Genomic DNA, 55230 nt, shown 5'->3' on the forward strand with positions numbered 1-55230 from the left:
TACCGGGTGCCCCCGCCAGGCCCAAACCGCCACCACCCCAACCACGCCGCGGCGGTCCGCCGTGACCAACTCTTGTCCCAACCGGTACCGCACGGACATCTCCGCGGGTGGGCCGCCGCCGTAACGTTGATTCACTGGAAAAACCGGATGGAATCGCGGTGGAGCATGCCAAGAGAAGCAGCACCCAGGGGGCAGCGGAGTGCACGGGTAGCGGTGGCTGCCGCCCTGGCGCTTCCCCTGTGGCTCACCGCATGCAACGGCCTCCCGGCCTCACCGCAGGGCGGTACCGCGGCGAGCCCGGCCGCGGCTCCGGGCGCCGCCGTGCCGGCCCCGCAGCCGCAAGCGTCCCCGCCGGCCGGAACGGCCGCCATCACCTCCGGCGCCAGCACTCCATCAGGTGGGACGTCCCCGCAGCAGCCGTCCGGGGCCCGGCCGGAAGGCGTTGCTGCGCCGGCGCCGGCGGTGACGGGCCGGCCCGGTTCCGCCGCCACGGCCAGCGGGGTGCCGGAGCCGGGCACAACACCCTCAGCTGAACCGCCACCCTCCGCGGAGCCCTCCCCCGCAGCCGCCCCGGAAAGGATGCCCGCAGCCCAGGGGACCGTCACTGCCTACTTCGTCCTGCTGGACGACGGCGGCAATAACGGAGTGCGGTTCGGCTGCAATGACAGCCTGGTTGGCGTGGACCAGGCACGGCCGGCGGGCAAGGATCCGTTGCCGGCCGCCATGAATGCCCTTTTGGCTGCAGGCAGTGGCGCCAGCCTCCCGGCATCGGATGTCCCGTCCGGGCGCGAAATCTACAACGCGCTGGCGGGATCGCGGCTCAAGTTCCTGTCCGGCAGCTTCGACGGCACCGCCGTGACCGTCTACCTTTCAGGGGCACTGAGCCTGGGCGGCGTGTGCGACATTCCGAGGCTGGAAGCCCAACTCACCCAGACAGCGCTGGCCGCCGTAGGTGCCGTCAGGGCGCAGGTCTACCTCAACGGGCGGCCCCTGGCGGAGGTGCTGCGGCTGGAAGGTACACCGGGCCAGTAATTTCGGGAACAACAAGTGTTGCTTTTCAGGCAACACTCAGCTGTATCCTGAGCGTGTGAGCCACGAGACACTCGACGCCGCAGCCGCGTCCCTTCCAGCCGAAGCCATTGACGCCATCGAGCGGGCGGCCACCTCGGCGCACCGCCATGAGGAACTGTTCTCCGAGCGTGCCGCGAACATCAGGCAGTCGGCCGTGCGTGACGTCTTCGACATCTCGTTGCGCCCCGGACTGGTGTCCCTGGCCGGCGGAAGTCCCTACCTGCAGTCGCTCCCCCTTGACCGCCTGGCGGAAACAGCGGCCCGGATCATCGCCGAGGAGGGGCTCACCGCTCTGCAGTACGGCGCTGGCCAGGGAACGGAAGAGCTCCGCACGCAGATCTGCGAGGTCATGGCGGCCGAAGGAATCGTGGATGCCATGCCGCAGAACGTGGTGATCACGGCCGGCTCCCAGTCAGCCCAGGACGTCGCCACCAAACTGTTCTGCAACCCCGGGGACGTCGTCCTGGTGGAGGACCCCACCTACGTCGGCGCCCTGAACACCTTCGAGGCGTACCAGGTGCAGGTGGAAACCGTGGCCATGGACCAGTCCGGCTTGGTCCCCGAGCTCCTCGAGGCGCGGATCGCCGCCCTCCAGTTAGCCGGAAAGAGCATCAAGTTCCTCTACACCATCCCCAGCTTCAACAACCCCTCGGGCATAACCCTTGCCGCCGAACGGCGCCAGGAAATAGTGGATATATGCCGCAATGCGAATATTCTGATCATTGAGGACAACCCGTACGGCCTGCTGCGGTTCGACGGCGAACCGCTGGCCCCGCTGCGCGCCGCCAACCCGGACGACGTCATCTACATGGGCTCTTTCTCGAAAATCTTCGCGCCCGGCCTGCGGATCGGCTGGGCACTGGTGCCGGAGCACCTGCAGCGGCGGTATTACCTTGCGGCGGAGGCCGTCACCCTCTGCCCGCCGGCCCTGAACCAGATGCTCGTCTCGGCTTACCTGCGTGACTACGACTGGAAGGGCCAGATCGCCACCTACCGCGGCCTGTACGCCGAACGCTGCCGGGCCATGCTGGCGGCGCTGTCCAAGTACATGCCGGAGGGTGCCTCCTGGACCAGCCCGGACGGTGGCTTCTTCGTCTGGGTGACGCTCCCCGAGGGCGTGGACACCTACCCCCTCCTGCACAAGGCGATCGACGCCGGAGTGGTCTTCATTCCGGGAGCCGCCTTCACGCCGTCGGACGAGCCGTCCAACAAACTGCGCCTCGCATTCAGCGCCGTCCCGCCGGATGCCATCCGGGAAGGGGTGCGCCGCCTGGCGCCGGTACTGCAGGAAGCGCTGGCCGCGCGGTAGCGTTGGCCTCATTAGTGCCGTCAGGAACCAAGCAAAGGAGCATTTCATGAGCGGAACCATCGTTGTAGGCGTCGACGGGAGCGGTACAGCCAAGAAGGCCGCAGAGTCGGCCCGGGACCTGGCAGCAGCGCTGGGCGCCACGCTCCACGTTGTCTCGGCCTTTGACAGCGACCGCACGGAAGTCTTCGGCAGTGGCAGTGACCAGTGGATCGTCTCCGACGCGGACGGGGCCGAGCACGTGGCCCGGACGGTGGCCGAGTCCCTGGGCGGGCAGATCAAGGTGACCTACTCGGCGGCGCGCGGCCGTCCGGCGGACGCCCTGATCAAGGAAGCCCTCCGCATGGACGCAAAGATCATCGTGGTGGGAAACCGGCGCATGCAGGGCATCGGCCGGGTGCTGGGCAGCGTGGCCAACAGCGTGGCACACAACGCCCCGTGCGACGTGTACATCGCGAACACGTACGACGCCGACTAGGAGTTACGCCCGACACTCCCCGTGGTGGCGCACATCGCTGCGGGGGGTGGGCGTTCTCACGCCCAAAAAACCCATTCAGCTACGGGCGAAACGATAAAATTGAGGGAGCCCCCAACGGTGCGGACGACAACAACCCACCACTAGAGGGGACCCCTTGATCACTCTTCAGCGCCGCCAGCTCGTAGGCCACGACATCCTCCTGGCCCGCCACGGAAACCACATCTGCTCCATGCGCGTGGACCGCGGCAACGGCACGGTGGTTGCGCTGCTGGATGACGGCACCACCGACTCCGCGCCGAACATGATCGCCCCGGACCTCAACCTCCCCCGCACCGTCCGCAGCGTCCTGCGCGAGGACTGGAAGCTGCTCTCCATCATGACCGGTGCCGCAACGGCCTGGGCCGCACTCATGGTGGGCGCCGCCGTCGTCATCGCCTCCTCCATGGGCGACTCTGCCGCCGTGGACATGATGTACGCCTACCCGGCCTACTAGCAGTTCCGGCCGCACAAGCCGCCTACGGCACCAGCCAGAGCCTCAGCAGCCACCAGATCCCGGCCATCACCACACCGCCGAAGAGCGAGCCTGCCACCACCTGCGCCAGCGTGTGGGCGCGCAGGACCACCCGAGACCAGCCGACCGCCGGGATGAGCAGCAGCAACGGTGTCCACGCGGCGCCGAGCATCAGGACCGCAACAACGGCCGAACAGGAGATGGCGGCGGCGTGCCCGCTCATCTTCCAGAATGGGCTGACGGCTGCCAGCACCACCACTCCCCCCACCACGGCCAGCACCATGGCGATGACGCTGGCCGGCGCACCTGCTGCCGTCAGGACCAGCAGCCCCGCAAGGATGGACGCCAGGGCCATGAGCAGCACGGGAAGGCGCTGCCGGCGGTCGCTGACGTGGTGGTCCGTGACCTTTCCCAGCCGGACAAGGACCAGCAGCAGGAGCAGCGGCAGCACGCAGACAAACAGGGCAGCCAGCGCCCCGTAGGCCATGGTGGCGGGAAAACCGTCCTGGACCAGCGGGCTGATCAGCAGCTGGACGGTGACCACCACCGGCGGCTGGAACGCCTCGGTCAGCCACCGGGCGGTTTTATTCTTCACCCGGATGGCGCGGCCGGACGCCGCCACGCCAGTCCCTGCCCCCGCCTCAGTCAAGGAGCAGCGCGGGTTCTTCCAGGATGGCCGCGACGTCGGCCATGAACCGGGCGGACAGGTCGCCGTCCACCACGCGGTGGTCGAAGGAGCCACCCAGGGTGGTGATCCAGCGCGGAATGACCTCCCCGTCCAGGACCCACGGCTTCTGCTTGATGGTGCCGAAGGCGACGATGGCCACCTCGCCCGGGTTGATGATGGGCGTGCCGGTATCGATGCCCAGGGCACCGATGTTGGTGATGGTCAGCGTGCCGCCCTGCATCTCCGCCGGCTGGGTCTTTCCCGCACGCGCCGTGGTGGCCAGGTTGTTCAGGGCCAGCGCCAGCTCCTTCAGGGACAGGTCCTGCGCATCCTTGATGTTGGGCACCATCAGGCCGCGGGGCGTTGCCGCGGCGATACCCAGGTTCATGAAGTGCTTGACCTGGATCTCGGCAGCCCCGCTGCCGTCACCGCTCTCCACCCACGACGCATTGACGCTGGGATTCCGGGCGGCAGCCCAGATGACGGCCTTGGCCAGGATAAGGAGCGGCGAGACCTTGATGCCCTCAAAGTCCCGTGAAGCCTTGAGCCGTTTAACGAATTCCATGGTCCGGCTGGCGTCCACATCCACGAAGATGCTGACGTGCGGGGCGGCGAAGGCCGATTCCACCATGGCCTTCGCGGTCGCCTTCCGCACGCCCTTGACCGGGATAGTCTCGATCCGCTGGTCCTGCGGCTTTCCGGCTTTGCCCCAGAAGCCGTCCGCCTTGTCCAGTTCGGCGTCGCGCTGCGCCTGGTAGCTGACCAGGTCCTCGCGGGTCACCTCGCCGCGGGAGCCGGTGGCCACGACGTCGGCCAGGTCGATCCCGAGGTCCCGGGCGATCTTGCGGACGGGTGGTTTGGCGAGGACGCGGTTGACCAGCCCGGTGATGGTGCCACCCAGCGTGGGACGGGTGTCCACGACGGCGGCCTGGCCGCCCTGCGTTGCGGCGGCTGCCGGGCGCCCGGTGACCTCTGCCGGGGTATGCGGCTGGACCGGCTCCACTTCGGGAGCGTTGACCGTCACCGCGTCGGCGGGCTTGGCCGCCGCAGCGGTACGGGTGACGCGGGGGCGCCGTTTGACGGCGTCCGCCTTTGGTCCCGAGCCCACCAGCGGACCACCCGCCGGGGCACTGCCCTGCGCGCCGGCGTCGTTCGCGCCGTTGTCCTGGGCATCATCAGGAAGCTTGCCGTACATCGGCTGCGCAGGCGCATCGGCCTGCGCCGGTGCTTCAGGCGCCCGGACGTCAGCAGGCGTGGGATCGCCCGCGACGTCGTCGCTGACGCTGATGATGGCCGTCCCGACGTCGATGGTCACCCCCTCCGGCACGAGGAGTTCGGTGACGGTCCCGGCGAACGGGGACGGAAGTTCGACGATCGACTTTGCGGTTTCGATCTCGCACAGGACGTCGTTGATGGCGACGGCATCGCCCGGCTTGACCTTCCAGGAAACGACTTCCGCTTCCGTGAGGCCTTCGCCGACGTCCGGCAGGTTGAATTTATTCAGCGTCATGGTGTCCTCAGTAGGAGAGGGCGCGGTCCAGCGCCTCCAGGATGCGGTCGATGTCCGGAAGATAGTCTTCCTCCACCTTGGCAACGGGGTAGGGCATGTGGAAGCCGCCCACCCGGATGACGGGGGCTTCAAGGGAATGGAAGGCACGCTCGCTGATGCGTGCAGCGATTTCGCCGCCGATGCCGCCGAAAGTGGGGGCCTCGTGGGCCACGATCAGCCGGCCGGTCTTTTCCACGGATGCGGTGACGGTGTCGAAGTCCAGCGGCGAAATGGAACGGAGGTCGATGACTTCCACGCTGTGGCCGTCTTCCCGGGCGGCGTTGGCGGCCGCTAGGGCCACGGGAACCAGGGGACCGTAGGCCACGATGGTGGCGTCGGTGCCCTCGCGCAGGATGTGGGCCTTGAAGGGGTCGCCTGAGGGGCCGGGAGCTGCGGTGTCCACTTCGCCCTTGAGCCAGTACCGGCGCTTGGGTTCGAAGATGATCACCGGGTCCTGGCACTGCACGGCCTGCTGGACCATCCAGAAGGCGTCGTGCGGGTTGGACGGGGTGATGATGCGCAGCCCGGCGGTGTGGGCAAACAGGGCCTCCGGTGATTCGGAGTGGTGTTCCACCGAGCCGATGCCGCCGCCGTAAGGAATGCGGATGACCACCGGAACGGTGAGGTTGCCGTGGCTGCGGGCGTGCATCTTGGCCAGCTGGGTGGTGATCTGGTTGAAGCCGGGGAACACGAAACCGTCGAACTGGATTTCGCAGACCGGGCTGTACCCTCGCAGCGCCAACCCGATGGCGGTGCCGATGATGCCGGACTCGGCCAGCGGGGTGTCCACCACGCGGTCGGGGCCGAATTCGCTGATGAGCCCGTCGGTGACCCGGTAGACGCCGCCCAGGGGGCCGATGTCCTCGCCCATCAGCAGCGATTTGGGGTTGGCTGCCAGCGTGGCGCGAAGGCCTTCGTTGATGGCCTTGGCGATGGTCATGGTGGTCATCAGTGGCCTGCCTTTGCTGCTGCGCCGTGCTGGGCGGACGGTTCGTCTCCGCCGGCGAATCCTGCGCTGTATTCCTCGAACCAGGCCAGTTCCTCAGCCACCAGGGGGTGCGCCTCAGCGTAGACGTTGGCGAATGCGGCCCGGATGTCCGGGTCCTCGAGGTCGTGGGCGGTGCGGCGCACGTACGCGGCGAGCTCGTCGCCGTCGGCCTTGACCTGGGCAAAGTAGGCGTCGTCGGCCAGGCCTGCGGCGCGGAGGTACTTCTCCAGGCGCACCAGCGGGTCCTTGGCGCGCCAGGCGTCCTCCTCCTCGGATCCGCGGTACTTGGTGGGATCGTCAGCGGTGGTGTGGGCACCCACCCGGTAGGTGAACGCTTCAATGAGGACCGGGCCCTTGCCCTGGCGGGCATGCTCCAGCGCCCATTCGGTGACGGCGTGCACGGCGATGACATCGTTGCCGTCCACCCGGATGCCGGGGAAGCCGTAGCCCTTCGCGCGGTTGGACAGCGGTACCCGGGTCTGCACGTTGGTGGGGACCGAGATGGCCCAGTGGTTGTTCTGGCAGAAGAACACCACGGGGGCGTTGTACGAGGAGGCGAACACCATGGACTCGTGGACGTCGCCTTCGGAGCTGGCTCCGTCACCGAAGTAGGCGATGACGGCAGCGTCCGGTTCGTTTCCGGCCCTGCCCGCGGCGGCTGCGAGTTTCTGGTCACGCTGGATGCCCATGGCATAGCCGACGGCGTGCAGCGTCTGCGCGGCCAGGACCAGCGTGTAGAGGTGGAAGTTCGTGTCCTTGGGGTTCCAGCCGCCGTTGGACACGCCGCGGAACTGGCGGAGCAGTTCGGCGAGGTCCACGTCGCGGGTCAGCGCCACGCCGTGCTCACGGTAGGTGGGGAAGATGTAGTCCTGCGGCTGGCTGGCCCGGCCCGAACCGATCTGGGCAGCCTCCTGGCCCGTCAGCGGAACCCAGAGCGCAAGCTGGCCCTGGCGCTGCAGGGCTGTTGCCTCAACGTCGAAACGCCGGATCCTGGCCATATCCGCGTACAGTCCACGCAGGTCTTCGGGGGTGAGTTTGTCCGCGTAGCTGCTGTACACGGGGTCGGCGCCGAGTTTTCCGTCGGGGCCCAGCAACTGGACCATCTCTGCCGGGGGTTGGCCCATGACGGCTTCCGCGTCAGCTTCCCGCTGGTCGTCGACCGCTGTTCCGTCGAACTCGGTGGAAGGCAGATGTGTGCCCATACCGTCTCCTTGCTTCCCGCATGCGGATGCAATGCAATGTCGCTGGGATATATGCCTCACAAGGAATACATTCCCGAAGCGGCATATACAATGGCTTACTGATCCTAACTTTATCTTTAGTAGGTTGGCGCAGGCCTACTTGTTAAGTGCTAGGAACCCCGGGGCACCTTTGTATAGTTCGCACACAGCTCCAGGAACCGGGTGTTGGCTTCCTGCTCGCCGATACTGACGCGGACGCCCTCCCCGGGGAATGCCCGGACCGACAACGCCCTGGCCCCCGCTTCCTGCGCAAAGTCAGCGCTGTCATCACCCAGGTCCAGCCACACGAAATTGCCTTGCGCGTCGGGGACAGCCCAGCCGAGGTCCCGGAGTCCGTTCAGTACGCGGACCCGCTCATCCACCAGGCTTTGTACCCTTTCTACAACCTGGTCGAAATTCTGCAGTGAAACAATCGCGGCTGATTCGGCTATTTGCGACACGGCAAAGGGGGTGGCAGCCACCCTGAGGTGCTGCGTCAGTTCGGGGTTGGCAATGCTGTAACCCACCCGGAGGCCTGCCAGCCCGTGGGCCTTGGAGAAGGTCCGCAGCACCACCACGTTGGGATATTTGCGGTAGAGGGCAATGCCGTCCACGGCGTCGGGGTCCCGGACGAACTCCTGGTAGGCCTCGTCAATGACCACCACCACGTTGGCCGGCACCGTCCGGATGAAGGCCTCGGTTTCGGCGGTGGTCAAGGCGGGCCCGGTGGGGTTGTTGGGAGTGCACAGGAGGATCACTTTGGTCCGCGCGGTGACCGCCGCCGCCATGGCGTCGAGGTCGTGCCGCCCGTCGGCGGTGACCGGGACGCGAACGCTTTCGGCTCCGGCGAGGCCCACGCTGATGGGGTATGCCTCGAAGGAACGCCAGGCGTAAATGACCTCGTCGGCCTTGCCGTCGTCGTTTTGGCCGGCAAAGGCAGCCAGGATCTGGTTAAGGGCACCCAGGCTGCCGGCCCCCGTGACGATGTCCTCTGCGGGAACCTGCAGGAATTCCGCGAGCGCCGCCCGGAGCCTGCTGCTGAGCGGGTCCGGGTAACGGTTGAAATCTGTTTGCCGTGCGATGGCGTCCAGGACGGCCGGCAGGGGCGGCAGTGGATTCTCATTCGAGGACAGTTTGTAACTTGCCAGTCCGTCGACGGCGGCGGGCGGCTTTCCGGCGGCGTAACGGGGCAACCGGCCCACCACCGGGCGCGGAGCGACGCCGCCTGCCAGGGTTTCAGAGGAGGTCATGAAAACTAGCCTACTGCTGCGGGTATTTGCGGGTTCAGGGCTGGAACCCGGGGCACCGGCCGGGCCACGGAACCCGCGGGACCCGGTCCGGCACCCTCCACCGCGGCTTACGCCGGCTGGCCCACGTTCAGCGCGGCACTGTCTGCCTTGCTTCCAGCCAGCTGCGGTGCCCAGGCATCTGCCCCCTGCAGGTACGCTCCGGCAGTGAACTCCTCCGCCCGGCGGGGATCCAGCTGCGGCCGGTCCGCGGTGATCCTCGATCCGGGGCCGTTGTTGTTGAACTCGCGGAAGCGGGCCTCCCGCCAGGAAAAGCCGCTCATGTCAGCCCAGGGCGTGCCGGAGATGTGCGCTCCCAGCCACGAGTCGCGGACCAGCACCTGGGCGATGGCCTCCGGATCTCCGCCGGGATGCCACGGCCGGCCCAGATGGACCGATCCGGAGGCTGCATCTGAGACAAACCGGCACTGAGTGAACAGGTATCCGTGCTTGATTCCGATATTGACGCTGCCGGCGGAGACGTAACCGTTGTTGGTGCCGGACCCGCGGTCCAGGGAACGGATCCGGCAGCCGGTGAACACGGCAGTTCCCCGGCCGAAGATGAAGTCCACGTCGCCTTCAACGTAGGAGTCCGTGAAGTAGGAGCGCGCCTGCACGCCCCGGACGGGGGAATCAACCAGCAGCGTGTCCTGGTTGCCCAGGCAACGGACATTGCGGAGCACAGCCCGGTCCCCGGCCAGGAACAGTGCCACGGCCTGCCGGTTCTTCATGTCGGGGTTGGCGGCTTCGTCGAAGTCGTTGCTGAACGTGAGGTTCTCGGCCTTGAAGTCCGGGCCGTCGATCCGCACGCTGGCGCTTCCGCCGGTTCCATAGGGCCCCGTGCCGTCGGGTTTCGGGGTGCCTGACGCGTTGTTGTAGACCAGCACCACGTCCTCCGGCGCCTGCCCGCGGCCGACGAATGAGACCCTCGGTTTGTTGGCCGGTACCCGGATCAGCTCACGGTAAGTACCGGGGTCAAGGCGGATCTCGGTGCGGCGCGTGCTGTTCACCGGCACGGCATCGACGGCGGCCTGCACCGTCCCGAAGGCGTGCCCCCTCCCGACGTTGAGGACCAGCGGCTTGTCCACCGGGCGTTCGCTGGGCCAGTAGATGGCTGAGAGCGGATCCAGTGGGGCTTCCAGATTCTGGAACCAACCAGGCGGCACAATCCGTTGTCCCGCAAGTCCTGATGCCACCAGCTGGGCGACAGCCAGGGCTCCCGCAGCCTGGAAGTGGGTGTTGTCCGTGACTCCGTCAGGGTATTGGGGGTACTGGCCCGGGGAGGCATGGAGGAAGTGGGACGTGGTTCCGTCCGGCCCGAGCCGCTGCCACAGGTCCTTGGAAGAGCTTGTCAGGTCCACCAGGGGAATTCCGGCGGCTGCGGCCAATTCCCTGACCGCCTGGGGGTAGGCACCGTGGGTGTCCTGGGCGATTCCCAGGGGGCTGAACCGCCTCCGCTCCACCGGCGTGACCAGCACGGCTGTGGCGCCCGCGCCTGCCGCTGCGTCCAGGTATTTCCGGAGGTAGTCCTTGAAGGTGGTCTGCGGGTCGGTTCCCCTGGCAGGGTCCTCGACCTTCTCGTCGTTGTGGCCGAAGGAGATGAGCAGGTAGTCGCCCGGTTGCAGCGCCCCCGCCACTTCCCCCAGCAAGCCGGCGTCGGCATAGCTCTTGGACGAGGCCCCGGACCAGGCGTAGTCGAACACCGTCGCCTGCGGCCCGAGCAGCAGGGGCAGGGCCTGGCCCCAGCCGGCCCGGGGACGCTCAGAGTGCTGGTAGGCGGACGAGGTGGAATCCCCCACCACGAAGATCACCGGATTCCTGCTGGACTGCGCCCGGGCGGGGCGGCCTGATGTGGAGGCGCTTGCCCCGGGGGCCGCCAGGACAGTGGCCACCGTTGCGGCGCCTGCTGCCGCTGTTGCCAGGACAGCGCGCCGGCTGCGTGAAAATGCCGCCATCAGTTTCCCCCGCCTGCCGTAAAAACGGGACCCACGTTGTTCTTCAGCAGGGCCGGCACTGCCTGCGCCGGGTGGACCTTGGTCCGCAATGTGGGAGTCCAGGATCCGTCCGCCAACAGTTGCTTGTCGGCGGTTGCGGCAGAGTTGTACGCGGCCAGGAGGTCCACGCGCTTTCCGTTGACCGTATTGTCCACGGTGGTGATGGCCTGGCCCTTGAAGTGCCTGATCAGCGAGGACGCTGGAATGTCCCGGGGCAGGGTGAAGGCGTTGGCCTCGGCATAGATGTGGGACTCGACGCCCGCGCCGAAGGTGTACGTGTAGGGCGTCGGCGAGGCGGCCGACGTCGTGAAGTGGTTGTTGTAGACGTCCACCTGGCCGTAGCGGACCCGCGGGGCGCGCTGGCCGACGTTCTCGAAGGAGTTGTGGTGGATGGTGACGCGTAGCTTGCCGACGTCTCCGCGGCTGGTCGAGTCGGTGGATCCGATCAGGAGGAGCTTGTCATGGTCGGAGAAGCGGTTGTAGGAGAGCGTGACCAGGTCTGAGCCGTTGGTGACGTCCACCGCTCCGTCGTGGACCTGGTAAGGGCGTCCGAAGTACGAGGGCTGGTTGATGTCCAGGTTGGGGGCATCAGTGAAGTGTGAGTGGTCAACCCAGACGTTCGTTGATCCGTTGATGACCTGGAGGAGGTCGTACTCGCTGTTCCAGTTGCCGTGGTCGCCGTCGGTGGGGTCCCAGGCAGGGAAGCAGTCAGCCGAATCCCGGACCGTGAGGTTCCTGAAGATCACGTTGTTGGCCCGGTTGATGCGCATGGCGGCGCCGGTGATGCTGCTGTCAGCGGTGGCACCCACAATGGTGGTGTTACTGGGGATGTCCCACCGGATGACAGCGGCCTGGTTAGCTGCGGCCTTGCGCCGGGCACTCTCCTGCTCCCCGGCCGGCTCCTGGTCAGTTCCGTACCGGGCGGGGTCGTAATCGTAAAGGTACTGCTCAAGGGAGAACCCCGTGCCTGCGGCGTAGTCCGCGCAGCTCAGTTCGCCGGCGGGGCCGGTGTTTGCCCGGATGTCGCCGTGGACGCGGATGATGCGGGGTTCAGTGCCGGTTGCCGCGAGCGCGGAGACCAGCTCAGTCCGGTTGCGGACGTCGAAGATTCGGTCCGGTGTGGCGGTGGATCCTCCCGTTGTTCCGGCGCCGGAGGACGCCCAGCCGTCCCGATCCGCGAGGACCTGGCGCTCAAGCGGCTGCCTCACGGTCTGGGCCGTGGGGGATGACTGCGGCGGGGGTGGGGCGGCCATGGCCTGGACCGGCAGGCAGAACGCCGCCGCTGCCGCCGTTGCTGCGATTGCCAAGGGACGTTTGATGCGCATGTGCTGTCTTCCTCCATTGGAATGAACCGCCTCCGCTGCCGACTTCGCTGTGCGGCACATCAGAAAGCGGTTTCTCTAGTCTGTGAAACCGCTTTCTGGTCTGTCAATAGGGTTGACAGAATTGCAAGATTCCTGAGCTCAGGCCAGCAGCGCGCTCCGGGGCAGAATTTGCCAGGATGTCCGAAGGCTGTTGTGGAAGCATGGGGCCATGGGTTCCTTCATTCTTCGGGTCATCTTCAACGCAGCCGCCCTGTGGGTAGCAAGCTGGGTCCTGCCGGGCATGGACATCACCAGCACTGCCGCCTCCGATGCCGTGGCACGGACCGGCATCTCGCAGGACACCGACACCATCGGGATAGTCCTGGCATACCTGTTCATCGGCCTCATTTTCGGCGTGGTCAACGCCTTGGTGCGGCCGCTGGTGAGCCTGCTTGCGCTCCCGATCACCATCCTGACGCTTGGGCTGTTCGCGATCGTCATCAACGCCGCCATGCTCTACCTGACAGCCTGGATCAGCAGCTACACCCCCGTGCATCTCACCATCGATTCCTTCTTCTGGACGGCCATCCTGGCCGCTATCATCATCTCCCTGGTGTCACTGGTGGCCGGGCTGGTGCCCGGCAGCCGGCGCTGAAGTTTCCATAACCCCGCGCCGCCGAACTTCCTGAAGGTGGCCCAAAGGCCTGCGGCTGCGGCCCAAGTACCGGAAGAGGCTGAAACAGGTACCCGGCAGGTGGCGTGCTCCGGCCGGCTGCCGAAACTCCAGTACCCGCTACCCATGACCGCCCGGGGCCACCGCTCCTAGGCTGCGAACGGGGCCGGCGACAGGCCCGTAGCTGTCAGTTCCGGATACGGGGGACAAGAATGAAGGCACGAGCAATCCTGGCTGCGGCCTGCCTGCTGCTGGCGTGGCAAGCGGGACCGGCCCGCGCGGATTCCGGGGCGGTGCCGCTTCCCCAGGAGTCCGCCGTTCTGGGCAACGATGTTTCCTGGCCGCAATGCGGCGGTCAGTTGCCTGCACCGCCGGCGTTTGCCGTGGTGGGCGTCAACGGCGGCCGGCCAACGACGGCGAACCCTTGCCTAGCGGAGCAACTGGCCTGGGCGGACCGCAGCTCCGAGGCGGCGGCAGGAGTTCCGTCTGCAATTTACGTCAACACCGCCTCGACTGGCCCGGTGGGCTCCTTGTGGTGGCCTGGAAACAACAGCGTGATGGGTGCGGACATCGCCAACCCCTACGGGATGTGCGATGGCACCGCATCCCCCGCCTGCGCTTATGTCCACGGCTATGCGATGGCCTACAACGACGCGGGGAGCCTCGCCGGGGCAGGAGGCGGTGCGGCCCACCGCACGTGGTGGCTGGACGTCGAGACCGGGAACAGCTGGCTGTCCAACAAGGCTGCCAACACCGCGGAGCTGGAGGGCATGACCGCCTACCTGCAGGGCGCCGGGGTGGAGGTGGGCATATATTCCACCGGCTACCAGTTCGGCGAAATTGTGGGTGACCTGGGCCCCCACAGCAACCTGTACTCCCTGAAGAGCTGGCTGGCGGGCGCTGAATCCACCTCCAGCGCGGCGGATCTTTGCGGGGCCGCTCCCCTCACCTCCGGCGGCGTCGTCGCGCTCACGCAATTTACCGCCGGCAACCTCGATTACAACTTCCGTTGCCCCGTGGCACAGCCGGTGGCTCCACCGCCGGCGCTCGCTCCGCCAGCAGCCCCGGAGCCTGCCCCGGCTCCAGCGAAGACCCGCTCCAACCGCTACGCCGAGATACCTGCCGCCCAAATCGCCTGAACACCGGCTAGCGTCCGCCAAGGTGGCGCTCGTGGGAGCGGGGATCCGGCGGTGCAAGGGTGGTGGAGGGGCCCTTGGCCCGCGTCAGGGAGTAGCGCGTGGCCGAGGCCGCTCCCCCGGCGCCGAGCACACCGCCCAGGGCCGCCGTGGAGTGTACGAGCGACGGATCATCGCTCGCCGCCACGAGCCGTGCTGCGTCCTCATAGCCGCTAAGCCGGTGTCCGGGACCAAGCCCTTTGTCCCCGCCGGGCTCGATCGGCGTGTCCACCGATACGGTCACCCGGTTGCGGGTTTCGGGGTTGGGGGCACCGTCGCTGCCGGGGACCCAGTCGGCCTGATGCTCAAGGTGCAGGGACTCCACGTCCTCACGGGTGGTGATCCCCGCCACCGGAGACCCGGCGGTGAGCACATACTTCACGTCATACTGCGCCAACACCCGCGGATCGGCGGCCATGTTCATGGCATGGATGCCGCCCTGGCTGTAACCCACAGCAACTACGGGAGCACCCTTTTCGGCTCCAGCTTCGCCTAGCGCCGCGAGGACAGCCTCATTCACTTCCCGGGAGTCGTACAGCATGGACTCCACGATGCCCGCCTCATCAAAGGGGTTGTCACCGCCGGCGTCCTTTCCGGCAGCCTGGGTCCCCGGAACAATGACCACGTAGGCCGTTTCGCCGCCGTTATCCACTTCCAGGACCTCGATGGCTCCGGTACCACGGGCCTCCACTTCCTGGAGCCGCGCCAGCAACCCTCCAGGCGACGTGTCAAGGTCCACCTGGACCGTTTCCTGCTTCCGCAGCGTGATGTCCCGCGGGATGAAGGTTGCCACCAACGCCATCAAGGCATCCCGGATCAAGGGGGCGTGTTCGTTGACTGCCTGCACCTGGGGCGCCGCCAACTGCATCATGGCAATGACGTTTTCGGTGACCCTCCGGTCCGGAACGCCAGTGGCTGCCATCGTGGCCCACGAGAGACCGGTTTCCGTCATGGCGGCGAATCCGAGGCTTCTTCCCACATTGGCCCGCCACTCCGCGTCCTGGTAATCACGCATGCAGGCACGGACCTGGCTGCTGATCCGCTGCAGCTCCGCCCGGCTTGCCTGGACCCGCCACTGGCCGTCCCGCACTGCCGCGATGTGCCCGGAAGCGGACCACGGCGGCTGCCGGTCAGCCCAGCAGAGCTGGTCCAGGATTCGTCCGGCCTCCTGTTCCACGACAATCAGGTCACTGGCCAAAGCCTCAAGTTTTTCGGCGCCCGCAGTCAACTCCTCGAGCTGGACCCCGATGCCGCCGCTGCCACCCCGGATGCTCAGGTGGCCGTCCCGCGACGCACCGGTCAGCCTGACGGGCTCGGGATAGGCCCCATCTGCCAAGTCCATCAGGGCATCCTGCCGGCACTGGCCGCCGCCGCCACACTGTCCGCAGCGTGCCTCGCGACGGCGGCCCTCGCCACCTCCAGGGCGTCGACAGCTTGGCGCAGGGCTGCGCCCTGCCGGCCCACCGTGTCCCGGTACGCCCGCCCGGCCGGCGATTGCCACTCCAGCATCTGGATGTCCCGCAGATGGGCCAGAGCTTCCTCGACGCGCGCCCCGCACCGTGCAAGCCGGTTCACCAAGGGCAACAAATCAGCGGCAACGTGCTCGGCGGCGCCCGGCAGTCCATCCCCCAGGATGTTTCCCATGTGACCTCTTTCCCCGGGCACCCCGGACCTGTTGCCTACCTGCTGACGGGGCCCACGCTACGGAAGACGGCGCACCAGCCTAAGTGCCGCCGTCGGCCATGTGGATAAGTAACGTAAGCGGCCCACTTAAGGCGCCGCCGGAGTTCGTGAAAGAATCAGCACATGCCTGAAACTGCCGCCACAGCTGATACCCGCACGCCCTCAGGACGCCTGGCCCTCGCCGCGTCCACGGAAAAAATCGCCCTGGGCCCCTTGGACGGCCGGTACCAGCCGGCAGTGGCCCCGCTGGTCGACTACCTGTCCGAGGCAGCGCTCAACCGGGACCGCGTGGCCGTCGAAGTTGAATGGCTGATCCACCTGACCAGCAACAACGTCCTCCCCGGGGCGGGCCCCCTGACCGCGGAACAGCAGCAGCAGCTGCGTGCCGTCGTCACCGAATTCGACGCCGCTTCCGTGACGGAACTGGCCGAAATCGAAGCCGTCACCGTGCACGATGTGAAGGCCGTGGAGTACTACATCGGCCGCCGCCTCCCCTCCATCGGCATCGAAAACCTGACCGCCATGGTCCACTTCGGCTGCACGTCCGAGGACATCAACAACCTTTCCTACGCGCTCGGCGTCAAGGGTGCTGTGGAGGACGTGTGGCTGCCCGCAGCCCGCGCCCTGGTGGCACAGATCAGCACGATGGCCGAGGACAACCGCGCCGTGCCCATGCTGTCCCGCACGCACGGCCAGCCGGCCACCCCCACCACGCTCGGCAAGGAACTGGCGGTCATCGCACACCGCCTGACCCGCCAGCTGGACCGCATTGCCAAGACCGAATACCTGGGCAAGATCAACGGCGCCACCGGCACCTACGCCGCGCACGTCGCCTCCGTCCCCGGGGCCGACTGGCAGCAGGTCTCCAAGTCGTTCGTGGAGGGCCTGGGGCTGACCTGGAACCCGCTCACCACCCAGATCGAAAGCCACGACTGGCAGGCAGAGCTGTACGCCGACGTGGCGCGCTTCAACCGCATCCTGCACAACGTCTGCACGGACATCTGGAGCTACATCTCCATCGGCTACTTCGCGCAGATCCCGGTGGCAGGCGCAACCGGCTCGTCCACTATGCCGCACAAGGTCAACCCCATCCGCTTCGAAAACGCCGAGGCAAACCTGGAGATCTCCTCCGGCCTGCTGGACGTCCTGGGCTCCACCCTGGTGACCTCCCGCTGGCAGCGGGACCTCACCGATTCCTCCAGCCAGCGCAACATCGGCGTGGCATTCGGCCACTCCCTCCTGGCAATCTCCAACGTGGCCAAGGGCCTGGAGCGCCTTGACGTGGCCGAGGACGTGCTGGCCGGGGACCTGGACACCAACTGGGAAGTCCTGGGCGAGGCGATCCAGATGGTGATGCGCGCCGAGGCGATTGCCGGCGTCGAGGGCATGGAGAACCCCTACGAGCGGCTCAAGGACCTCACCCGCGGCAACCGCGTGGACGCCGCGCGGATGCAGGAATTCGTGCAGGGCCTGGGCCTGTCCGCCGACGCCGAAGCCCGGCTGCTGGCCCTGACTCCCGGCAAGTACACGGGCATCGCGGACCAGCTGGTCGACCACCTCAAGTAAGCCCCGTGGGGCTACCCCCACACGTACGACGGCGGCGCCGGGCCCGGGAGGGTCCGGCGCCTTTCGTTTATCCGCGGCGGGCCGGCCGGGCCTGGGTGCCGGGCGTTTCGGCGGCACCGCGAGGGAGTGCGAAACTGGAGGGCATGAAGCTGCTGCTCATCCGCCACGGAGAGACTCCCGGAAACGTCCTTGGCCAACTGGACACCGCCCACCCGGGGCCCGGCCTGACCGAACTGGGCGAACGGCAGGCAGAGGCCATGGCGCGGTCGCTGGCCAACGAACCCATCCGGGCGCTCTACGCCTCCACACTGGTCCGCACGCAGATTACCGCGGCGCCGTTGGGCAGGCTTCACGGCCTGGAGACCACGGTGCTGGACGGGCTGCACGAGATCGAGGCCGGCTCGCTGGAGAAGCTGACGGACCATGAGTCGCATAAGCGCTACATGGGTACGGTGATCTCCTGGGCCGCCGGCGACCTGGACGCCCGAATGCCCGCAGGACCCGACGGCCACGCATTCTTCGGCCGGTTCGACGCCGCGATTGCGAGGGTCATCGAACGGACCGCCGGGCAGCGGGACACCGTGGCGGTGGTGAGCCATGGTGCAGCCATCAGGACCTGGGCCGGGCTCCGCGCCGAGGGCATCGGTCATGAGTTTGCGGCCAAGCATGTGCTGGCCAACACCGGAATCGTGGCGCTGGAGGGCGATCCGGACAGTGGCTGGAAGCTGATCCACTGGGCAGGCAGCCCGGTGGGCGGCCTGGCCTTGGCGGATCCCACGGCCGAAGATCCCACCGGCCAGGACGTCAGCCGCCCGTAGCGCCGGTTTCCCGGCGACTGGCCTGCTACCGGGGAAGCGCGCACCCCGCCGCGGCCGCTGCCAGCCGAAGTCGCGGGGCGCCGCGCAGAATTGGTGAGGCGGCCGGAGCCGGAGGAACCAGCCGCGCGGCCATCGCGGAAGCGACATCCGCCGTTAGGCGTTCGCCGCTTTCCATTGCCGTCAGCGAGCTCAGAAAGTGGTGCCACCGCGGCCCCAGGGACTCGGGTATGTGCGGACTCCTGAGGGTCCTGGCCACGAGTGACTCCACCGCCGTCCCTGGAAACGCCTTGGATCCGGTCAGCAGTTCCAGCAGGACCAGGCCCATGGCATAGATGTCCCAGGCGGGATCGGCAACCCCGCCTGCAGCCTGTTCCGGGCTCATGTAATGGACTGTTCCGGACGAGATTCCCGGCTCCGGTGCCGTGCCCGCCACCGCCGCGATGCCGAAATCGATGACCCGGACCGGGCTTCGCCGTAGGCCGCTCAGCATCAGGTTTCCCGGCTTGATGTCCCGGTGCACCAGTCCCGCGGTGTGCAGGTGGGCCAGGCCGCTGAAGATGCTCCGCGCCCACACCGCCACGGCGTCGGCACTGTGGCGGTCGGATCGCACAGCTTCGGAGAGGCTGGTTCCCAACGCCAGCTCCTCAACCATGAAGGCATGCCCCGGGCGATAGGTGCCGGCCGGCATGACTCCCTGATCGATGAACCTGACGATGGACGGGTGCCGCAGCGATGCGAGCACCCTTGCCTCGTTGTGGATGCGCCAATGGTGCTTGTCCGAGTTGTCGGCCGCCACCTTGACGGCCACGTCCGGACCCCCCGCCACGTCAACCGCCCGGAAGACTTCGGCCATGGAACCGCGGCCCAACCGCTCCCGGAGCAGGAAGCGGCCGGCGATCACCGGGACGCCCGAATGGGTCCGCCGTACGGTACCCAGGCATCAAGCTGGAAACCGCACTGGCAGCGCCACACCGGCGGGAGCTTTACCGGCACGAAGTCGTCCGGGTCGAACGAGTACCCCATGGCGGCCCGCCCCACTGCGGGCGTCACCAGGTCCATGGGCGTGCCGCAGTGAACGGTATGCTCTGCTTCCCCAGCAGAGGTCTTCTCAAAAGTGATCAACGCGCTCACTACTCCATAAGGCAGTATTCCCGGGCTGATCCTAAGCATACATATAACTAGAGCAACTAGCTAGTTTAGCTAGATAATTTGTGGTGCTCTTCTTCCACGACGCCAATGGCATCCGCCATCCGCTGCAGGAACGCGACGACGATCCTTGCCTCCTCGGCGCTGAGCGACTCCGCGACGGTCATCATCCGCCGGTGCATGGCGCCGAGGGTTTCCCGGACCTCAGTGTCCGACTCCACAGTGGGAACGACAACCACCGAGCGCCGGTCCGAAGGGTGGGCCTCGCGGCGGACGTGCCCGCTGGACACCAGCCTGTCGATCAGGGACGTTGTGGAGGCGCTGGTGATGCCCAGGAACTGACTGAGGTCCTTGGGGACCACCGTCTTGCCGGAGGCCTGGGCGCGCAGGAGGTACCGGAGGGCGAGGATATCGGTTTCGCCCATGCCCATGGAGTCGCGGGTGGACCTGCGGATGATCGTCTCCGCCGCCCTGTAGTCCCGCAGCGACTTGAGGACCGCCGCTCCGTAGTCCAGCTGCCCGTCGGGTCCATACCAGTAGCCGGAGCCCTCGTTGCCTGTAGAAGCCATGCCCATATCTTAGGCCAACTGCTAACTAGACAGCCAAGCTAGTTGCGAGTGCTACCTCCGCTCCGGGCATGTGACGTTATCCGGACCCTTACCGGCAGGAAACACCCGCGTAACCCGCCGCTCCTAGCCTTGATCTGCATAACCCTTCGGCGAATCGAGGCCTACATGCAGACCAATCCGCGGCTGAACATCAGGCAGGTTGCCTGGTCCCACCCTGTGGGAGCAGACCTTCGGCGCGCGCAGCAGGCCGAACTCGACGCCCGCTTCGGTACGGCAGACCACGAACCCGGCCCTCCGCCGTCGGAAGCTGACTGCGCCGTCTTCCTCGTGGCGTACGACAAGGGGTCTGGCCAGCCCGTGGGCTGCGGCGGGCTGCGGCTGCTGGACGCCAGTACCGCCGAAATCAAACGGCTCTACGTGGTCCCGTATACCCGCGGCTCCGGCGTGGCCAGTTCTGTCCTCGCTGCCCTGGAGGCTGAGGCCTACAAGCAAGGCATCACCCGCATCAAGGCCGAGGCAGGCTCGGCCCAATCGGACGGCCGGAACTTCTACCAAAACTCCGGTTTCGAGCCGGTGCCCAATTTCGGCCCCTACGTTGGCGTCAAGCACTCGTCCTGCTACGCCAAGAGCATCGACTCGCACAGCGCAGCCCACACGGCCATGGCGTAGCGCTGATACGTGGGGCGTCATACTGCATGCGGTCCCACCGGCCTCGGCTAACCTCGGCCTATGGAAACAGCAGACATCACCTTCCGCACCCGCAAATGGGTCAGGCCAGAAGACCTCAACGCCAACGGGACCCTGTTCGGCGGAAGCCTGCTGAAGTGGATCGACGAGGAAGCCGCCATCTACGCCATCCTCCAGTTGGGCAATGGCCGGGCCGTTACGAAGTACATCTCGGAAATCAACTTCGTGAGCTCCGCAGTCCAGGGCGACCTGATTGAAATGGGCCTGACCGCCACGAAGTTTGGCCGGACCTCGCTGACGATGCGGGCGGAAGTGCGCAACATGATCACCCGGCAAAGCATCCTCACCATCGAGGAAATTGTCTTCGTTAACCTCGACAACGCCGGCAAACCGGAACCGCACGGATACACCGAAATCACCTACGACAGGGACAGGATCCCCACCCACCACCTGACCGAAACACTGCAGCAGGACTGACGCTTCACCCCGCGTTCACTCCTAATCCACCAGGCGTTCTCTTCGCTGGACCAACTTAGGCAGCCGGGCTGTTTATCGAATCGATAGCAATAGCAGCCCCGCATTCCGCATGCCCGGCTATAGGCTGTGCGGACATGCTCCGGTTCCAGTGCAGAAATGAGTCCTGATCGTGCGTAAATTACAGACCTTGGTTGCCGCCGCCGTCGCCGTCACCCTACTTGCCGGATGCGGCGGAGAAGCCTCACCCGGAGCCTCGGGCGAGGCTTCTTCCGCCCCGGCCGGAGGATCCGGCGACACCCTGGTGGTGTACACCAACTCCAACGGCGAAGGCCGCGGGGACTGGCTGACCCAGAAGGCAGGCGAAGCCGGATTCAAGATCGAGATTGTGGGGGCCGGCGGCGCCGACGCCACCAACAAGCTCATCGCCGAAAAGAACAACCCCATCGCGGACGTCGCCTTCGGGCTGAACAACATGTACTTCTCCCAGGTCAAGGCCGCGGACGCGCTGGAACCCTATAAGCCCGCCTGGGCCGGCGAGGTGGACACCCACTTGGCGGACGGCGAGACGTACTGGCCGCTGGTGAAGCAGGCCATCCTGCTGGGCTACAACTCGGACAAGTTCTCCAAGGATGCCGCCCCGAAGGACTGGACGGACCTGTGGACCAAGGATGAGTTCAAGGCCCGCTACGAGCGGGTCACCGGCCTGGGCACCGCCACCGCCCAACTGGTCTTCGCCGGCATCCTCAGCCGGTACCGTGACGATGCCGGCGACCTCGGAATCTCCGATGAGGGCTGGAAGCAGGTGGAACAGTACTTCCAGAACGGCAGCCCTGCCGTGGCCAAGACCGATCTTTTCGCCCGCATCGCCTCGGGCGAGGTGGATATGGGGCAGATGCCGTCCTCGATCATTGCCGACCGGGAAAAGTCTTTCAAGGTGAACGTGGAAACCGTCATACCTTCCGTTGGCGTCCCCCTCGCGGTGGAGCAGATCGCACTCGTGAAGGGCACCAAGAAGAAGGACCAGGCCCAGAAATTCATCGACTGGTTCGGCAGTGCCGACGTCCAGGGCCAGTTCGCCAAGCAGTTCAACTCCATGCCCGTGAACAAGTCTGCCCAGGCACAGGCCAACCCCGAGGTGGTGGACTTCTTCGCGGACCTCAAGCAGCAGGACATCGACTGGGAGTTCGTGCAGGAGAACATGGGCGCCTGGGTGGAGAAGATCGAACTCGAGTACATGACGTAGCCCGGCGCCAGCCTTCCGCCTCCGCCCGAGTTCCACAGACAGGTTTGCCATGATCCGCTTGGACAGCATCAAAGTTTCCTTCGGCGACTTCACCGCCATCCCGCACCTGGACCTGCACGTCCGGCCCGGCGAGTTCTTCACGCTCCTGGGGCCCTCCGGATGTGGAAAAACGACGGCGCTGCGCACCCTGGCCGGCTTCATCCAGCCGGCCGGGGGCACTGTCACAGTGGACGGCAAGGACGTCACCCGGCTTCCCAGCGACAAGCGGCAGGTGGGCATGGTGTTCCAGAACTATGCCCTGTTTCCCAGCATGAGCGTATGGGAGAACATCGCCTTCGGACTGCGCGTCCGGAAGGAGAAGGGCTCCGACAGCGACAGGATGGTTCGGGACATCGCACGCCGGGTGGAGCTCAGCGACGATCAGCTGGCCAAGAACGTCGCCGAGCTCTCCGGCGGGCAGCAGCAGCGGGTGGCGGTGGCCCGGGCACTCGTCCTGCGGCCCAAGATCCTGCTGCTGGACGAACCGTTGTCCAACCTCGATGCCAAGCTCCGCCACCAGCTCAGGCAGCAGCTCAAGGACCTGCAAAGCGAGTTCGGCATCACCACCGTCTACGTCACCCACGACCAGGACGAGGCCCTGGCCATGAGCGACCGGGTGGCGGTCTTCAACAAGGGCGTGGTGGAGCAGGTGGGCACGCCGCAGGAGATCTATGACCACGCTGCCACGGAATTCGTCTGCAATTTTATTGGTGACAGCTCCACCCTGACACCGGAATTCGTGGCGCAGGTCAACGCCGCATCCGGGGCCCAGCTCAGCACCCGGGCGAGCTCCTACCTGCGGGTGGAAAAGGCGTCCCTGGACGCGCCCGCGGGAGGCGGCTCCGCCGTCGGACTTCCCGCAAAGGTTCTGTCCCGTACCTACCACGGCCTGCACAGCAGGTACGTGGTGCACAGCCACGGCGCGGACATCCGCCTGCTGGTGCGCGAGGACGGCGGCGCCCACCCTCAGCCGGGTACGGAAACCACCGTGTACGTGCGGCCGGACCACATCCTGCAGTACCACCCGGAAACAGGCGCGGCCCTTCGGGAGCAGGACCGGCAGGAGCAGGACCAGGCGGTTGCCCTGCCATGAGCGGAACTCCAGTCCGTTCGATGGTCCGCTCCCCGTTCGTCCTGGTGGTGGGCGTCATCCTCACCTGGTTCATCGCGGCGTTCCTGGTGTGGCCCAACATCAACGTCCTGATTGCCACCTTCTTCCCGGATGGCAGCTTTTCGGGGCGGGCAGCGGAGAAGCTGTTCTCCTCGCAGCGCGCCATGAAGGCACTGGGCAACAGCTTCCTGCTGGCGGTGGCCCTCTCCATCACGGTCAACGCCGTGGGAATCTTCATTGTGCTGGTGACGTACTACTTCCGGATCCGGGGCTCTCGGATCCTGTTCCTGGGCTACGCCACCACCTTCATCTACGGCGGCATCGTGCTGGCGGCGGGGTACAAATTCATCTACGGGGACAAGGGAATCGTCACCTCGCTGCTGCTGCAGGTGTTCCCCTCCATGGACCCTGCCTGGTTCTCCGGCTTCTTCGCCGTGCTGGTGGTCATGACGTTTGCCACCACCACCAACCACATGCTGTTCGTGGCCAACGCGTTGAAGGGGGTGGACTACCAGACCATCGAAGCGGCGAAGAACCTTGGCGCCTCGACGTGGACCATCCTCCGGCGGATCGTCCTGCCCATGCTGAAGCCCACGCTGTTCGCCGTCACCATCCTGTCCTTCCTGACCGGGCTCGGCGCCCTGAGCGCGCCGCAGGTTCTGGGTGGACGGGAATTCCAGACCATCACGCCCATGATCCTGACGTTCACCAACAGCCCCACCTCACGCGACCTGGCGGCCCTGCTGGCCGTCATCCTGGGCCTGGCCACCATGGCGATGCTGGCGGTGATGTCCCGGCTGGAGAAGGGCGGCACGTACTTCTCCGTCTCCAAGGTGTCCTCGGAGCTGCAGAAGCAGGACATCACCAACCCGGTGGCCAACGTGGCCGTCCACGCGGTGGCGTACCTGCTGTTCGCGGTGTACACGCTGCCGGTGGTGCTCATCGTGCTGTACTCCTTCGCGGACGGCGCCGCCATCCAGACCGGACAGCTCTCGCCAGGCAGCCTGACGCTGGATAACTATGTCCGGGTGCTGACGCAGCCGGCCGGATTGCGGCCGTTCGTCGTCAGCGTGGTGTACAGCGCGCTGGCGGCTGTGATCGCGGTAGGCGGCCTACTGTTCGTGGCCCGGCTGCTGCAGAAGTACCGGAACTGGGTGGCGTCCGTTTTTGAGTACCTGCTGCATATCCCCTGGATCCTGCCGTCCGCACTGTTGGCGCTGGGCCTGATCATCAGTTACGACCACCCGAATCCGCTGGTGGGCGGGGCGGTCCTGACCGGGACCACGGTGATCCTGCTGATCGCGTTCGTCACCGTGAAGATCCCTTTCACGCTGCGGATGCTGAAGGCGTCGTTCGCCTCCGTGAATTCCTCGCTGGAGGAAGCGGCCGCCATCATGGGCGCCAAGACCCTGTACGTGTTCCGCCGGATCCTGTTGCCGCTGGTGCTGCCGGCGGCAGCGGCCATCACCGCCCTGAACTTCAACAGCCTCCTGGACGATTACGACACCGCCATCTTCCTCGCCCACCCGCTGGTCCAGCCGCTGGGCCTGGTCATCAAGGCAAACACGGACGGTGCCGAGGGCACTGAAGGGGTGGCGAACACGTTCGTGTACACCGTGCTGCTGATGGTCATCACCGGCGTCACGATGTACCTCGTCTATGGCCGGTCCGGGAAACGCCGCAGCCGGAAGCGCCTGCCGGGGGTGCCGCCGTCGGGCAGCATCGAGGCCTCCGACGTGCCGCCGGCGGCCGGACCATCAGCGTCCGGCGCCGACAGCAAGGTCCCTGCCGCACCCGTGCGGTGACCCCGAGGGTGCGGATCAGCCCGCAGGACCGCGGACGACGGCGGCGCGCGGGTTCCGCCGCCGGGCCAGGCCGAGCAGCCGGTCCCGGAACGGCTGCGCACCGTCCGCGAGCGCGATGCGGCCCATCGCCGTTGACGCCAGGCTCAGCGCGCGGGTCCGGAGCCGGCGCTGCCTGTCGTAAGCGCGGAGCGCCTGGGATTCGGGCAAGGTGTTGAGGAGGTCGCCGAGCGTCACGGCATCCACCAGGGATTCACAGGCGCCGCGGCCCAGGGTGGGCATCATGGCGTGCGCGGCGTCGCCGATGAGCACGGCACGGCCGCGCACGTAGGAGCCCAGCTGCGGAACGGTCCAGAGCCGCTGGACGAGGCACTCCCCCGGGATGGCTGCGGCCAAGGTGCGGCGGATGGCCGGCGCATGGGTGGCATACCGCTCCCGGGCCTGGTCCAGTACTGACGCGGCGTAAATGCCGTAGGGGCCCGCCCCCGACCGGTAGCTGGCGTACCAGAAGGACCCGCCACGGGCGGCGGCCATGCCGAAGAGATCGCCGCGGCCCCAGTATTCGCCCACCTCATCCTGGCTGACGGACGTGGGAAGGGTCCCGCGGAGGGCCAGGTATGGGGTGAGGCGGGCGCCCGTGGCGGCACCCCACGCCTCCCGGCGGACCACGCTGTGCACTCCGTCAGCGCCCACCACCAGTCCGCCGTCCGCGGGAATTCCTTGGACATTGCTGGTGACCCGGCGGACGGTCCCCGGGACGGCGGCGTTGAGCAGCCGCAGCAGGTCCACGCGGGAGATGCCGAACATGCCTCCCGCATTGACAGTGATCCAGGGCTTGCCCTGCGCGTCCCGCACCGACCCGCTGCCGATCACCGGACTGACCGCCTTCGCTTCGTCAAGGATGCCGAGCCGTGCCAGCGCGCGCTGGGCGTTGGGCCACATTCCCAGGGCGTTGCCCACGGTGGGCAGCTCCGGCCGCTTCTCGTAAACAGTCACCTGGAACTTGTCCGGGTCCAGGCACGAGGCCAGGGCCAGCCCTGCGATGCCGCCGCCCACAATCGAGATCGTTTCCATGGGCCCAATTTACTACTTTTGTAGTAGTCCGGGAAGATGCCCGTGCCCCCTGTTACTAGACTGGGGCCATGCCCGACCGCCGGACCCAGCTCCTCGACGCCGCCCTGGCAGTGGTGGCGGACAAGGGGATGAAGGGGCTGACCCACCGGGCGGTGGATGCGGCGGCAGAACTCGCCGAGGGAACCACCTCCAACTACTACCGGAGCCGGGCAACCCTCGTGGACGCGGTACTGGACCGGCTGCTGGAACTGGACGCCGGACTCCTGCGGGAACAGGGGGCGGCAGGTCCGCCACGGAACGTCGAGGAACTCGCCGGCCAACTGGCCGCCACGGTGGTGGCGCTGGCCAGGCAGTATGGGGGTATGAGCCGGGCACGGATGGCCTTCTCGCTGGACCGCCCCGAAGCCGTGACCGCCGGCCACCAGCTGTTGGTGGGAAACCTGGAACTGGCCCTCACCGCCATGGGCGTTGCGGATGCGGCAGCCCGCGCCAGGGATGTGGCGGACTACGGCGACGGCCTGCTGCTCCACCTGCTCACCGTCAGGCGGGACGAGCAGCCGGACGTGGCCGCCGTCGCCGCCACCATCCGGCGCCTGCTGGGCCCGTAGCTGCCCTAGCCGCGGCCCGGCCAGCCGGTGTACGCCTCGGCGAGGTAGGCCATGCCGTGGCGCGAAGAGACCACCGAGTTGAGCTCGCCGAGCTGGCGGGCGCGGGAGAAATCGTCTGCGTCGGCAGGGGTGTGGAGCATGGTGGTCATCCAGTAGGAGAACTGCTGGGCCTTCCAGACCCGCTCCAGCGCGCGGTCGCTGTACGACTCCAGCAGCCGGTCCGAACCGGAGTTGTAGTGGCTGTCCAGTCCCTCGAAAAGAACCTTGACGTCGTGGATGGCCAGGTTGAGGCCCTTGGCGCCGGTGGGCGGGACCGTGTGCGCGGCGTCGCCGGCGAGGAACAGGTTGCCATGGCGCATGGGAGTGTGGACGAAGCTGCGGAACGGCAGCACCATCTTCTCGATGACCGGGCCTTCCTTCAGCTCGAAGCCATTGCCGTTGACGCGGCCGCGGAACTCCGCCCAGATGCGGTCATCGTCCCACTCGGCCACGTTTTCCTTGGGGTCGCACTGGAAGTACATCCGCTGGACCGTCTCGGTCCTCTGGCTGATGAGCGCGAAGCCGTTGGCGGAGTTGGCGTAAATCAGTTCGTCCGAGCTGCGCGGCGCCTCGGCCAGGATGCCGAACCAGGCGAACGGGTACTCGTGGAAGTACCACTTGCGGCTGGCCTCGGGAATCTGGAACCGGCAGTGGCTGCGGGAACCGTCAGCACCCACCAGGAAGTCCGCCTGGATCTCATACTCAACACCGTCGGCATCGGTGAACCAGACCTTCGGCTTGCCCTCCAGGTCGTGGACGGAGGTGTCCGTGACGCTGTACCGGACATCGCCGCCGTCGTCCATCCTGCGTGCGGCAAGGTCCGTGAACACGTCCGTCTGCGGGTAAAGCCACACGGACTCGCCCACGAGGTCCTTGAAGTCGATCCGGTGGCTCTCGCCGTTGAAACGCAGTTCAATGCCGTCATGCCGGTCGCCGTGGGTCAGGACCCGGTCCGAAACACCGCTGTCCACCAGGAGGTTGACGGTGCCGTGCTCCAGGATCCCGGCGCGGACGGTGCGGGCGATCTCTTCGTGGCTGCGAACCTCGATCACCGTGGATTCGATGCCTGCCTTGGCCAGGAGGTGGGAGAGCATGAGCCCGGCCGGGCCGGCGCCCATGATGGCTACCTGGGTGGTGATGGTTTTCCGTGCCATGACTGCTTCTCGCTTCGTTGCGGGCCCGGGGGCCGGAGGATTGCTTGGCACCCAGTGTGGGCCACCTCCCGTGACCGGCGTTACAGTAATTCCGTTGAATGGTTCAGGAGTCCGCAAGGCGGCGGGCAATGCCCCGTGCCGCCGTCTGCAGCGCGGGCACCAGCGCCTGCAGCCGCATCTCTTGGAGCGGAACCACGACGCCGAGCGAGGCCACTGCGCGCTGGCGGCGGTTGAGGACGGGCACTGCAATGCCCCAGGTGTCCGGATCCACCACACCCTTCAGCTGGGCGAACCCCTGGTGCGACGTCTCGGCCAGGAGGGTGCGTACATCGCCACTGGTCAGCCTGCCTTCGGGATCGGAAAACTGGGCAAGGTAGCTGGCCTGGAGCCCTTTCTCCTGGTGCGCCATCAGCGACAGCCCGGCGGAGGAGATGTGGATGGGCATCCTGCCTGCCACCTGTGCACGGTTGGCCACCGAGCCCCGCCGCGAGAGCCGCTCCACGAACAAGGCGTCCCACCCGTCCAGCACCGCCAGGTTCACGTTCTGATTGAGGACGTGCTGGATGTCCTCCATGAACGGCATGGCCGCTTGCCGCAGTGCCAAAGCCGGGGATGCACGGTTTACCAGCTCCCAAAGCCGGAGGCCCGGCCGGACCATCCCGCCGGGTTCAGTCTCGAGCAGCCCGTGGCCGGCGAGCTGGCCCACCAGCCGGTGCGTGGTGGTCAGCGGCAGCCCGGCCCGTGTGGCCAGGTCGGAAAGCTGCAGGGCGCCCACGTCCTGCGGAAAGGCGGAGATCAGCCGGACTATCCGGTCCACCACCGAGTCCCCCGATTGTGAGTTCGCCACCGCCGCACCTTCCGTTCAATGGGAAGTCCAGCGTACCGCGGCGGGCCCCGGAAGGACCCGCGCCCCGGAAGGCCGGCCGGGGCTGGAAGGCGGTCAGGCCGGCGTCGTGCCCTGCCCTGGGCCCCGCCTGAGGCGGCGCCACGCCGCGGGAGCCAGCACCACGGCAATGCCCACGGCCGCGCCGATGACAGTTTCGATGATGCGGTCGCGCAGCAGCGCGGACGGCGAGGCGGGGACCACCAGGAGGGTGGAGATGAGGGCCAGGGGCGTCACGAAAACCTGGGCCAGCAGGTACTGGCGGATGATGAACATCTCCGCCCCGAACTGGCAAAGGGCCATCACCAGCACGGTCTGCCACGGCTCCAGGCCCAGCAGCAGGACCGCCGCCAGGACCAGCAAGCCAAGGACCGTGCCGACGATTCGCTGGACGCCGCGCCGGATCCGGTGCCGGGTGGTGTGGCCCACCAGGGGCACCACCGCGGCCACCATGGCCCAATAGTTGTGCCCGAACCCCAACTGCTGCCCGGCCCAGGTGGCCAGCGATCCCGCCAGGCCCGCCGCCACCAGGTAGCCGAGGCCTTCAAGCCAGGCGGTCCGCTTCTCCGCCGCCGTGCGCCGGATGCGGGGCGGCCACGCCCACGGGGTGCGGTGGCTGGGCAGGATCCGGGACGAAAAGCCGATCAGCAGGCACAGCACGGTGGTGAGGACCGCAACCAGCATGCCCTGCCACAGTGGCGGCTGGTTGGGGATGGAAGCGATGGCCGCGAACGCAAAGATGTGGAACAGGGACCCGCCCGGGCGCAGCCGCAGCCAGGAAATGGCCACGGAACAGCCGCCCGCCACCAGGGTGGTGGCCAGGACCAGGAGCCAGGTGGTGGCGGTGCGGTCAAGGCCCCACGCCGTTTCGATCCGGGCGGACAGGGCGGCCAGCAGCATCACCAGGAGCATCAGGAGACCGGCGCGCAGCTGCAGCGCGAAGCGGGCGGCGTGCGGTTCGCCGCGGCCGTAGATTCCGGTGAAGGCGCCGAAGGACGCGAAAATGGCCAGGTCCAGCCGGCCCAGGAGCACCAGGGTGATCAGCGGGACGAACACGCCGGTGGCGCAGCGGAGTGCGGGGTGGTGGTCCTTGTTGCCTGGACCAATGCTGAACATCTCAGCAAGCAACTTCACGTGGGCAGCGCCTTCCTGCGGTAACCGGTTGTCCTGATGGGCGGCCGGCCGCACTGACGTTCCTGGTAAATCGTACGGTGGAGGCCGCCGAACCCGCCCATTAAATTCCCTTGAATGGAATCGGCAGGCAACGCGGCAGAAACAGGTTCCACGAATGCTTGGGTCATGAAGCGCGCACCACGGGCCACGCCCGCCGCCGAACTGAGCTGCGAAGTCTGCGGCATGATGCCCGAGCCGCCCAAGGCCCGCCTGACCGCAGCCAACGTGGCCGTGATGCTGCCCATTGAGCTGCTGGTCCATGCCCTGGTGGTGGAAACCCACCTGCCGTATGTGGCGAAGGTACTGGTGCTCACGCTGACGGCCACCGTGCTGGTGATCTGGGTGGCCGAACCCTCCGCTGCCCGGATCCTGCGCGGCTGGCTGCACGCTCCGGCGCTGCGCCACCGGCGGAAGCTGGGAGCCGCGCCGGCTCTGTGGCGGGCGCGCACGGTCCTGCGGGACGAGCCGGGTTCGCTGGAGAAAATCACGGGCACCCTGGCCCGGAACGGCATCAACATCCTGGGCATCCACGTCCATCCGGTCCCGGGCGGCGTGCTGGATGAGTTTGTGCTGTCCGCCCCCGGAACCATGGGTGAGCGGGAGCTGCTGGAGGCATTGCACGACGGCGGCGGCAGCCGGGTGCACGCTTGGCCCACCACCGCGCTGGCCATGGCCGACGGCCAGACCCGGGCCCTCAGCCTCGCGGCGAGGATCGCCGACGCCCCGGACGAACTGCCCCTCGCCGTGGCCGAGCTGCTCGGCGCGCGGATTGTGCCGTCGTCTGGCGCTCCCCTGAAGATGCCCGACGACGGGCCCCACCTCAAGGTCCCCACGGCATGGCACGGGCCCCTCGTCTTCGCCCGGCCGGGCGAGCCCTTCACCCCTGCCGAATCGGCGCGCGCCCACCGGCTGGCCGAGCTCGCGGAGATCCTGGCTCACCGCCCTGCCGGATCTCCGGCAGCAGGCTGAGCCCCAAACCTCACGATCCGGCCGGGAGTTTTCCGGTCACAATTCGTTTGCAAGGCTTTTGCGGCCCTTTCTCAGCCAAAACCTTGACAGTGGCGGGAGTCACTTTTACCTTTGATTTTGGGATCCCAATTTGGGATCCCAAAAGTTATCCGGCCCCGCTCGATGCTCCGGATCATCCAGCGACTGCCCGCGCTGGCAGGCCACAACGGCCTGCCAAGTACGCACCCGCAACTTTGCATCCCGCCCATAAACTTCCCCGTGAAGGAGAAGCTGTGTCCATCCCCAATACCGATACAACGGAACTTCCTGCCGACCCGACAGCACCGAACGCCGAGCAACCCGGAAAGGGCGGCACGCAACGGCGCAGCGCCGTCCGCTGGCGGCTTTTCCTCCTGCTGCTGGTCCTGGTTTCAGTCAACTACATTGACCGTGGCTCCATTTCCGTGGCCCTGCCCATCATCCAAAAGGAATTCAACCTACCGCCCGAACTCGTGGGCCTGCTGCTGTCCGCTTTTTTCTGGACCTACGCCCTGATGCAGGTTCCCGTGGGCTGGCTGATCGACAAGTTCGGCCCCCGCAAGGTGATGACGGCTTCCTGCATCGGCTGGGGTGCTGCCACCGCAGCGTCCGGCATGGCAGGCGGCTTCCTGAGCATGTTCATCGCCCGGCTCGGCATCGGCGTGACCGAGGCGGGCGTCATGCCCGCCGGCGGCAAGCTCAACGCCATCTGGATGCACAAGTCCGAACGCGGCCGCGGCGCAACCATCCTCGACGCTGGAGCGCCCCTGGGTGCAGGGCTCGGCGGCATCATCATCGCCTTCCTCATTGCCTCCACCGGGAGCTGGCGCTGGTCCTTCGTCATCGCCGGTGCCGCCACCGTCCTCATGGGCCTCGCCGTGTGGTGGTACGTGCGGGACAATCCCCGCCAGCACAAGGGCGTCAACGATGCCGAGGCGGCCTACATTGAGGCTTCGCATGCCGCCGAGGACGCCGAGGCAGCCGTGGATGGCAGCCTGGGCAAGCGCGGCCTGCTTCCCTACCTGAAATTCCGTTCCTTCTGGGCCATGTGCCTGGGTTGGCTGGGATTCAACGGGGTGTTCTACGGCCTGCTGACCTGGGGCCCGCTGTACCTGGCCCAGGCGAAGGGGTTTGACCTGAAGACCATCGGCTGGTCCACGCTGGTGATTTTCGGCGCGGGGTTCGTCGGCGAGATCATCGGCGGCACCATCGCCGACAAGTGGCGCGCCTCCGGTGCTTCAGCCAACCTGGTGATGCGGACCCTCCTGGGCATCTCGAGCGCGGTAGTCATTGGCGGGCTGGTGGGCGTGACGGTGGTCCCCGACGCCACCACGGCCGTGGTCCTGCTCTCGCTGGTCCTGTTCTTCCTCCGCTGGGTGGGCCTGTTCTGGAGCATTCCCTCCATCCTGGGCGGCCGCACCAATGCCGGCGTCCTGGGCGGAGCCATGAACCTCAGCGGCAACATCTCGGGCTTCGTTACCCCCATCGTGGTGGGCCTGATTGTCGGAGCCACCGGTTCCTACACCTGGGCGCTGCTGTACTTCGTGGGTTCCGCGGTGATCATGGGCGTCTCAGTCCTCACCCTGAACTACAACAAGCGGCTTCCTGTCTAAGCTGACCCTCGCAGGGAAACTTGCAACCGACGCCCCCGCAGCCGGGAGCAGTGCCGAACAAGATCCGAATGGAGCATCATGCTGACCGCAGAAGAGACCCAGGACAAGGACCGCCCCCTTCGCGAGACTGTCCGGGACACCCTCCGCACCCGGATTTTCGAAGGACACTACGCTCCCGGCACACGGTTGGTGGAACGGGACCTGGCCGCCGAGTTCTCCGTATCCCGGCTGCCGGTCCGTGAGGCCCTGCGCATGCTCCGCCAGGAAGGCCTCATCAGTGACCGCGGTGCCCGCGGGGCTGAGGTGAGCAGCCTCAGCCCCAAGGACGTGGAGGACCTCTTCGACGTCCGGCAGTCCCTTGAGGTGCTGGCCTGCCGGCTCGCAGCCAGGCGCGCCACCAAGCAGGACCTCGCCTACCTCAAGGGACTGCTGGATGACGCGGAAGCCTTCCTGGCCAAGGGCTCTGTGATGGAGGCGCACCGCTCCAACAGCGAATTCCACGACGCCATCACCGGCATTGCGGACAACAACTTCCTCAAGTCCGCCCTGGAACCCCTCCAGGGGCGCATGCACTGGCTGTTCCGGCACGTCAGCGACCTGCCCGAGCTCATCCGCGAACACCGTGAGCTGTACTCCGCCATCGCCAGCGGCGATCCGGACAAGGCAGCCGTCCAGTCCGCATCCCACATTGGAAAGTACCGGGACCAGTTTCCCGAGGACTTCCAGAAGACCGAACCAGAATTCCACCGGAAGAGAAAATGAAACTCCTGGTCATCAACCCCAACATCAGCGCCGATGTCACGGCACTGATCGAGTCCGAGGCACTCCGTTCCTCCTCCCCCGGCACCGAACTGCTGGTGCGGACAGCGGCCCACGGCGTCGAATACATCGAGACCCGCTTCGAATCCCTCATCGCCGCGGGCGCGGTGGCTGAAATCATCGCCGAACACACCGGCCCCGGCGCCGACCCGGTGGACGCGGTGGTGGTTGCAGCGTTCGGTGACCCCGGGATGCCGGCCCTCAAGGAACTGGCGGACATTCCCGTCATCGGCATCACCGAAGCCGCGCTGTGCGCAGCGGCACTGCAGGGCCACCGCTTCTCCATCATCGCCATCTCGGACCGGATCAAGCCCTGGTACCGCGAGTGTGTGGAGCGGTTCGGCCTGGCCGGCCGGCTGGCGTCCATCCGCTCCATCAACGAGTCCCTCGGCAGCATAGCCGCCGTCCAGGACGACTTCCGGGAAACCCTGCTGGCACTGAGCCGGCAGGCCGTGGCCGAGGACGGCGCCGACGTCGTCATTCTTGCCGGGGCCCCGCTGGCCGGGCTGGCCCGCGAACTCAAGGGCCAGATACCGGTCCCCGTGGTTGACGGCATCTCCGCCGGCATCCGCATGGCAGAAGCAGTGGCCGGCCTGCAGTCCGGAACCCACCGTGCAGGCGCCTTCGCACCGCCCCCGGCCAAGGACCGCAAGGGACTCTCCGGCACCCTGGACGCGGCCCTCGCCGCCCGCCAGCAGCATGCCGGCACGGCGCAGCCCACCGCCTGAGCCACACGACCCAAACCTAAGGAGGACACCGATGTCCCACCAGCCAGAACTTGTCATAGCCAACGCCACCGTGGTCAACAGCGACGGCCGCCAGGAAGCCCACATCGTGGTTTCCGGGGGCCGGATCGCAGCCCTTGTGGACGCCGCCCAACCCATCCCGGCGGCGGACCGCACCATCGACGCGGCGGGCAGGCTGGTGATCCCCGGCGGCGTGGACGGCCACTGCCACGTAGCGCAGGTGACCGGACGCTTCCGCACCCTGGACGACTACCGCACCACGTCTACCGCAGCCCTCTGGGGCGGCACCACCACCATCATCGACTTCGGCATCCCCCGCGACGCCCAGGAAACCCCGCTCGCGGCGGTCCTGCACAAAAAGGAACTCGCCACGCAGTCACGCTGCGACGTGGCCCTCCACGGCGCCGTGGTCACCTGGGACGAAACCGTCCCCTGGCAGCTCGAGCAGCTCGCAGCGGAGGGGGTCCGCTCCGTGAAGATGTACACCACCAACCGCGGCACCACCATGGCCGACGGCAACACCATCCTGAAAGTCATGCGCGAAATGGTGCGCCTGGACGGGCTGGCCTACATCCACGCCGAGCACGACCCCATCATTGCCGACTGCACCGAACAGCACGCCCAGGACGGCCGGATCGGCATCGAACACCTGCACAGGACCCGGCCCGAACTGGCCGAGGAGATCTCCGTAAAGGAGACCCTGGCCATGGCCGAGTACACGGGGGCGCCGGTGTACTTTGTCCACCAGTCCACGCCGGGGGCCGTGGACCTCGTGTCGCAGGCACGCGAACGCGGCCTGGAAGCCTACTCGGAGACGTGCCCGCACTACGTCACCCTCGATGACTCCGTGTACGCCTCCAGCTTTCCGGAGTGGTTCGCCTGCTGCCCGCCCATGCGCAGCGCGGAAACCGTGGCAGCCCTCAAGGAGCGGCTGGTCTCCGGCGCCATCCACACCATGGCCTCCGACCATTCCTGCTACGACCTGTCCCAAAAGCGCGAGCGCACCGATGACGTGCGCGCCATGCCGCACGGACTGCCGGGAGTGGAAACGCGGATGCCTGTCACGTTCACCGCAATGACGTCCGGCGGCGCCACGGTGGAACAGTTCGTCAGCGCCTTCTCATCGGAACCCGCCCGGATCAACGCCGTTCCCGGCAAGGGCCGCATTGCCGAGGGGTTCGACGCCGACCTGGTGGTGTTCGACCCCGCTGAGGAACGCGCGGTGAACGGCGCCGCCCTGCATATGGGTTCGGACTTCTCGCCTTTCGACGGGCAGGCACTCACGGGCTGGCCCGCCGTCGTGGTTTCCAACGGCCGGGTGGTCCTGGACGCGGACGGCTTCCACGATCCGGGCGCCGCGGGCCGCTTCATCAACCGCAACGGCTTCCGGCAGCATCAGTCCGCCGTCAAGGAATCCGCCGCCCCACTCCCCGCCGCTCTCTAGGAGTTTCCATGCCCGCAACCATCCGCCCCCGCAGGATCGGCATGATCGTGCCGTCTTCCAACACCTGCCTGGAACCGCAGACCTACCGGATCCTGGGCGCCCGCACCGACGTCACCGTGCACTTCACCCGGATCCCGGTCACCCGCATCGCACTGGACGATTCCTCCAACAGGCAGTTCGACCCCGCAGTCATGCAGGACGCAGCACGGCTGCTGGCGACGGCGGACGTGGACGTGATTGCCTGGAACGGCACCTCCGGTTCCTGGCTGGGTTCGGCGCACGACCAGGAACTGGCCGACGGGATCACCGGCGCCACCGGCATACCCGCCACCACGTCAACCCTTGCCTACTTCGAGGCCTTCCGGACCTTCGGGACCGAACGGATCGGCCTCTTCACGCCCTACACGGAGGACGTGAACCACCAGGTCATCGCGTCCTACGAACGGGAAGGCATCAAGACCATGGACCACAGGGCGCTGGGCCTGAGCGACAACGAGTCCTTTGCCCGGGTCACCGACGACGAGATGCGCCCGGGGTCCCGGGAGCTCGCAGCCGCGGCCCCCGACGCCCTGGTGTACCTGTGCACCAACCTGTACGGGGCCAACATCACCGCGGAAATCGAGGAGACCACCGGGGTGCCGGTGCTGGACTCCGTGGCGGTGACGCTCTGGCACGCCCTGAAACTCGCGGGCGCGCCGCTGCTGGAACCGCGCTGGGGCCGGCTGCTGGCGTAGGCGGTGACGGCTACATCCGGAGGGTGAGGGCGCCCGGCTCCATGGTCATCAGGACATGCTTGCCCTCGCCCTCGTGGTCGCCGTCCAGCTGGTAGTTGTCCGCGTGTTCCAGGGTGATTTCCACGGCCTTGCCCTGGAAGTACTCGACGGCCGTGTCCCGGTTCCGGCCCTTGCCGAGGATCCCTGCCAGCACGGAGAGCCAACCCAGCTTTCCGTGGTGCGGGGCCAGCACGGCAATGTCCAGCAGCCCGTCGTCCACCTTGGCATCGGGGAAGATTTCCAGGCCGCCCTGGACCTTGCCGCAGTTGCCCACCATCACGCTGCGGACGCCGCGGTGCACCACCGTCTCGCCATCGATCACCACGGTGGCCTTCACCGGCTTGCCGGGCAGGTTGCGGATTCCGGCGTCCACGTACGCCAGCCAGCCCACTTTGTCCTTCAGGTCCTCGTTGGTGTCCGCCATGATGGTGGCGTCATAGCCCACGCCGGCCATCACCAGGAAGAGCTGTTCCTTGTCCGGATCGTTGCGCTTGGCACGGACCACGTCGATCTTGCGCTCGGTGCCGCTGAGGGCCCCGGCCATGGCGCCGTCGTAATCCGTGACGTCCATGCCCAGGTTGCGGGCCAGCAGGTTTCCGGTGCCCAAAGGAAGGAGGCCCATGGGGACGTCCCCGCCCGCCAGGACCTCGGCCACGCACCTGACGGTGCCGTCTCCCCCGGCGGCGATGACGATGTCCGCTCCCTGCTCCAGGGCTTCCTTCGCCTGGCCCACACCCGGGTCCTCCTTGGTGGTTTCCAGCCAGATGGCTTCACCCCAGCCGTTTTCCACGCAGTGCTTGGCCACCAGGCCGCGCACATCGAACTCCACCGGCTTGGCCGGATTGACGATGATGGCGGCGCGTTTGGGGGAAGTGGAGCTGTTGGCAGTCATGGCGTCCTTCAGTGGCGGAATGGAAAGCAAGCTTCTGAGAGAAGAGTAACCTGCCCGCCGCAGCCTCCCGGCCAAGTCCGGCTAGAGGGCCTTGACCGCCCCCAGCACCTGGGCGAGCGATTCCTTGGCATCCCCGAAAAGCAGGGAGGTCTGCGGCTCGTACAGCAGTTCGTTTTCGATCCCGGCGAAGCCGGGGCGCATGGAGCGTTTGAGGAACACCACCTGGCGGGCGGCGGAGACCTCCAGGATGGGCATGCCGTAAATCGGTGAGCCGGAGGAGGTCTTGGCTGCGGGGTTCACCACGTCGTTGGCGCCCACCACCAGGGCCACATCCGCGGTCTTGAACTCGGGGTTGATCTCCACCATTTCCTTGAGCGACTCGTAGGGCACGTTGGCTTCGGCCAGGAGCACGTTCATGTGCCCGGGCATGCGGCCCGCCACAGGATGGATGGCAAAGTCCACCTCGATTCCACGGGCCTCCAGCGCCTGCGCCAGTTCCGCCGCCGTGTGCTGCCCCTGCGCCACCGCCAGCCCGTAGCCGGGGACGATGATCACCCGCTGCGCGTACCGCAGGAGCACCGCCACGTCCTCAGGCGTGGACGAGCGTACCGGGCGGTCGCTCACGGCGGTGGATCCCGCCGTCGAGCCTCCCCGGAATGCCCCGAACAGGATGCCCGCCACTCTGCGGCCCATCGCCGCCGCCATGGCGCGGGTCAGGATGGTGCCGGACGCTCCCACCAGGGTGCCGGCCACCACCAACAGCACGTTGCCCAGCACCAGGCCGGACGCCGCGACGGCCAAGCCCGTGAAGGCGTTCAGCAGCGAAATCACAATGGGCACGTCCGCGCCGCCCACCGGCAGCACCAGCAGGGCACCGGCCGCGAGGCCCAGGACCAGCAGCACCACCGCGAACGCCGTGGATCCGGTGATCACGACGGCGATGGCGGCCGCCACGGATGCCAGCAGTACCGCAGCCATCACCACGGGCAGGCCGGGAAACAGCACCGGCCGCGTGGTCATCAGTTCCTGCAGCTTGGCGAACGTGACCCCGGATCCGGCGAAGGAGACCGCACCCACGAGGAGGGTGAACACTATGGCCAGCCGCACCCAGGGACCGTCCGCGTGGGGCAGTTCCAGGAGTGCCACCAGCGCCGCAGCACCGCCGCCCACACCGTTGAACAGCGCCACCAGCTGGGGCATCTGCGTCATCTTCACGCGCCGTGCCACCGGCGCTGCCACCGCTGATCCCACGGCGATGGCGCCCAGGATCCAGGGAATGTTCTCGAGCCGGGCGGAGAGGAACACGGTGACGACGGCGATCAGGGCGCCGAGCGCGCCGATCAGGTTGCCGCGGCGGGCGGTCCGGGGGGAGCTGAGGCCGCGCAGGGCGAGGATGAAGAAGACCGCGGCGGCCAGATAGAGCAGGGCGGTCCAGGCGGGGTCGAGGATGCTCATTTGCCGTCCGCCTTTGGCGCGGGGCCGGACTGCGCGGGGCTCGTGCGCGGAATTTCCTTCTTCGCGTGGAACATGTGCAGCATCCGGTCCGTCACCACGAAGCCGCCCACCAGGTTCGCCGTGGCCAGGACGACGGCGAGCAGGGCCACCGCGAGCACCCACGGGTCCGTGGCCTGGCCGGCAACGATGATGGCACCCACCAGGATGATGCCGTGGATGGCGTTGGCGCCGGACATCAGCGGGGTGTGCAGGGTGCTGGAAACCTTGGATACCACCTCGAATCCCACGAAGACGGCCAGGACCGTGATGGTCAGCAGGCTCATGCCGTCCATCAGAGCACCCCTTCCTGCCGGGCCCGGGCTGTTTCACCGAGCAGCTCTGCGGTGGGCCGGTGCCGCACTTCGCCGGCGTGGGTAAAGCAGGCCCCCGCCACCACCTCGTCATCGAAGTCCAGGACGAGTCCCCCGTCCCGGACCATCAGCGCCAGGAGGTTGGCCACGTTCTTGGCATAGAGGCGGGAGGCATCGGACGCCATGGCGGAGGCCGGGTCCTTGAGCCCCACCAGGGTCACGTGGCCGGCACCGTCGGCGGTGGGGACGGCGATGTCCTCGCCGGGAACCGCTCCCTCGACGTTCCCGCCGGACTCCGCGGCGAGGTCGACGACGACCGATCCGGGCCGCATGCCCTTCACCATGTCCAGGGTCACCAGGAGCGGTGCGCGCCTGCCCGGCACGGCCGCCGTCGTGATCAAAACATCCGTTTGCGCGACGTGCGGCGCGAGCAGCTGCCGCTGCCGGGTGCCGGCGTCGGAACTGAGCTGGCGGGCGTAGCCGCCGGCAGCCTCAGCGGTTTCCAGGTCCAGGCGGATGAAGGTGCCGCCCATGGACGCGACCTCGTCCGCGGACGCGGGCCGGATGTCGTTGGCGGACACCCGGGCGCCAAGCCGTTTGGCCGTGCCGATCGCCTGCAGCCCGGCCACGCCGGCGCCGAGGACCAGGACCCGGGCCGGCGGGACCGTACCGGCGGCGGTCATGTAGAGGGGGAAGAACCTGGGCAGCCGGATGGCGGCCTCCAGCACGCAGCGGTACCCGGCCACCAGGGCCTGGGAGCTGAGCGCGTCCATGGACTGGGCGCGGGAGATGCGCGGCACCAGCTCAAGGGCGAAGGACGTGGCGCCCGCCTCCGCGAGCGCCTGCACGGTGGGCAGTTCGGACGACGGCGATGCGAGCCCCACGGTGACCGCTCCCCTTTTCAGTCCGGCGGCCGTGTGCGGGTCCAGGGGTCGGACGTGCGCCAGGATATCCACGGCACCGGTGTCCAGTTCAGGAACGACGGCGGCGCCGGCCTCCGTGTATTCGCGGTCCGGGTGCCCTGAAGCGTCGCCCGCGGCCGCCTCAATCAGGACGTCCAGGCCCATGCCCGTCAGCTGCTTCACCGTGTCCGGTGTGGCGGCCACGCGCCGTTCGCCGTCCCGGCGCTCCCGCGGAATGCCCAGTTTCACCCGCACGCTCCCTTCCTGCCGCGTCCGGCAGTCTTGCGGCAGCCGCTCTGCTGCGCACAGTTGGGTTGAGTCTAGAGCGCGGGCTGCTGCGGCGGGAGTAGTGTGGCGGGGACATTCCTGCAAACCGTTGTAAAAGGTTTGCGAAGCGGAGGAATCCGGCGCCGGGCAGGCGGACTTTCCTGAGGTGGCGCCGCACACCGGTCTTCCCGTGTGAGAATAAGCGCAACTCGCACATCGCACATATTGGGGGCATCTTGTCAGAGCGCGCAGATTTTGAGGCAACACCTGCCGGGGACGCTACGGGCCACGGGCCTGGCGCGCCGCAGTACGGCCAGCGGACGTCCGAGCCGTGGACTCCGCCTGAAAGCGCTTACGAGTTTGCCCTGCCGGCACCTTCGGCGAGGGAAGATGTGGTGCGCGGAACGGTTTACGCCCTGGCCGCCGCCCCGGTGGGCATCATCGCGTGGATGGTGCTGTGGAACATGGGATGGATGGCTTCCATTGTCGCCTTCGTCGCTGCCGCACTGGCCGCCCGGCTTTACGTGCTCGGGACGGGCGGCCCCATCAGACGCCGGGGCGCCTGGGTGGTCGCAGCCGTCACGCTCGTAACGGTCCTGCTGTCCTTCTGGGGCGGCATGCTCCTGGACGCCGCGAAGTACCTTGGCGGCGGTTCACCGTTGGCGATGCTCGTGGACCCCGGGACGTGGGACTTCCTGATGTTCAACGTCACCACCAACCGCGAGCTGATTGACGCCTACGCTGGCGACTTCCTGGTTGCCTTGCTGTTCAGCGCCTTGGGCTGCTTCTTCACGCTGCGCCGGCTGTTCGCCCAGACCAAGGGCAGCTGACCTCCCGGGGACGGGTCAGCCGCGGGCGGTGAGGTCTGCGGAGATGAGCTTGGCGGTGGCCGTGATCTCCTGCGCCACCGAGGCCAGGTAGGCTTCCGGGTCCTCCCGGGCTGCCACCGACTGGGCCTGCAGCGACACGTTGACCGCCGCCACCACCTTGGCTCCGTCAAACACCGGTGCCGCCACGGACATCAGGCCAGGTTCCAGTTCCTGGTCCAGGAGGCACCAGCCCTGCGCCCGGACGGTCTCCAGCACGGCCAGCAGCTCCGGGACCGTCCCCAGGGCCCGGGGCGTGAGCGGCCTGATGTCCGCTGCGGCCAGGTATTCCTCGAGGGCCGGGGCCGGCAGGTTGGCCAGGAGCACCCGTCCCATGGAGGTGGCGTAGGCAGGGAAGCGGGTACCCACGGTGATGCCGACGGTCATGATCCGGCGCGTGGTCACCCGGGCGATGTAGGCGATGTCCACGCCGTCCAGGACAGCGGCCGACGTCGACTCCCCCAGTTTCAGGGACAGCTCTTCCAGGTGCGGCTGGGCCAGCTGCGGCAGGGACAGCCCGGACAGGTAGGCGTAGCCGAGCTGGAGGACCTTGGCCGTGAGGGCAAACGTCTTCCCGTCCGTCCGGACGTATCCCAGCTCCACCAGGGTGTGCAGGAACCGCCGCGCCGTGGCCCGGGTCAGGCCGGTTTGGCCCGCCACTTCGCTGAGGGTCATGACGGGCCGGTCGGCGTCGAAGGCCCTGATCACGGCCAGCCCGCGGGCCAGCGACTGGACGTACTGGTCGCTTGCCTGCGGTGGCTGGGTGTCCGTGCGGACGGCGTCGGTCATGGTTACCAATCCTAGGGTGCGCCCGGGTCCCGGCGTCCGGCGGCGGGCGCGGCTTTGAGGGGGATGGGGAGCAGTTCCTGGAGTTCTTCGAGGGTGGTGCCGAAGGTTTCGCGGACGGTGACGCCGTCGGGGCCGGTGAGGAAGACGGCTTTGTCGGTGTAGACGCGGGTGACGCAGCCGACGCCGGTGAGCGGGTAGGTGCAGGACTCCACGATCTTCGACGCGCCTTCGCGGGTCAGGAGGGTCATCATCACGAAGACGTCCTTGGCGCCGGTGGCGAGGTCCATGGCACCGCCGACGGCGGGAATCGCCCCGGGTGCCCCGGTGTGCCAGTTCGCGAGGTCACCGGTGGCGGAGACCTGGAACGCGCCCAGGACACAGATGTCCAGGTGCCCGCCGCGCATGATCGCGAACGAGTCGGCGTGGTGGAAGTACGAGGCGCCGGGGAGTTCGGTGACGGGGATCTTGCCGGCGTTGATCAGGTCGCCGTCGATCTCGTCCCCAACGGCTGCGGGGCCCATGCCGAGCATCCCGTTCTCGGTATGCAGGGTGATGTTCTGTTCCTCGGTGAGGTAGTTCGACACCAGGGTGGGCTGGCCGATGCCGAGGTTCACGAAGGATCCCGGGGCGATGTCCTTGGCCACCAGCCGGGCGAGGTCGTCCCGGCCCAGCGGGGTCTCGGAGGTCTGGAGGGACGTTTCGTTGGACTGCACGCTCATGTCAGGCCACCTTTTCTGCTGTGCTTGCTGCCACGCGGACAACGCTGTTGACGTAAATCCCGGGAGTGACGATGTTTTCCGGGTCCAGCCCGCCGGTTGGCACGATCTCGGAGACCTGGACGATGGTGTGCTTCGCGGCGGCGGCCATGATGGGGCCGAAGTTCCGGGCGGTCTTGCGGTACACCAGGTTGCCCTTCCCGTCCGCCTTCAACGCCTTGATCAGGGCGACGTCGGCGTGGATGGGTGTTTCGAAGACCTGCCCGCGGCCGTCGATGATCCGGGTTTCCTTGCCCTCAGCCAGCATGGTGCCATAGCCCGTGGGCGTAAAGAACCCGCCGATCCCGGCCCCCGCGGCCCGGATCCGTTCGGCCAGGTTGCCCTGCGGCACCAGCTCGAGTTCGATCTCCCCGGCCTTGTACTTGGCGTCGAAGTGCCAGGAATCGGACTGCCTTGGGAAGGAGCAGATCATCTTCCGCACCCGGCCTTCCTTGATCAGCAGGGCCAGGCCCTGGTCGCCCTGCCCGGCGTTGTTGTTCACCACCGTCAGGCCCGTCGCGCCGCATTCGAGGAGCGCGTCGATCAGTTCGAACGGCTGCCCGGCATTCCCGAACCCGCCGATCATCACGGTGGAGCCGTCCTGGATCCCGGCCACGGCCTCCCGGACCGAATCAACAAAATTCAGCATGTGCCTAAGCCTTTCCAGCGGTGACGTTTTCGAGGACGACGGCGAGGCCCTGGCCCACGCCGATGCAGATCGCGGCAACACCCCAGCGCTCCCCGGAGGCCTGCAGGGACCGGGCCAGGGTGCCCAGGATCCGGGTGCCGGAGGCGCCGAGCGGGTGGCCCATCGCGATCGCCCCGCCGTGCCGGTTCACAATCGACGGGTCGATGCCCCAGGCATTGATGCAGGCCAGGGACTGCGCGGCGAACGCTTCGTTAAGTTCGACGGCGCCCACCTGGTCCCAGCCGATCCCCGCCTTTGCGAGGGCCTTGTTCGCTGCCTCCACGGGTGCGTACCCGAAGAACTGCGGATCATTGCCGTGCGCACCGCGCCCGGCGATCCTCGCCAGCGGGTCCAGGCCCAGCAGCCCCACGGCAGCTTCACTGCCCACCCAGGCCGCGGAGGCGCCGTCGGACAACGGCGACGCGTTCCCCGCCGTCACCGTGCCGCCCTCGGCACGGAACACCGTCTTCAGGCCGGCGAGCTTCTCGGCGGACGAACCGGCACGGATGCCCTCGTCCCGCACCAGGTCCGTGCCGGGCACCGGGGCGACGAGGTTGTCGTAAAACCCCTCATCCCACGCCGCGGCGGACAGATTGTGGGAGGCGGCGGCGAACTCGTCCTGCGCCTCCCGTGTCACGCCATACTTTTCGCGGAGCCGCTCGGTGGCCTCGCCGAGGGAAATGGTCCACTCCTTCGGCATGGCCTTGTTCACCAGCCGCCAGCCCAGCGTTGTAGACGCCAGGGTCATGTCCCCGGCCGGGTACGGCTTCTCCGTCTTCGGCAGCACCCACGGCGCGCGGGACATCGACTCCGCCCCACCCACCAGGACCAGGTCGGCGTCGCCGGCGTTGACCTGCCGGGACGCGATGATCGCAGCGTCCAGCGACGACCCGCACAACCGGTTCACCGTGGTCCCCGGAATCGAGACCGGCAAGCCCGCCAACAGCGTGCCCATCCGGGCAATGTTGCGGTTCTCCTCGCCGGCACCGTTCGCGTTGCCGAACACCACCTCATCAATCCGCTCCGGATCAAGGCCCGGCGCCCGTTTCACGGATTCGCTGATCACATGCGCAGCCAAATCATCCGGACGGACCCCGGCAAGGCCGGAGCCGAACTTACCGAACGGAGTGCGCACCGCATCGTACACAAAAGCCTGGTTCATGGTTCCTCTGATTCTCTGGGACCCAACTGACTGGCAGTTGTTGTCGTTTTGGGGGCTCAAAACGACAACAACTGCGACCTAGTTGGGAGGGGTGGGGTTGGCGCCGGTGACCGCGGGGTCCTCGTGGATGGAGTCGAGGTCGCGGAACACCTGCTGGGCGGTTTTGAAGGCCGTGTTGGCGGACGGAACTCCGCAGTAGATGGCGGTCTGCAGCAGGATTTCCTTGATTTCGTCCCGGCTGAGGCCGTTCCGGAGGGCCGCCCGGATGTGCATCGCCAGTTCCTCCCAGTGGCCGTGGGCCACCATGGCGGTGATGGTGACGGCGGAGCGCATCTGCCGGGTCAGGCCGGGCCGCGTCCAGATGCCACCCCAGGCGATGCGGGTGATCATGTCCTGGAAGTCCTCGGTGAATCCGTCCTTGGCGGCGTTGGCCCGGTCCACGTGCTCGTCACTGAGGACTTCCCGCCGGACGGCCATGCCGCCGTCGTAAATGTCCTGGCTGGTAGCGCCGGGCTGGACCACGCCGTTGCGCGCCGGATCCGGCTGTCCGGGGCCGCTCACTTGGCTGCCACCTGTGATTCGGCCCAGCTGATCAGCCCGCGCATCAGCTCGGCCACGTGGGCCGGGGCTTCGGCAGGTGCCAGGTGGGCGACGCCTTCGAGGGTCACGGCCGTGGCGGTGCCGCCGCCGTCCATGATTCCCGTGGCGACTTCATCGGCCATCGCCGGCGTGGCGACGCCGTCCAGCGCACCGGCGATCACCTGGGTGGGAACGCGGATGCTGCCGAGTTCTGCCCGGACATCAAACGCTGCCAGCGCTTCGCAGCAGAACGCGTAGCTGAAGCGGTCAGCGTCACGCAGGGCGTGCAGGAGCCGGCTGCTCAGTTCCGGCTGGCTGTCCATGAATCCGGGGGCAAACCAGCGCTCAGCGGAGCCCTGGATCATCACCGGGGTGCCCTGGGTCCGGACGGTTTCGGCGCGTTCCAGCCAGCCTTCGGGCGTCCCGATCTTGGCCCCGCTGTTCTGCACGGACAGGCTTTTCAGCCGTGCCCCGTGCTTGATGCCCAGCTGCAGGCCCACCGCGCCGCCCAGGGAGACGCCGGCGTAGTGGAAATTTTCACCGGGGGCGATGGAGTCGGCCAGGTCCACCACGGCGTCCGCGAGGGCTGCGACGTCGAACGTTTCGGTGGCTGCGGGTGAGACGCCGTGGCCGGGCAGGTCCCAGGCCACTACGTCGTAGTCAGTGCCGAGCAGGGATGCGGCCCTGTTCCAGAGGATGGAGGAGGTGCCCAGGGACGGGCCCACCAGCAGGAGGGGGTGCTCGCCCAGGGGTCGTTGGGGGGACAACAGCGCTGCCTTCAGTGCCGGCTTAGCCACGGGAAGCTCCATTCGCGTCGGGAGGGGTAACAAATTCGGGAAAAGATGCCAGGATGCGGCCGGAGATTTCCGCGGCCTGGCCCAGATAGTTGGCGGGGTCCAGGAGTTCATCCAGCCGGGCATCGGGAACGACGGCGGCGGGGACGGCCTCACGGAACAGCTTGCGGTAGGTGCTGGCCTGCTCGGCGGGCGGCGCCTGGAGGGTCCGGTCCACCACGTCCTGCAGCTGCTGCTTGCCGCTGCGGCCGTCCTTGTCTCCCAGCAGGGGTGCCACCGCGGCGGCGACGCCCTCGGCCAGCAGCAGCGGGCCGGAGAGGTCGAGGTTGCGGCGCATGGCGTCGGGGAATACCTGCAGCCCTTCGGCGAGTTCGCGGAGGTGGCCGGCGGCGCCGAGGGCCAGGGCCAGCAGCTGGCGCAGGGCCGGCCACTCGGTGTGCCAGGCGCCGTCGGGGCGTTCGTCGTTGAAGTTGGCGGCGGCCACGTGCAGCTGGGCGGCCAGCTGGGGTGCCTGGAGCGCGGCGCTGCGGACCAGGACGGACAGCACGGGGTTCTGCTTCTGCGGCATGGCGGAGGACACTCCCCGGCCGGCGGCACGCGGCTCGGCGAGCTCAGCCACCTCGGGCCGGCTCAGGAACAGGACGTCGGCGGCGATCTTGCCGAAGGCGTCCAGCACGGAGGCCAGCGCGTGGCCCAGGGAGGTGATGGCCAGGCGGTTGGTGTGCCACGGAGCCGGGGCCGGAGCCAGGCCCAGTTGGGCAGCCAGGGCATCGGCAAGGGTGAACGGCGTGGCGGAGCTGCTTTCCGTCAGCACGGTTCCGGCAGCGAGCGTTCCCGCCGCACCACCGAACTGGACAGGGAACTTCAGGCCCTCCAGCTGCCGGCCTGCGGCGGCCACGCCCTGGAACCACTGGGCCGCTCGCAGCCCGAAGGTGAAGGGAAGCGAATGCTGCGTCAGGCTCCGGCCCACGCACAGCGTGTCCGCATGCTGCCCCGCAAGGTGCGCGAGCGCCGTCGTCGTCCCTTTCAGGTCCGCCAGCACCGCGTGGACGGTGTTGCGGGCCAGCAGCATCAAGGCCGTGTCCAGCACGTCCTGGCTGGTCAGCGAGCTGTGCACGGCTTTCCCGGCCCCAACCCCGGCGGTGTCCAGCGCCGCGACGTTTTTCCGGAGGTCCGCCAGCAGCGGGATCACGGGGTTGCCGCCGCCTTGGGCCCGGAGGGCAATGTCCGCCACGTCGTAGCGCCCTGCCTCGGCCGCGGAGGCAACGACGGCGGCGGACCCGGCAGGTGCCAGGCCGGCGTGTTCCAGCACGGCGGCCCAGCCCGATTCGACGGCGAGGATTGCCGCCAGCACGGCACGGTCGCCGGTGAGCGCCGCCACGAGGGGCGACGCCGAGACGGGACTGAGCAGGCCGGCGTCGCCTCCGTCCGCGAAGGGGTGCAGTTCTCCGGGGGCGGGGTGCGTCACTGGAAGTCCAGGAAAACCGTCTCGCCCTCGCCCTGGAGGCGGATGTCCCAGGTGAGGCCGCCATCAGGGTCGCGGCGGGCGATCAGCGTGCTGCGGCGCTCCGGATCCAGCGAGCTCAGCAGGGGGTCGTTGGCCAGGGCCTCAGTGTCCTCCGGCAGGTAGATGCGGGTGAAGAGCCGGTTGGTGAGGCCGCGGGCGAAGATGGCCACGGAAATAAACGGGGCCGAACCGGGCTTGGTGGGGCCGGGGTTCACGGTGGTGAAGGTGTAGACGCCGGAGTTGCCCACGGCGCCGCGGCCCCAGCCGGTAAACGTGTAGCCGTCCCGGACCAGCGAACCGGTGCGCTGGACCACGTTGCCTTCGGAGTCAGGCTGCCAGATTTCCAGGATGGCGTCCGGGATGGTCTGGCCGGCGCCGTCGTACACGGTGCCCTGCAGGCGGATGGATCCGGGCGAACCGGGGGCCAGCAGCTCGTTGTCCTTCTCGTACGGGAGCGCGTAGCCGTAGAACGGGCCCACCGTCTGGCCTGGGGTGGGAACGAGTTTGGTGGAGTTGCTCATGTGCGTGGTCCTCTGCCTATTCGTTGTCGTCGTCGCCGGCGGCACCCAGTGCCTCGTTTTCGGTCCAGGTCCGCTTGGCCCCGGTCAGGACGATGTCCCAGTTGTAGCCCAGGGCCCACTCGGGTTCAGTGAGGCTGTGGTCGTAGCTGGCCACCAGCCGGTCGCGGGCGCCCTGGTCCACGATGGTCTGGTAGATGGGGTCCAGCGGGAAGAGCTGGTCGCCGGGGAAGTACATCTGGGTGATGATGCGCTGCGTGAACTCGGTGCCGAACAGCGAGAAGTGGATGTGTGCCGGGCGCCAGGCGTTCAGGTGGTTCTTCCACGGGTAGGCGCCGGGCTTGATGGTGGTGAAGCGGTAGGAGCCGTCCGGGCCGGTGATGCAGCGGCCGATTCCCGTGAAGTTGGGGTCGATGGGCGCCGGGTGCTGGTCCCGCTTGTGGATGTAGCGGCCGGAGGCGTTCGCCTGCCAGATTTCCACGAGCTGCCCGGCCACCGGACGGCCGTCACCGTCCAGGACGCGGCCAGCCACGATGATCCGCTCACCCTGGGGCTCGCCGTTGTGCTGGATGGTCAGGTCCGATTCCAGTGCGTGCACGTCCTGGTGCCCGAACGCCGGTGAGTACAGCTCGATGGTTTCCGGGTCTGTGTGGTGCAGGCTCTTGGTGGGGTGGCGCAGGATGCTGCTCCGGTACGGCGGGTAGTCCAAACGGGGCTGGACCTCCGGCTGCGCGTCGTCCTTGAGCGCGCGCCGGTAGGCCTCGCCGATGGAGCTGATCTCGGCACTGAGGTCGGCCTGGGTTTCGATGGCCTTGTCCAGCGGCAGGTGGGCCGCCTTCGGCTCGGCGGGCGGTACGGACTCATCCGTTTCAGGCTGGGCGTGTGTCTCTTCCGGCACGTCCGGCTCCTTTCTGGGGGTGTTCTCTGGTGCGTTGTGTGGTCAGCGGTGCAGTGAGTCGTATTGGACGGCGTGGCGGACGGGCGCATTCGGGGCGCCGTAGCCGCTGTAGCCTCCGCGGCGTTCCACCATTTCGAAGAACACGCTGCCCACGGTGGCTGTGTAGAAGTGCAGGAACTCGCCGTCCGCGTCCCGGTCGTACAGGAGGTTGAGCTCCCGGAGCGTGGCCAGGAAGCCGGGGGCGAGGTCGAACCGGGCGTCCAGGTCCTCGTAGTAGTTGGCGGGGATCTCAAGGAAGTCCAGGCCGCGGGACCGGGCGGCCCGTGCCGCCGCCACGAGGTCGTCCACCGCGAAGGCGATGTGCTCCTGGTAGGTCTTCGGGGCGTGGCCCTGCTGCACGGGGGCGAGATTCAGCACCAGCCGGACGGCGCCGTCGGCCGTTTCCATGACCTGGGAGCGGACCAGGCCGCTGGGGCTGGGGACCTCCGCGAACGGCTGCGGTTCCAGGGCGAGAGCGCTGGTGTAGAAAAGCACGGCTTCGTCGAAGTGCTGCCACGGCTGGGCCAGGTTCACGTGGTCGATCACCGCATTCAGCGCGGACCGTGCGTGTTCGAGCCCTTCGCCGAATTCGTGGGTCCACGCGGCGGTGCCGTCCGGGCTGCCCTGGCAGAGGAAGATCTCGGTGGAATCCGGGGCGGAGATTCCTTGGAAGACTTCCTCGTCGGCCTGGACCTTGCGGGCCACCACCGGTGCCTTGAGCTGCTGGGCCCGGGCTGAGGCAATCACGGGGGAATCGACGTCGAACCCCAGGGCCGCGATGGACGGCTCGGCGTGCGAGGCAGCCTGCTCGTTGATGATGACCCGAGCCTGCCCCATGGTCCACAGCTGGACATCTTTGGTGCGGTGCCGGCCTTCGAATCCGAAGCCAAGCTGGCCCAGGAGCCTCTCCAGCTGGGCGGTATCGTCCGCCTTCACCTCGGCGAAGTTGAAGCCGGCGGGTTCGTTCACCTTGGGGAGCGTGGCCAGTTCCATGGGATAACGACGCCGGTGGGCGGCGCCGCCTGCCGCCGCACCGTCCGTGCCGGTCCCGGCGTTGTCCCCGAGCCACTTGGCGCTCTGTTCCTCCAGCCAGATGAGCGAGCGCATGGCATCGACGGCCGTCCGCTCCACATCGGACTGCCGGAAAACGTCATTGAAGACCTCCAGCGACACCGGGCCGGTGTAGCCGGCGCGGACCACGTGGCCCATGAACTTGGCGAGCTCGAACTGCCCTTCGCCCGGAAAGACACGGTAGTGGCGGCTCCAGGACAGGACGTCCATGGACAGTTTGGGGGCGTCAGCCACCTGGACGAAGAAGATCTTCTCCGGGTTGATCTGTTCGATCGGTGCGGTGTCCCAGTCACGGGACAGGATGTGGAAGGAGTCCAGGCAGGTGCCCAGGTTGGGGTGGTCCACCATCTCCACCAGGCGGTAGGCGTGTTCGTAGTCGTTGACGTACTTGCCCCAGGCCAGCGCCTCGTAGGCCACCTTGACGCCGTGGTCCCCGGCCAGGCCGGCCAGCTGCGCCAGCTGTTCTGCCCGGACGCCGTCGTCATCGATCGTTGCGGTGGCAACGTTGGAGCACACCAGGATGGTGTCCATGCCCAGGCGGGACATCAGCTTGAACTTGGCCTCGGCGCGGCGGAGGTTGGCCTTGAGCAGGTCCGGGGTGACGCCGTCGAAATCCCGGAACGGCTGGTAAAGGTCCAGGCCCAGCCCCAGGTCAGCGGCCATTTTCCGCACGTCTTCGGGGCTCAGCGGTGAGGTGACCAGGTCCTGTTCGAAGATTTCGATGCCGTCGAAGCCCGCAATGGCGCAGGCCTGCATCTTTTCCTTCAAGGTGCCGGAAAGGCAGACGGTGGCGATACCAGTACGCATCAGGCAGCCACCTCCTCGGCGGCCACAAGCTCAAGGAAGTGGCTGCGCATCCGCTCCGGGTCGGCGTCGAGGCCGGTGAAGATCCGGAAGGCGTCGGCAGCCTGGCCCACGGCCATACGGCCGCCGTCCAGGACCTCGCAGCCCTTGGCGCGGGCGCCGCGGACCAGCTCGGTCTCGATGGGCCGGTAGACAATGTCAGCCACCCAGTGCCTGGGCTCGAGCAGCTGCAGGTCCAGCGGAACGCCGGGGTGCGCGGCCATGCCCACCGGGGTGCAGTGCACCAGGCCGTCGGCCAGGGGCATGAGCTGCGGCAGCTCCGCCGTGGTGCGTGCCGTGACGGTGCTGTCAGGGAAAAAGCCGGACAATTCCGCTGCGCGTGCGGCCGCCCGTTCGGGATCCATGTCCACCAGGTCCAGCACAGTCACGCCCGCGCTGAGCAGGGCGTACGCGACGGCGGACCCGGCACCTCCCGCGCCGAGCTGCACCACACGGTCCAACCGGGCGCCGGGGAGACCCGAGGCGAGGGCTGCGGCGAAGCCGGAGAAGTCGGTGTTGTGGCCGATGAAGCGGCCGTCCCGGATGACCACGGTGTTGACGGCACCGAGCCGGCGGGCATCAGGGCTCACCTCATCCAGGTGCTGCAGGACCAGCTGCTTGCAGGGATGCGTGATGTTCAGGCCATTGAAGCCCAGCGTGCGGGCGCTCCGGAGGACCTCGCCCACGGAGTCCCCCGCCAGGCCAAGTTCGAGGAGGTCAATGGGGCGGTACAGGTAGCGCAGGCCCTGCACGTCACCTTCCCGTTCGTGCATGGGCGGGGTGAGCGATGGCGTCACGCCATCTCCAACCAGTCCCACCAGGTAGGACTCAGTTCGTTGGCTCATCCGTGCAGCTCCTTTGGTAACGGCACCGGGCCGCGGGGCGGCACGCCGGTGACAGGGATTACAGTACAGCAATTGTTCATTCTGCGCACTAGTGTTCGACTAGCGAACACTTAGGGTGGGGCTACCTTTGCGGAAGCCGCGCGGCCAGCTCAGCCGCAGCATCCTGCAGGAGCAATACATGCGCCTTCAGCTCGTCCAGGGTCATGCGGAAGACCGGAGCCGCCGTCGCCAGCGACGCAAAGGCGTGCCCCTGGCTGTTGAGCAGCGGGACCGCGACGGCACGCATGCCGATCTCGTTTTCCTCGTCCATCACGGCGTAGCCCTGGCGGCGCACCTGCTCGATCTCGCGGCGGAAGTCATCGCGGTCTGTGATGGACTTTTCCGTCAGCGGCTCGAGCGGCAGCTCGGCGAGGAGGTTTTCGCGCTCGGCGTCCTCAGCAAAGGCCACCAGCGCCTTGCCGACGGCGGTGGCGGACAGCGAGCCCAGGTGGCCGGGGTCGCTGGTCACCCGGAACATCTGCGGGCCGTCCACCTTGTTGACCGTCAGGTGGTGATGGCCGTCGCGGACGCTGAGGATGGTGGCCTCGCCGGTCTGCTCCGTGACCCGGCGAAGGACCGGCAGGGCGGCTCCGGCGAAACCATGATGATTGGACACGCGCTGGCCCAGCTGGAAGATCCGCAGGCCCAGGTGGTAGCGCCTGCCATCCGGCTCATAGTCCACGAAACCGTCGCGGGCGAGCGAGCCGAGGAGCCTGTAGGTGGTACTGAAGGGCAGCTCCGCGCGCCGCGAAATCTCCGCTGCGCTGGCACCGCGCGGCTCTTCGCCCAGGAGCACCAACAGGCCAAGGGCCTTGCCCACCATGTCGGTCCGTTCGGCGCCCTTCCGGTCGGCACCCTTGGCCGCATCCGGGGAATCACCCTGCACGTCAGGAATGGCAGGGCCACCCCCTCCCGTCGGATCATCCTGGACACCATCGGCCATTGTGGCTTGATTCACACTCATACGTCGATGTTGCCACAATGTGAGAGCTATTTCTAGATGGTGATTATTTTCTTGACAAGTGACAGCCCTCACAGCCATCATTGCTGTATCGCACAAGTAGCTCTCACCATGTGGCTACTCGCTCGGGTCTTGAGAGGACTCCAGCCGCATCGCGCCCCGCCCGCACCCAGGCCGCGGCGGCTGCGACTCCTGAACCATCCGCGACAATGTCGTCACACAAAGGAACTCCATGAGCCAGACACTTCCTTCCGCCGGAGCGGGCACCGCCACGCATACCGGCACCCCCAAGAAAGCCGCACTCGCCAGCTTCCTGGGCAGCGCCGTCGAATACTACGACTTCTTCATCTTCGGCTCGGCGGCCGCACTGATCTTCCCCACGGTCTTCTTCCCCAGCGCTGACGCCAACGCGGCCATCATGTCCTTCGCCACCTTCGGCTTCGCGTACATTGCGCGGCCGGTGGGCGCCGTCATCCTGGGCCACTTCGGCGACAGGGTGGGCCGGCAGAAAGTCCTGATGTTCACCCTCGTCCTGATGGGCGCGTCCACGTTCCTCATCGGCTGCCTGCCGGACTTCAACACCGTGGGGTGGTGGGCTCCCGCACTGCTGGTGCTGGCCCGCCTCTGCCAGGGACTCTCCGCCGCCGGTGAGCAGGCCGGCGCATCCTCCATGACCCTGGAGCACGCCCCGGACAACCGCCGGTCCTTCTTCACGTCCTGGACCCTGACCGGTACCCAGGGCGGCCAAATCCTCGCAGCGCTGGTGTTCATCCCCGTCCTCGCCCTGCCGGACGAGATCAAGTACGGCATCGGCTGGCGCATCCCGTTCTGGCTCAGCGCAGTGGTGGTTGTGGTGGCGTTCTTCATCCGGCGCACCCTGCACGAGCCGCCCGCCTTCGCGGAAGCCCAGAAGTCCGCCCAGATCTCCAAGCTTCCCGTCGCCGACCTCCTCAAGGGCCACTGGCGCGATGTGCTCCGCGTGATCTGCTGTGCCTTCATCGCCGCCGTGTCCACCGTGTTCGGTACCCTCGCCATCAGCTACGCCAAGACCGTGGCCGGCGTGGACGGCACCACCACACTGTGGCTCGTAGTGGGCGCCAACCTGGTAGCCCTGGGCACCCAGCCACTCTTCGGCATGCTGGCAGACAAGATCGGCCGCAAGCCCGTCTACATCTACGGCGCCCTGGCCAGTGCGGTGCTCACCCCGCTGTTCCTGCTGAGCCTGGAATCCGGCAGCGTCCCGCTGATGTTCCTGGCCGCGATCGGCATGTTCTCCTGCGGTTACGCCGCCGCCAACGCCGTATGGCCGTCCTTCTACGCCGAAATGTTCAGCACCAGGGTCCGCTTCTCCGGCCTGGCCATCGGCACGCAGCTGGGCTTCCTGATGGCAGGGTTCGCTCCGGCCATCGTGGCCGCGATGGGTGGCATCAAGCCGGGCGGCTGGGTGCAGATCAGCATCTTCACCGCCGTCATCTGCGTCATCGCTGCTGTCTCGGCCATGACGGCCAAGGAATCCTACAAGACCCCCACCAAGCAGCTCGGCCTCAAGTAGGCGCCCGGCGCGTACACTCTTTCCCGGTTACCCACCGAACAAAGCCCGCCACCTCCCGCTAAGCCCGGAGGTGGCGGGCTTTTCCACGCTGTGGGCAGCGGCGGGGTGCCGGTAACTGGGCAGGAGCGCACGACGGCGGCCCGGCCGCGGGTGCCCTGCGGCAGCGGGGCCGGGCTCTGCAGAATCAAGGCTTGCCGGTCTCCAGCACGGAAGCCAGGTCAAAGTTCACCGGCTCCTCCAGCTGCGCGTACGTGCAGGACTCCGGATCCCGGTCCGGCCGCCAGCGGTTGAACTGGGCGGTGTGGCGGAACCTCTCGCCTTCCATGTGGTCGTAGCGGACCTCCACCACCAGGTCGGGCCGGAGCGGCACGAAGGACAGGTCCTTCCCGGCGCTCCAGCGGCTGCCCTCGGCGTTGCGGGGCGTCCGCTCCCCGTCCTCCTGCTTCGCCCAGGCCCATGGGTGGTTGTCGAAGTCGGTCACCAGCGGCTGCAGCTCCTGGAAAAGCTCCTGCCGGCGCTTCATCGGGAAGGCGCCGATCACGCCCACGCTCGCCAGGCCGCCGTCGTCCTTGTACAGGCCCAGGAGCAGCGAGCCGATGACGTCCGGGCCGCTCTTGTGCAGCCGGTACCCGGCCACCACGCAGTCGGCGGTGCGTTCATGCTTGACCTTGAACATCGTCCGCTTGTCCGGCTGGTACGTTCCGTCCAGGCGTTTGGCCACCAAGCCGTCCAACCCTGCCCCTTCGAACTGCTCGAACCACTGGCTTGCCGTGTCCTTGTCC

Annotated in this window: 55 protein-coding genes (1 of these 55 cut by a window edge); 22 read left to right on the top strand and 33 right to left on the bottom strand. The window is 67.5% G+C overall.

Annotated elements, in window-relative coordinates; all coding sequences use genetic code 11:
- Positions 1 to 165: 165 nt before the first annotated feature.
- The 4 genes from AC1DBN_RS09135 (at position 166) to AC1DBN_RS09150 (ending at position 3348) form a co-directional block, all read left to right on the top strand.
- Positions 166 to 1032, top strand: a complete 867-nt coding sequence (locus AC1DBN_RS09135; RefSeq protein WP_231994397.1) for a GerMN domain-containing protein — start codon at positions 166 to 168, stop codon at positions 1030 to 1032.
- Positions 1033 to 1087: 55 nt separating this feature from the next.
- Positions 1088 to 2380 (top strand): aminotransferase-like domain-containing protein, encoded by a 1293-nt coding sequence (locus AC1DBN_RS09140; protein WP_314212866.1) that lies wholly within the window; start codon positions 1088 to 1090, stop codon positions 2378 to 2380.
- Positions 2381 to 2426: 46 nt separating this feature from the next.
- Complete coding sequence (locus AC1DBN_RS09145; RefSeq protein ID WP_045732676.1) at positions 2427 to 2855, top strand: universal stress protein; 429 nt, start codon at positions 2427 to 2429, stop codon at positions 2853 to 2855.
- Positions 2856 to 3009: 154 nt separating this feature from the next.
- Entirely contained in the window at positions 3010 to 3348 is a 339-nt protein-coding gene (locus AC1DBN_RS09150; RefSeq protein WP_091716754.1) for a hypothetical protein, read from the top strand.
- 22 nt (positions 3349 to 3370) lie between these two features.
- On the opposite strand, the gene AC1DBN_RS09155 is transcribed toward AC1DBN_RS09150, so the two are convergent.
- From AC1DBN_RS09155 to AC1DBN_RS09185, 7 genes are all read right to left on the bottom strand, one after another.
- Positions 3371 to 3988 (bottom strand): phosphatase PAP2 family protein, encoded by a 618-nt coding sequence (locus AC1DBN_RS09155; protein ID WP_172829884.1) that lies wholly within the window; start codon positions 3986 to 3988, stop codon positions 3371 to 3373.
- A 19-nt stretch (positions 3989 to 4007) separates the two neighbouring features.
- A complete protein-coding gene (locus AC1DBN_RS09160; RefSeq protein WP_477723043.1) occupies positions 4008 to 5543 on the bottom strand; it encodes a dihydrolipoamide acetyltransferase family protein in 1536 nt (511 codons plus the stop codon).
- A gap of 7 nt (positions 5544 to 5550) precedes the next feature.
- A complete protein-coding gene (locus AC1DBN_RS09165; protein WP_477723044.1) occupies positions 5551 to 6531 on the bottom strand; it encodes an alpha-ketoacid dehydrogenase subunit beta in 981 nt (326 codons plus the stop codon).
- On the bottom strand, positions 6531 to 7772 hold the full coding sequence (gene pdhA / locus AC1DBN_RS09170) for a pyruvate dehydrogenase (acetyl-transferring) E1 component subunit alpha (RefSeq protein ID WP_477723045.1): 1242 nt from the start codon (positions 7770 to 7772) through the stop codon (positions 6531 to 6533). The genes AC1DBN_RS09165 and pdhA overlap by 1 nt, the downstream gene beginning before the upstream one ends.
- 149 nt (positions 7773 to 7921) lie before the next feature.
- Positions 7922 to 9040 (bottom strand): histidinol-phosphate transaminase, encoded by a 1119-nt coding sequence (hisC, locus tag AC1DBN_RS09175; protein WP_477723046.1) that lies wholly within the window; start codon positions 9038 to 9040, stop codon positions 7922 to 7924.
- A 107-nt stretch (positions 9041 to 9147) separates the two neighbouring features.
- On the bottom strand, positions 9148 to 11031 hold the full coding sequence (locus AC1DBN_RS09180; protein WP_477723047.1) for a pectinesterase family protein: 1884 nt from the start codon (positions 11029 to 11031) through the stop codon (positions 9148 to 9150).
- On the bottom strand, positions 11031 to 12395 hold the full coding sequence (locus AC1DBN_RS09185; protein ID WP_477723048.1) for a pectate lyase family protein: 1365 nt from the start codon (positions 12393 to 12395) through the stop codon (positions 11031 to 11033). Before AC1DBN_RS09185 ends, AC1DBN_RS09180 begins: the two co-directional genes overlap by 1 nt.
- A gap of 208 nt (positions 12396 to 12603) precedes the next feature.
- On the opposite strand from AC1DBN_RS09185, the gene AC1DBN_RS09190 reads away from it, so the two are divergent.
- Complete coding sequence (locus tag AC1DBN_RS09190; RefSeq protein WP_477723049.1) at positions 12604 to 13029, top strand: phage holin family protein; 426 nt, start codon at positions 12604 to 12606, stop codon at positions 13027 to 13029.
- 230 nt (positions 13030 to 13259) lie between these two features.
- A complete protein-coding gene (locus AC1DBN_RS09195; RefSeq protein ID WP_477723050.1) occupies positions 13260 to 14186 on the top strand; it encodes a hypothetical protein in 927 nt (308 codons plus the stop codon).
- Between the two features lie 7 nt (positions 14187 to 14193).
- On the opposite strand, the gene AC1DBN_RS09200 is transcribed toward AC1DBN_RS09195, so the two are convergent.
- Both AC1DBN_RS09200 and AC1DBN_RS09205 read right to left on the bottom strand, forming a co-directional pair.
- Positions 14194 to 15564 (bottom strand): hypothetical protein, encoded by a 1371-nt coding sequence (locus AC1DBN_RS09200; RefSeq protein WP_477723051.1) that lies wholly within the window; start codon positions 15562 to 15564, stop codon positions 14194 to 14196.
- Positions 15564 to 15866, bottom strand: coding sequence for a hypothetical protein (locus AC1DBN_RS09205; RefSeq protein WP_091716773.1), 303 nt, complete (start codon positions 15864 to 15866; stop codon positions 15564 to 15566). The genes AC1DBN_RS09200 and AC1DBN_RS09205 overlap by 1 nt, the downstream gene beginning before the upstream one ends.
- A 162-nt stretch (positions 15867 to 16028) precedes the next feature.
- Between AC1DBN_RS09205 and purB the strand changes: the two genes are divergently transcribed.
- Positions 16029 to 17471, top strand: coding sequence for an adenylosuccinate lyase (purB, locus tag AC1DBN_RS09210; protein ID WP_477723052.1), 1443 nt, complete (start codon positions 16029 to 16031; stop codon positions 17469 to 17471).
- A 143-nt stretch (positions 17472 to 17614) separates the two neighbouring features.
- Positions 17615 to 18289 carry a histidine phosphatase family protein gene (locus AC1DBN_RS09215; protein ID WP_091716777.1) on the top strand — a complete coding sequence of 225 codons (675 nt, stop codon included), beginning with the start codon at positions 17615 to 17617 and terminating at the stop codon, positions 18287 to 18289.
- A gap of 25 nt (positions 18290 to 18314) precedes the next feature.
- On the opposite strand, the gene AC1DBN_RS09220 is transcribed toward AC1DBN_RS09215, so the two are convergent.
- The 3 genes from AC1DBN_RS09220 to AC1DBN_RS09230 form a co-directional block, all read right to left on the bottom strand.
- On the bottom strand, positions 18315 to 19190 hold the full coding sequence (locus tag AC1DBN_RS09220; protein WP_477723053.1) for a serine/threonine-protein kinase: 876 nt from the start codon (positions 19188 to 19190) through the stop codon (positions 18315 to 18317).
- Complete coding sequence (locus tag AC1DBN_RS09225) at positions 19187 to 19420, bottom strand: hypothetical protein (protein WP_314212829.1); 234 nt, start codon at positions 19418 to 19420, stop codon at positions 19187 to 19189. The genes AC1DBN_RS09220 and AC1DBN_RS09225 overlap by 4 nt, the downstream gene beginning before the upstream one ends.
- Before the next feature lie 65 nt (positions 19421 to 19485).
- Positions 19486 to 20004 carry a MarR family winged helix-turn-helix transcriptional regulator gene (locus AC1DBN_RS09230; protein ID WP_314212828.1) on the bottom strand — a complete coding sequence of 173 codons (519 nt, stop codon included), beginning with the start codon at positions 20002 to 20004 and terminating at the stop codon, positions 19486 to 19488.
- Positions 20005 to 20169: 165 nt separating this feature from the next.
- On the opposite strand from AC1DBN_RS09230, the gene AC1DBN_RS09235 reads away from it, so the two are divergent.
- The 5 genes from AC1DBN_RS09235 (at position 20170) to AC1DBN_RS09255 (ending at position 25366) form a co-directional block, all read left to right on the top strand.
- The gene (locus tag AC1DBN_RS09235) at positions 20170 to 20673 is read left to right on the top strand and encodes a GNAT family N-acetyltransferase (RefSeq protein ID WP_091723714.1); all 504 of its coding nucleotides are present in this window, start codon (positions 20170 to 20172) and stop codon (positions 20671 to 20673) included.
- Between the two features lie 60 nt (positions 20674 to 20733).
- On the top strand, positions 20734 to 21168 hold the full coding sequence (locus tag AC1DBN_RS09240; protein WP_314212825.1) for an acyl-CoA thioesterase: 435 nt from the start codon (positions 20734 to 20736) through the stop codon (positions 21166 to 21168).
- 169 nt (positions 21169 to 21337) lie between these two features.
- Positions 21338 to 22411 carry an extracellular solute-binding protein gene (locus AC1DBN_RS09245; protein WP_091716783.1) on the top strand — a complete coding sequence of 358 codons (1074 nt, stop codon included), beginning with the start codon at positions 21338 to 21340 and terminating at the stop codon, positions 22409 to 22411.
- Between the two features lie 49 nt (positions 22412 to 22460).
- Positions 22461 to 23543: an ABC transporter ATP-binding protein gene (locus AC1DBN_RS09250; RefSeq protein WP_477723054.1), complete on the top strand. Its 1083-nt coding sequence runs from the start codon at positions 22461 to 22463 to the stop codon at positions 23541 to 23543.
- Positions 23540 to 25366: an ABC transporter permease gene (locus tag AC1DBN_RS09255; protein WP_477723055.1), complete on the top strand. Its 1827-nt coding sequence runs from the start codon at positions 23540 to 23542 to the stop codon at positions 25364 to 25366. The genes AC1DBN_RS09250 and AC1DBN_RS09255 overlap by 4 nt, the downstream gene beginning before the upstream one ends.
- A gap of 15 nt (positions 25367 to 25381) precedes the next feature.
- On the opposite strand, the gene AC1DBN_RS09260 is transcribed toward AC1DBN_RS09255, so the two are convergent.
- On the bottom strand, positions 25382 to 26437 hold the full coding sequence (locus AC1DBN_RS09260) for an FAD-dependent monooxygenase (RefSeq protein WP_477723056.1): 1056 nt from the start codon (positions 26435 to 26437) through the stop codon (positions 25382 to 25384).
- Positions 26438 to 26505: 68 nt separating this feature from the next.
- Here AC1DBN_RS09260 and AC1DBN_RS09265 point away from each other — a divergent pair, with 68 nt between their 5' ends.
- Positions 26506 to 27045, top strand: a complete 540-nt coding sequence (locus AC1DBN_RS09265) for a TetR/AcrR family transcriptional regulator (protein WP_314212814.1) — start codon at positions 26506 to 26508, stop codon at positions 27043 to 27045.
- A 5-nt stretch (positions 27046 to 27050) separates the two neighbouring features.
- Here AC1DBN_RS09265 and AC1DBN_RS09270 read toward each other — a convergent pair whose 3' ends face one another.
- The 3 genes from AC1DBN_RS09270 to AC1DBN_RS09280 form a co-directional block, all read right to left on the bottom strand.
- On the bottom strand, positions 27051 to 28238 hold the full coding sequence (locus tag AC1DBN_RS09270; RefSeq protein WP_091716793.1) for a 4-hydroxybenzoate 3-monooxygenase: 1188 nt from the start codon (positions 28236 to 28238) through the stop codon (positions 27051 to 27053).
- 103 nt (positions 28239 to 28341) lie between these two features.
- Positions 28342 to 29085 (bottom strand): IclR family transcriptional regulator, encoded by a 744-nt coding sequence (locus AC1DBN_RS09275; RefSeq protein ID WP_091716795.1) that lies wholly within the window; start codon positions 29083 to 29085, stop codon positions 28342 to 28344.
- Positions 29086 to 29178: 93 nt separating this feature from the next.
- Positions 29179 to 30255, bottom strand: a complete 1077-nt coding sequence (locus AC1DBN_RS09280) for an FUSC family protein (protein ID WP_091723716.1) — start codon at positions 30253 to 30255, stop codon at positions 29179 to 29181.
- 165 nt (positions 30256 to 30420) lie between these two features.
- On the opposite strand from AC1DBN_RS09280, the gene AC1DBN_RS09285 reads away from it, so the two are divergent.
- The 6 genes from AC1DBN_RS09285 (at position 30421) to AC1DBN_RS09310 (ending at position 36637) form a co-directional block, all read left to right on the top strand.
- The gene (locus AC1DBN_RS09285) at positions 30421 to 31263 is read left to right on the top strand and encodes an ACT domain-containing protein (RefSeq protein WP_477723057.1); all 843 of its coding nucleotides are present in this window, start codon (positions 30421 to 30423) and stop codon (positions 31261 to 31263) included.
- A gap of 272 nt (positions 31264 to 31535) precedes the next feature.
- On the top strand, positions 31536 to 32894 hold the full coding sequence (locus tag AC1DBN_RS09290; RefSeq protein WP_091716797.1) for an MFS transporter: 1359 nt from the start codon (positions 31536 to 31538) through the stop codon (positions 32892 to 32894).
- A gap of 78 nt (positions 32895 to 32972) precedes the next feature.
- On the top strand, positions 32973 to 33656 hold the full coding sequence (locus AC1DBN_RS09295) for a GntR family transcriptional regulator (protein WP_091716799.1): 684 nt from the start codon (positions 32973 to 32975) through the stop codon (positions 33654 to 33656).
- Complete coding sequence (locus AC1DBN_RS09300; protein ID WP_477723058.1) at positions 33653 to 34441, top strand: aspartate/glutamate racemase family protein; 789 nt, start codon at positions 33653 to 33655, stop codon at positions 34439 to 34441. The genes AC1DBN_RS09295 and AC1DBN_RS09300 overlap by 4 nt, the downstream gene beginning before the upstream one ends.
- Positions 34442 to 34472: 31 nt before the next feature.
- Positions 34473 to 35903 (top strand): amidohydrolase family protein, encoded by a 1431-nt coding sequence (locus AC1DBN_RS09305; protein ID WP_477723059.1) that lies wholly within the window; start codon positions 34473 to 34475, stop codon positions 35901 to 35903.
- Between the two features lie 8 nt (positions 35904 to 35911).
- Positions 35912 to 36637: a maleate cis-trans isomerase family protein gene (locus tag AC1DBN_RS09310; RefSeq protein ID WP_477723060.1), complete on the top strand. Its 726-nt coding sequence runs from the start codon at positions 35912 to 35914 to the stop codon at positions 36635 to 36637.
- Between the two features lie 10 nt (positions 36638 to 36647).
- Here the strand turns inward: AC1DBN_RS09310 and AC1DBN_RS09315 are convergent, their stop codons facing one another.
- From AC1DBN_RS09315 to AC1DBN_RS09330, 4 genes are all read right to left on the bottom strand, one after another.
- Positions 36648 to 37568 carry a diacylglycerol/lipid kinase family protein gene (locus tag AC1DBN_RS09315; protein WP_091723720.1) on the bottom strand — a complete coding sequence of 307 codons (921 nt, stop codon included), beginning with the start codon at positions 37566 to 37568 and terminating at the stop codon, positions 36648 to 36650.
- Positions 37569 to 37649: 81 nt separating this feature from the next.
- Positions 37650 to 39023 (bottom strand): NAD(P)(+) transhydrogenase (Re/Si-specific) subunit beta, encoded by a 1374-nt coding sequence (locus tag AC1DBN_RS09320; protein ID WP_314212786.1) that lies wholly within the window; start codon positions 39021 to 39023, stop codon positions 37650 to 37652.
- Positions 39020 to 39355, bottom strand: a complete 336-nt coding sequence (locus AC1DBN_RS09325) for an NAD(P) transhydrogenase subunit alpha part 2 (protein WP_314212785.1) — start codon at positions 39353 to 39355, stop codon at positions 39020 to 39022. The genes AC1DBN_RS09320 and AC1DBN_RS09325 overlap by 4 nt, the downstream gene beginning before the upstream one ends.
- Positions 39355 to 40524, bottom strand: a complete 1170-nt coding sequence (locus tag AC1DBN_RS09330) for a Re/Si-specific NAD(P)(+) transhydrogenase subunit alpha (protein ID WP_314212958.1) — start codon at positions 40522 to 40524, stop codon at positions 39355 to 39357. Before AC1DBN_RS09330 ends, AC1DBN_RS09325 begins: the two co-directional genes overlap by 1 nt.
- A 254-nt stretch (positions 40525 to 40778) precedes the next feature.
- Between AC1DBN_RS09330 and AC1DBN_RS09335 the strand changes: the two genes are divergently transcribed.
- Positions 40779 to 41372 carry a hypothetical protein gene (locus AC1DBN_RS09335; protein WP_477723061.1) on the top strand — a complete coding sequence of 198 codons (594 nt, stop codon included), beginning with the start codon at positions 40779 to 40781 and terminating at the stop codon, positions 41370 to 41372.
- A gap of 15 nt (positions 41373 to 41387) precedes the next feature.
- On the opposite strand, the gene AC1DBN_RS09340 is transcribed toward AC1DBN_RS09335, so the two are convergent.
- The 12 genes from AC1DBN_RS09340 to AC1DBN_RS09395 form a co-directional block, all read right to left on the bottom strand.
- On the bottom strand, positions 41388 to 42197 hold the full coding sequence (locus tag AC1DBN_RS09340) for an IclR family transcriptional regulator domain-containing protein (RefSeq protein ID WP_314212780.1): 810 nt from the start codon (positions 42195 to 42197) through the stop codon (positions 41388 to 41390).
- 11 nt (positions 42198 to 42208) lie between these two features.
- Positions 42209 to 42916: a 3-oxoacid CoA-transferase subunit B gene (locus tag AC1DBN_RS09345; protein WP_091716816.1), complete on the bottom strand. Its 708-nt coding sequence runs from the start codon at positions 42914 to 42916 to the stop codon at positions 42209 to 42211.
- 1 nt (position 42917) lies between these two features.
- Positions 42918 to 43601: a 3-oxoacid CoA-transferase subunit A gene (locus tag AC1DBN_RS09350; RefSeq protein ID WP_091716818.1), complete on the bottom strand. Its 684-nt coding sequence runs from the start codon at positions 43599 to 43601 to the stop codon at positions 42918 to 42920.
- Positions 43602 to 43605: 4 nt separating this feature from the next.
- Entirely contained in the window at positions 43606 to 44802 is a 1197-nt protein-coding gene (locus AC1DBN_RS09355; protein WP_091716820.1) for a thiolase family protein, read from the bottom strand.
- Between the two features lie 78 nt (positions 44803 to 44880).
- Positions 44881 to 45363, bottom strand: a complete 483-nt coding sequence (gene pcaC / locus AC1DBN_RS09360; protein ID WP_477723062.1) for a 4-carboxymuconolactone decarboxylase — start codon at positions 45361 to 45363, stop codon at positions 44881 to 44883.
- On the bottom strand, positions 45360 to 46178 hold the full coding sequence (locus AC1DBN_RS09365; protein ID WP_091716824.1) for an alpha/beta fold hydrolase: 819 nt from the start codon (positions 46176 to 46178) through the stop codon (positions 45360 to 45362). The genes pcaC and AC1DBN_RS09365 overlap by 4 nt, the downstream gene beginning before the upstream one ends.
- Complete coding sequence (locus AC1DBN_RS09370; protein ID WP_091716826.1) at positions 46171 to 47643, bottom strand: lyase family protein; 1473 nt, start codon at positions 47641 to 47643, stop codon at positions 46171 to 46173. Before AC1DBN_RS09370 ends, AC1DBN_RS09365 begins: the two co-directional genes overlap by 8 nt.
- Positions 47640 to 48203: a protocatechuate 3,4-dioxygenase subunit alpha gene (gene pcaG, locus AC1DBN_RS09375; RefSeq protein ID WP_091716828.1), complete on the bottom strand. Its 564-nt coding sequence runs from the start codon at positions 48201 to 48203 to the stop codon at positions 47640 to 47642. The genes AC1DBN_RS09370 and pcaG overlap by 4 nt, the downstream gene beginning before the upstream one ends.
- 16 nt (positions 48204 to 48219) lie before the next feature.
- Entirely contained in the window at positions 48220 to 49098 is an 879-nt protein-coding gene (gene pcaH, locus AC1DBN_RS09380; RefSeq protein WP_091716831.1) for a protocatechuate 3,4-dioxygenase subunit beta, read from the bottom strand.
- A 42-nt stretch (positions 49099 to 49140) separates the two neighbouring features.
- The gene (locus tag AC1DBN_RS09385) at positions 49141 to 51015 is read right to left on the bottom strand and encodes a bifunctional sugar phosphate isomerase/epimerase/4-hydroxyphenylpyruvate dioxygenase family protein (protein ID WP_091716833.1); all 1875 of its coding nucleotides are present in this window, start codon (positions 51013 to 51015) and stop codon (positions 49141 to 49143) included.
- A complete protein-coding gene (locus AC1DBN_RS09390; RefSeq protein WP_091716835.1) occupies positions 51015 to 51896 on the bottom strand; it encodes a shikimate dehydrogenase in 882 nt (293 codons plus the stop codon). The genes AC1DBN_RS09385 and AC1DBN_RS09390 overlap by 1 nt, the downstream gene beginning before the upstream one ends.
- A gap of 121 nt (positions 51897 to 52017) precedes the next feature.
- The gene (locus AC1DBN_RS09395) at positions 52018 to 52899 is read right to left on the bottom strand and encodes an IclR family transcriptional regulator (RefSeq protein WP_477723063.1); all 882 of its coding nucleotides are present in this window, start codon (positions 52897 to 52899) and stop codon (positions 52018 to 52020) included.
- Positions 52900 to 53128: 229 nt separating this feature from the next.
- On the opposite strand from AC1DBN_RS09395, the gene AC1DBN_RS09400 reads away from it, so the two are divergent.
- Positions 53129 to 54448, top strand: coding sequence for an MFS transporter (locus AC1DBN_RS09400; protein ID WP_314212755.1), 1320 nt, complete (start codon positions 53129 to 53131; stop codon positions 54446 to 54448).
- Between the two features lie 184 nt (positions 54449 to 54632).
- On the opposite strand, the gene AC1DBN_RS09405 is transcribed toward AC1DBN_RS09400, so the two are convergent.
- Positions 54633 to 55230, bottom strand: partial view of an ATP-dependent DNA ligase gene (locus AC1DBN_RS09405; protein ID WP_477723064.1) — the 3' portion only. The gene runs 491 nt beyond the window's last position; the window shows 598 of its 1089 coding nt (coding positions 492-1089); the start codon falls outside the window, past its right edge — the gene reads right to left on this strand; it ends in the stop codon at positions 54633 to 54635.

Source organism: Pseudarthrobacter sp. 10T415 (genome assembly GCF_056394175.1).

Excerpts from the sequence above, each read along its gene's own strand:
- AC1DBN_RS09135 (WP_231994397.1), top strand. The coding sequence starts at position 166 with ATGCCAAGAGAAGCAGCACCCAGGGGGCAGCGGAGTGCACGGGTAGCG.
- AC1DBN_RS09145 (WP_045732676.1), top strand. The coding sequence starts at position 2,427 with ATGAGCGGAACCATCGTTGTAGGCGTCGACGGGAGCGGTACAGCCAAG.
- AC1DBN_RS09160 (WP_477723043.1), bottom strand. The coding sequence starts at position 5,543 with ATGACGCTGAATAAATTCAACCTGCCGGACGTCGGCGAAGGCCTCACG.
- AC1DBN_RS09165 (WP_477723044.1), bottom strand. The coding sequence starts at position 6,531 with ATGACCACCATGACCATCGCCAAGGCCATCAACGAAGGCCTTCGCGCC.
- pdhA (WP_477723045.1), bottom strand. The coding sequence starts at position 7,772 with ATGGGCACACATCTGCCTTCCACCGAGTTCGACGGAACAGCGGTCGAC.
- hisC (WP_477723046.1), bottom strand. The coding sequence starts at position 9,040 with ATGACCTCCTCTGAAACCCTGGCAGGCGGCGTCGCTCCGCGCCCGGTG.
- AC1DBN_RS09180 (WP_477723047.1), bottom strand. The coding sequence starts at position 11,031 with ATGGCGGCATTTTCACGCAGCCGGCGCGCTGTCCTGGCAACAGCGGCA.
- AC1DBN_RS09185 (WP_477723048.1), bottom strand. The coding sequence starts at position 12,395 with ATGCGCATCAAACGTCCCTTGGCAATCGCAGCAACGGCGGCAGCGGCG.
- AC1DBN_RS09190 (WP_477723049.1), top strand. The coding sequence starts at position 12,604 with ATGGGTTCCTTCATTCTTCGGGTCATCTTCAACGCAGCCGCCCTGTGG.
- AC1DBN_RS09195 (WP_477723050.1), top strand. The coding sequence starts at position 13,260 with ATGAAGGCACGAGCAATCCTGGCTGCGGCCTGCCTGCTGCTGGCGTGG.
- AC1DBN_RS09200 (WP_477723051.1), bottom strand. The coding sequence starts at position 15,564 with ATGGACTTGGCAGATGGGGCCTATCCCGAGCCCGTCAGGCTGACCGGT.
- AC1DBN_RS09205 (WP_091716773.1), bottom strand. The coding sequence starts at position 15,866 with ATGGGAAACATCCTGGGGGATGGACTGCCGGGCGCCGCCGAGCACGTT.
- purB (WP_477723052.1), top strand. The coding sequence starts at position 16,029 with ATGCCTGAAACTGCCGCCACAGCTGATACCCGCACGCCCTCAGGACGC.
- AC1DBN_RS09215 (WP_091716777.1), top strand. The coding sequence starts at position 17,615 with ATGAAGCTGCTGCTCATCCGCCACGGAGAGACTCCCGGAAACGTCCTT.
- AC1DBN_RS09230 (WP_314212828.1), bottom strand. The coding sequence starts at position 20,004 with ATGGCTTCTACAGGCAACGAGGGCTCCGGCTACTGGTATGGACCCGAC.
- AC1DBN_RS09235 (WP_091723714.1), top strand. The coding sequence starts at position 20,170 with ATGCAGACCAATCCGCGGCTGAACATCAGGCAGGTTGCCTGGTCCCAC.
- AC1DBN_RS09240 (WP_314212825.1), top strand. The coding sequence starts at position 20,734 with ATGGAAACAGCAGACATCACCTTCCGCACCCGCAAATGGGTCAGGCCA.
- AC1DBN_RS09250 (WP_477723054.1), top strand. The coding sequence starts at position 22,461 with ATGATCCGCTTGGACAGCATCAAAGTTTCCTTCGGCGACTTCACCGCC.
- AC1DBN_RS09255 (WP_477723055.1), top strand. The coding sequence starts at position 23,540 with ATGAGCGGAACTCCAGTCCGTTCGATGGTCCGCTCCCCGTTCGTCCTG.
- AC1DBN_RS09260 (WP_477723056.1), bottom strand. The coding sequence starts at position 26,437 with ATGGAAACGATCTCGATTGTGGGCGGCGGCATCGCAGGGCTGGCCCTG.
- AC1DBN_RS09265 (WP_314212814.1), top strand. The coding sequence starts at position 26,506 with ATGCCCGACCGCCGGACCCAGCTCCTCGACGCCGCCCTGGCAGTGGTG.
- AC1DBN_RS09270 (WP_091716793.1), bottom strand. The coding sequence starts at position 28,238 with ATGGCACGGAAAACCATCACCACCCAGGTAGCCATCATGGGCGCCGGC.
- AC1DBN_RS09285 (WP_477723057.1), top strand. The coding sequence starts at position 30,421 with ATGAAGCGCGCACCACGGGCCACGCCCGCCGCCGAACTGAGCTGCGAA.
- AC1DBN_RS09295 (WP_091716799.1), top strand. The coding sequence starts at position 32,973 with ATGCTGACCGCAGAAGAGACCCAGGACAAGGACCGCCCCCTTCGCGAG.
- AC1DBN_RS09300 (WP_477723058.1), top strand. The coding sequence starts at position 33,653 with ATGAAACTCCTGGTCATCAACCCCAACATCAGCGCCGATGTCACGGCA.
- AC1DBN_RS09305 (WP_477723059.1), top strand. The coding sequence starts at position 34,473 with ATGTCCCACCAGCCAGAACTTGTCATAGCCAACGCCACCGTGGTCAAC.
- AC1DBN_RS09310 (WP_477723060.1), top strand. The coding sequence starts at position 35,912 with ATGCCCGCAACCATCCGCCCCCGCAGGATCGGCATGATCGTGCCGTCT.
- AC1DBN_RS09315 (WP_091723720.1), bottom strand. The coding sequence starts at position 37,568 with ATGACTGCCAACAGCTCCACTTCCCCCAAACGCGCCGCCATCATCGTC.
- AC1DBN_RS09320 (WP_314212786.1), bottom strand. The coding sequence starts at position 39,023 with ATGAGCATCCTCGACCCCGCCTGGACCGCCCTGCTCTATCTGGCCGCC.
- AC1DBN_RS09325 (WP_314212785.1), bottom strand. The coding sequence starts at position 39,355 with ATGGACGGCATGAGCCTGCTGACCATCACGGTCCTGGCCGTCTTCGTG.
- AC1DBN_RS09340 (WP_314212780.1), bottom strand. The coding sequence starts at position 42,197 with ATGACCGACGCCGTCCGCACGGACACCCAGCCACCGCAGGCAAGCGAC.
- AC1DBN_RS09345 (WP_091716816.1), bottom strand. The coding sequence starts at position 42,916 with ATGAGCGTGCAGTCCAACGAAACGTCCCTCCAGACCTCCGAGACCCCG.
- AC1DBN_RS09350 (WP_091716818.1), bottom strand. The coding sequence starts at position 43,601 with ATGCTGAATTTTGTTGATTCGGTCCGGGAGGCCGTGGCCGGGATCCAG.
- AC1DBN_RS09355 (WP_091716820.1), bottom strand. The coding sequence starts at position 44,802 with ATGAACCAGGCTTTTGTGTACGATGCGGTGCGCACTCCGTTCGGTAAG.
- pcaG (WP_091716828.1), bottom strand. The coding sequence starts at position 48,203 with ATGAGCAACTCCACCAAACTCGTTCCCACCCCAGGCCAGACGGTGGGC.
- AC1DBN_RS09385 (WP_091716833.1), bottom strand. The coding sequence starts at position 51,015 with ATGCGTACTGGTATCGCCACCGTCTGCCTTTCCGGCACCTTGAAGGAA.
- AC1DBN_RS09390 (WP_091716835.1), bottom strand. The coding sequence starts at position 51,896 with ATGAGCCAACGAACTGAGTCCTACCTGGTGGGACTGGTTGGAGATGGC.
- AC1DBN_RS09395 (WP_477723063.1), bottom strand. The coding sequence starts at position 52,899 with ATGAGTGTGAATCAAGCCACAATGGCCGATGGTGTCCAGGATGATCCG.
- AC1DBN_RS09400 (WP_314212755.1), top strand. The coding sequence starts at position 53,129 with ATGAGCCAGACACTTCCTTCCGCCGGAGCGGGCACCGCCACGCATACC.